Annotated in this window: 37 protein-coding genes and 1 pseudogene (1 of these 38 running past the window's edge); 22 read left to right on the top strand and 16 right to left on the bottom strand. The window is 61.2% G+C overall.

The window, feature by feature from the left end; all coding sequences use genetic code 11:
- Positions 1–457 precede the first annotated feature (457 nt).
- From AC1D06_RS15935 to AC1D06_RS15920, 4 genes are all read left to right on the top strand, one after another.
- Complete coding sequence (locus AC1D06_RS15935; RefSeq protein ID WP_477986977.1) at positions 458–1,387, top strand: hypothetical protein; 930 nt, start codon at positions 458–460, stop codon at positions 1,385–1,387.
- Between the two features lie 31 nt (positions 1,388–1,418).
- Positions 1,419–2,108 (top strand): C40 family peptidase, encoded by a 690-nt coding sequence (locus AC1D06_RS15930; protein WP_477986976.1) that lies wholly within the window; start codon positions 1,419–1,421, stop codon positions 2,106–2,108.
- 618 nt (positions 2,109–2,726) lie between these two features.
- A complete protein-coding gene (locus AC1D06_RS15925; RefSeq protein WP_477986975.1) occupies positions 2,727–3,176 on the top strand; it encodes a hypothetical protein in 450 nt (149 codons plus the stop codon).
- A 23-nt stretch (positions 3,177–3,199) separates the two neighbouring features.
- Entirely contained in the window at positions 3,200–3,535 is a 336-nt protein-coding gene (locus AC1D06_RS15920) for a hypothetical protein (protein WP_477986974.1), read from the top strand.
- 100 nt (positions 3,536–3,635) lie between these two features.
- Here AC1D06_RS15920 and AC1D06_RS15915 read toward each other — a convergent pair whose 3' ends face one another.
- The gene (locus tag AC1D06_RS15915) at positions 3,636–4,835 is read right to left on the bottom strand and encodes a hypothetical protein (RefSeq protein WP_477986973.1); all 1,200 of its coding nucleotides are present in this window, start codon (positions 4,833–4,835) and stop codon (positions 3,636–3,638) included.
- A 106-nt stretch (positions 4,836–4,941) separates the two neighbouring features.
- Here AC1D06_RS15915 and AC1D06_RS15910 point away from each other — a divergent pair, with 106 nt between their 5' ends.
- Complete coding sequence (locus AC1D06_RS15910; RefSeq protein WP_477986971.1) at positions 4,942–6,720, top strand: adenylate/guanylate cyclase domain-containing protein; 1,779 nt, start codon at positions 4,942–4,944, stop codon at positions 6,718–6,720.
- Positions 6,721–6,734: 14 nt separating this feature from the next.
- On the opposite strand, the gene AC1D06_RS15905 is transcribed toward AC1D06_RS15910, so the two are convergent.
- The gene (locus AC1D06_RS15905; RefSeq protein WP_477986970.1) at positions 6,735–7,172 is read right to left on the bottom strand and encodes a VOC family protein; all 438 of its coding nucleotides are present in this window, start codon (positions 7,170–7,172) and stop codon (positions 6,735–6,737) included.
- Between the two features lie 108 nt (positions 7,173–7,280).
- Between AC1D06_RS15905 and AC1D06_RS15900 the strand changes: the two genes are divergently transcribed.
- Positions 7,281–7,865 carry a hypothetical protein gene (locus AC1D06_RS15900; protein WP_477986968.1) on the top strand — a complete coding sequence of 195 codons (585 nt, stop codon included), beginning with the start codon at positions 7,281–7,283 and terminating at the stop codon, positions 7,863–7,865.
- A 23-nt stretch (positions 7,866–7,888) separates the two neighbouring features.
- On the opposite strand, the gene AC1D06_RS15895 is transcribed toward AC1D06_RS15900, so the two are convergent.
- Complete coding sequence (locus AC1D06_RS15895; protein WP_477986967.1) at positions 7,889–9,139, bottom strand: flavin-containing monooxygenase; 1,251 nt, start codon at positions 9,137–9,139, stop codon at positions 7,889–7,891.
- 695 nt (positions 9,140–9,834) lie between these two features.
- On the opposite strand from AC1D06_RS15895, the gene AC1D06_RS15890 reads away from it, so the two are divergent.
- The 4 genes from AC1D06_RS15890 (at position 9,835) to AC1D06_RS15875 (ending at position 14,715) form a co-directional block, all read left to right on the top strand.
- Positions 9,835–11,181 (top strand): substrate-binding protein, encoded by a 1,347-nt coding sequence (locus AC1D06_RS15890; RefSeq protein WP_477986965.1) that lies wholly within the window; start codon positions 9,835–9,837, stop codon positions 11,179–11,181.
- Positions 11,182–11,280: 99 nt separating this feature from the next.
- A complete protein-coding gene (locus tag AC1D06_RS15885; protein ID WP_477986964.1) occupies positions 11,281–12,156 on the top strand; it encodes a branched-chain amino acid ABC transporter permease in 876 nt (291 codons plus the stop codon).
- A gap of 13 nt (positions 12,157–12,169) precedes the next feature.
- The gene (locus AC1D06_RS15880; protein ID WP_477986963.1) at positions 12,170–14,020 is read left to right on the top strand and encodes a branched-chain amino acid ABC transporter ATP-binding protein/permease; all 1,851 of its coding nucleotides are present in this window, start codon (positions 12,170–12,172) and stop codon (positions 14,018–14,020) included.
- Positions 14,017–14,715 carry an ABC transporter ATP-binding protein gene (locus AC1D06_RS15875; RefSeq protein ID WP_477986962.1) on the top strand — a complete coding sequence of 233 codons (699 nt, stop codon included), beginning with the start codon at positions 14,017–14,019 and terminating at the stop codon, positions 14,713–14,715. The genes AC1D06_RS15880 and AC1D06_RS15875 overlap by 4 nt, the downstream gene beginning before the upstream one ends.
- Before the next feature lie 110 nt (positions 14,716–14,825).
- Here AC1D06_RS15875 and AC1D06_RS15870 read toward each other — a convergent pair whose 3' ends face one another.
- Positions 14,826–15,440, bottom strand: a complete 615-nt coding sequence (locus AC1D06_RS15870; RefSeq protein ID WP_477986960.1) for a dihydrofolate reductase family protein — start codon at positions 15,438–15,440, stop codon at positions 14,826–14,828.
- 656 nt (positions 15,441–16,096) lie between these two features.
- Between AC1D06_RS15870 and AC1D06_RS15865 the strand changes: the two genes are divergently transcribed.
- Complete coding sequence (locus tag AC1D06_RS15865; protein WP_477986958.1) at positions 16,097–16,276, top strand: helix-turn-helix domain-containing transcriptional regulator; 180 nt, start codon at positions 16,097–16,099, stop codon at positions 16,274–16,276.
- A 24-nt stretch (positions 16,277–16,300) separates the two neighbouring features.
- Here AC1D06_RS15865 and AC1D06_RS15860 read toward each other — a convergent pair whose 3' ends face one another.
- Both AC1D06_RS15860 and AC1D06_RS15855 read right to left on the bottom strand, forming a co-directional pair.
- Positions 16,301–16,771 (bottom strand): hypothetical protein, encoded by a 471-nt coding sequence (locus AC1D06_RS15860; RefSeq protein WP_477986956.1) that lies wholly within the window; start codon positions 16,769–16,771, stop codon positions 16,301–16,303.
- A gap of 79 nt (positions 16,772–16,850) precedes the next feature.
- Positions 16,851–17,282 carry a VOC family protein gene (locus tag AC1D06_RS15855; RefSeq protein WP_477986955.1) on the bottom strand — a complete coding sequence of 144 codons (432 nt, stop codon included), beginning with the start codon at positions 17,280–17,282 and terminating at the stop codon, positions 16,851–16,853.
- A 154-nt stretch (positions 17,283–17,436) separates the two neighbouring features.
- Between AC1D06_RS15855 and AC1D06_RS15850 the strand changes: the two genes are divergently transcribed.
- Entirely contained in the window at positions 17,437–18,279 is an 843-nt protein-coding gene (locus AC1D06_RS15850) for a hypothetical protein (RefSeq protein ID WP_477986954.1), read from the top strand.
- A 123-nt stretch (positions 18,280–18,402) separates the two neighbouring features.
- Here the strand turns inward: AC1D06_RS15850 and AC1D06_RS15845 are convergent, their stop codons facing one another.
- Positions 18,403–20,088 (bottom strand): putative bifunctional diguanylate cyclase/phosphodiesterase, encoded by a 1,686-nt coding sequence (locus AC1D06_RS15845; protein ID WP_477986953.1) that lies wholly within the window; start codon positions 20,086–20,088, stop codon positions 18,403–18,405.
- 223 nt (positions 20,089–20,311) lie between these two features.
- Between AC1D06_RS15845 and AC1D06_RS15840 the strand changes: the two genes are divergently transcribed.
- Positions 20,312–20,596, top strand: coding sequence for an acylphosphatase (locus AC1D06_RS15840; protein WP_477986952.1), 285 nt, complete (start codon positions 20,312–20,314; stop codon positions 20,594–20,596).
- A 268-nt stretch (positions 20,597–20,864) separates the two neighbouring features.
- Here AC1D06_RS15840 and AC1D06_RS15835 read toward each other — a convergent pair whose 3' ends face one another.
- The gene (locus AC1D06_RS15835; RefSeq protein ID WP_477882734.1) at positions 20,865–21,635 is read right to left on the bottom strand and encodes an SOS response-associated peptidase; all 771 of its coding nucleotides are present in this window, start codon (positions 21,633–21,635) and stop codon (positions 20,865–20,867) included.
- Positions 21,636–21,951: 316 nt separating this feature from the next.
- On the opposite strand from AC1D06_RS15835, the gene AC1D06_RS15830 reads away from it, so the two are divergent.
- The 3 genes from AC1D06_RS15830 to AC1D06_RS15820 all read left to right on the top strand — a co-directional run bounded on the left by AC1D06_RS15830 (position 21,952) and on the right by AC1D06_RS15820 (position 25,723).
- A complete protein-coding gene (locus tag AC1D06_RS15830) occupies positions 21,952–22,926 on the top strand; it encodes a nucleoside hydrolase (RefSeq protein WP_477986950.1) in 975 nt (324 codons plus the stop codon).
- 148 nt (positions 22,927–23,074) lie between these two features.
- Positions 23,075–24,262 carry an MFS transporter gene (locus AC1D06_RS15825; RefSeq protein WP_477986949.1) on the top strand — a complete coding sequence of 396 codons (1,188 nt, stop codon included), beginning with the start codon at positions 23,075–23,077 and terminating at the stop codon, positions 24,260–24,262.
- 198 nt (positions 24,263–24,460) lie between these two features.
- Positions 24,461–25,723, top strand: a complete 1,263-nt coding sequence (locus AC1D06_RS15820) for an MFS transporter (RefSeq protein ID WP_477986948.1) — start codon at positions 24,461–24,463, stop codon at positions 25,721–25,723.
- Between the two features lie 90 nt (positions 25,724–25,813).
- On the opposite strand, the gene AC1D06_RS15815 is transcribed toward AC1D06_RS15820, so the two are convergent.
- Together AC1D06_RS15815 and AC1D06_RS15810 are read right to left on the bottom strand one after the other, a co-directional pair.
- Entirely contained in the window at positions 25,814–27,508 is a 1,695-nt protein-coding gene (locus AC1D06_RS15815) for a tetratricopeptide repeat protein (RefSeq protein ID WP_477986947.1), read from the bottom strand.
- A 264-nt stretch (positions 27,509–27,772) separates the two neighbouring features.
- Complete coding sequence (locus AC1D06_RS15810; RefSeq protein WP_477986946.1) at positions 27,773–29,488, bottom strand: calcium-binding protein; 1,716 nt, start codon at positions 29,486–29,488, stop codon at positions 27,773–27,775.
- Positions 29,489–29,555: 67 nt separating this feature from the next.
- Here AC1D06_RS15810 and AC1D06_RS15805 point away from each other — a divergent pair, with 67 nt between their 5' ends.
- A complete protein-coding gene (locus AC1D06_RS15805; RefSeq protein WP_477986945.1) occupies positions 29,556–29,693 on the top strand; it encodes a hypothetical protein in 138 nt (45 codons plus the stop codon).
- Between the two features lie 276 nt (positions 29,694–29,969).
- Here AC1D06_RS15805 and AC1D06_RS15800 read toward each other — a convergent pair whose 3' ends face one another.
- Positions 29,970–30,872 (bottom strand): LysR substrate-binding domain-containing protein, encoded by a 903-nt coding sequence (locus AC1D06_RS15800; protein WP_477986944.1) that lies wholly within the window; start codon positions 30,870–30,872, stop codon positions 29,970–29,972.
- A gap of 107 nt (positions 30,873–30,979) precedes the next feature.
- Here AC1D06_RS15800 and AC1D06_RS15795 point away from each other — a divergent pair, with 107 nt between their 5' ends.
- Positions 30,980–31,732 carry an SDR family NAD(P)-dependent oxidoreductase gene (locus AC1D06_RS15795; RefSeq protein WP_477986943.1) on the top strand — a complete coding sequence of 251 codons (753 nt, stop codon included), beginning with the start codon at positions 30,980–30,982 and terminating at the stop codon, positions 31,730–31,732.
- 23 nt (positions 31,733–31,755) lie between these two features.
- The gene (locus AC1D06_RS15790) at positions 31,756–32,145 is read left to right on the top strand and encodes a nuclear transport factor 2 family protein (protein ID WP_477986942.1); all 390 of its coding nucleotides are present in this window, start codon (positions 31,756–31,758) and stop codon (positions 32,143–32,145) included.
- A 493-nt stretch (positions 32,146–32,638) separates the two neighbouring features.
- Here the strand turns inward: AC1D06_RS15790 and AC1D06_RS15785 are convergent, their stop codons facing one another.
- Entirely contained in the window at positions 32,639–33,892 is a 1,254-nt protein-coding gene (locus tag AC1D06_RS15785; RefSeq protein ID WP_477986941.1) for a multidrug effflux MFS transporter, read from the bottom strand.
- 11 nt (positions 33,893–33,903) lie between these two features.
- Positions 33,904–34,890 (bottom strand): aldo/keto reductase, encoded by a 987-nt coding sequence (locus AC1D06_RS15780; RefSeq protein ID WP_477986939.1) that lies wholly within the window; start codon positions 34,888–34,890, stop codon positions 33,904–33,906.
- 179 nt (positions 34,891–35,069) lie between these two features.
- Here AC1D06_RS15780 and AC1D06_RS15775 point away from each other — a divergent pair.
- Positions 35,070–35,335: pseudogene (locus AC1D06_RS15775) on the top strand (helix-turn-helix domain-containing protein); the annotation flags it as partial.
- A gap of 166 nt (positions 35,336–35,501) precedes the next feature.
- On the opposite strand, the gene AC1D06_RS15770 reads toward AC1D06_RS15775, so the two are convergent.
- Together AC1D06_RS15770 and AC1D06_RS15765 are read right to left on the bottom strand one after the other, a co-directional pair.
- Positions 35,502–36,200, bottom strand: a complete 699-nt coding sequence (locus AC1D06_RS15770) for a hypothetical protein (protein ID WP_477986938.1) — start codon at positions 36,198–36,200, stop codon at positions 35,502–35,504.
- On the bottom strand, positions 36,187–36,708 hold the full coding sequence (locus AC1D06_RS15765) for a hypothetical protein (protein ID WP_477879630.1): 522 nt from the start codon (positions 36,706–36,708) through the stop codon (positions 36,187–36,189). Before AC1D06_RS15765 ends, AC1D06_RS15770 begins: the two co-directional genes overlap by 14 nt.
- Before the next feature lie 558 nt (positions 36,709–37,266).
- Between AC1D06_RS15765 and AC1D06_RS15760 the strand changes: the two genes are divergently transcribed.
- Positions 37,267–39,546, top strand: a complete 2,280-nt coding sequence (locus AC1D06_RS15760) for a bifunctional diguanylate cyclase/phosphodiesterase (RefSeq protein WP_477986937.1) — start codon at positions 37,267–37,269, stop codon at positions 39,544–39,546.
- A 15-nt stretch (positions 39,547–39,561) separates the two neighbouring features.
- Positions 39,562–40,398: a transporter substrate-binding domain-containing protein gene (locus tag AC1D06_RS15755; RefSeq protein WP_477879634.1), complete on the top strand. Its 837-nt coding sequence runs from the start codon at positions 39,562–39,564 to the stop codon at positions 40,396–40,398.
- 258 nt (positions 40,399–40,656) lie between these two features.
- Here the strand turns inward: AC1D06_RS15755 and AC1D06_RS15750 are convergent, their stop codons facing one another.
- Positions 40,657–41,218: the 3' portion of an AraC family transcriptional regulator gene (locus AC1D06_RS15750; RefSeq protein WP_477986936.1), read on the bottom strand. It continues 332 nt past the right edge of the window; the window shows 562 of its 894 coding nt (coding positions 333–894); the start codon falls outside the window, past its right edge; the stop codon is at positions 40,657–40,659.

Raw genomic sequence — 41,218 nt, 5'->3', positions numbered from 1 at the left:
TCACCCCGCCATCCGTCCACCAGATGCTGCTCACGCTCGAAAGCAACGGCCTGATCCGCAGGCAGCCACGCATCGCACGCAGTGTCGAACTACTCATCCACCACAACTGCCTGCCAACATTGCAGCCAAACCAAACCGTCAAATCCTCTGTGCAGAGGTACTAGTGCGAGATGACGACTTTATCGTCTCGGCAATTGGACGAAAGGTGCTACATGATATCGGCGAGGAAATGGACGACGCTCCCGAAACCGATCTGCCTGCCTTCTACACGCTTTTGCCATCGGACTCGGACCAAGCGAGCAATTTCGATCCGCCCCCCGGCCTTCTGTCAGGACAGCGACCGGTTTGGTCGGATGACCCGTGGACATGGACGTCGATGCTAAGAGGTCCTCTTCGTCTCATCTCGGATGCTACTTACGTGCCTTTGGAGCTACTGCGCAGACGGTGTGCGAGCTTCATGAGCAAGGAAGGTGGGAAATCGGCATTCGGACCGGGTGTAGAAGACGAGATTCTAGGACAACTTCGCCGACTGCATCTGCAGTTCGCTTATCGGCGCCCGATGGCCTCGTCATGCCTCCGAGCATTTGGAAAAGTTGTGCGTGAATTGGAGCGCGCCGGTGCGGTCGACCCAAACGTGTTTCACTCGCTCTGGGATGAAATGGGCGGGCCGTCTATTTCTGACACACTACCTGAGGATAGTCCAAGGCCGAGCTGGCTGGAATGGCCGGAGGTGACCAAACGGAAGTATGGCGGAATCGAAGGCGATCAGTGGCTCGAACAGTGCGAGAGCACGCTGCGGTCCACGCTATTGCCCGGCGAGTTCATCCTAGCGGAAGATTCCTACTTTTTGGTCCAGGCAGTTCGCTCTTCCGCCGACGTTCACCGCACAAGCCTGCCTAGCTATGTTGATGTGACAGAAGGTATCGGAGGACTGCCTCGGCTGTTCTCTCACGACGATCTCCGGCCAATGTACAAGCGAGCCGAAAGTCCGCTCGTTTGCCGCATTCCCGGCAATCTCTTTGGCGACTTCCGCAACGAGACCATCACCATTTGTCCCTTTGCTGCGCGAGACCTCAGTTGGAGACGCTCTGATACTAATCCGCTTGAGTTCTCTGACGCTTACGGAAAACTCGTTGCCAGAACGATTCGATGGGTGGAAGGTACCAAGCAGAAGACGCAGTATGACGCGGAGAGGTTTGGAACAGGGCAGCTACTGCTTCTCACGTCCGCTGGGAGGGCACAACTTGAGGCCGCAACGGGCCCACTTCGACTAACCGCAAGAGTCATCGCCACCTTTTCCGGCGAACAGGGGGAAAGCGACCGTCGCGAGATCGTTGCGGCTCATCAGCGCGAGAGCCAAGAGCTGCTTTCTAGAAATGTGATTTGACTGCAACGACGACGAGGAGGCTGGTGGCTCTATGAATGACGTTCCGACCGACACGCTGCCGACAATAACCTTCGGCGACCTCCTGCCAGGCGATGTCCTGCTGTACCGGCCTCTGAGGCCCAATGAGAACGAGAAGCGGATATCACAGGTCACGGACAGTCCATACACGCACGCAGCGATCTATCTTGGAGAGAACGAGATAGCCGAGGCTATGACGCCGAATGGCGTGATGATAAATCCACTCGACACATCACTTGAAGGTAGCATGTACGCCGCGGTAATGCGAAGCCAGTGCGGATGGGGGCAGGAGAGAATCGCCAAACTTTACGAGTTCGCGCAGAAAGTTGCTGGGGCGGGCGTACCGTTCCATAAGCGCGGGCTGGTATGCTTCTCCGACGCCAGTCAGAAATTCTTCGACAACCAGATGGCCATTATCGGTGCTAACTACGGTGAGTTCAAAACAGTGGAGCAACTTGCCGCTGGCTCCTACTTCTGCTCAGGGTTCGTGACAGCCTGCTACGAGGCAGTCGGCATAATCGACGAGACCGCACAAGTCGCCTATCCGCCCGAGGTCTATTCGCCGAAACATCTTTACGAGGACCCCACATTTGGATGGCTTCTCGGATATCTCGTTCCCTCTGGAGCTTCCGTTCCGTCGGACGATCCGACTCGGACAGTTACCCGTTGGGTCGACATCGACGCCCTGTCGGATTGTGAATAAAGTACGACGGATTGAAAGCGCGTCAGCACCAACAGAAGCGGTCATATGTCGAGGCTGCGAGCAGGCCTTTGGTGCACCCCCCATGGCTCGCATCCCTCCTATCGTCGGGCTGAGGCTCGGTCCTTTTAGAAGCTTGGTCGTGCAATGCACGTGCAGGCGGCGCGCATGCCAAATCTTCGACCTTGCAATCGACCGCAAGTTGCAAGGATGCGATCTGGTGAGGATCAAGATCGGCACGTTCGTAGGCGGTCCAACTATCAGCGACAGATCCATGGTGGTTGACCGTTTCAGTTCTAAATCGATGCCGACGCGAGGGGCATTCTGCCCGCTTGGCTGGGGGAGCGGGCGGCAGTGTGGATGACTTTGTCTTCCCAAACGTCAGCTTCGGAAGCGCTTTGTCCGAAAGCTGTCAGTCCGACTGCTCGGCCCCATGTCGGTCATCAATCAACGCACAGCCCATGACCGCTGTCGGCGTATGAACTGACTTCGAACTGTCTGTAGCCAAAGATGTTAATCAGCCCCTCTTATGCTCGCAATGGACGAGTTGATATCTAGCAGCCTCGCTGCTATCACAGGCAGTCACTCTCCAAATGCGGCACGCGTTGCCCGCTTTCCCAAATGTCCATCAACTTCAGAATTGCAGATGAGCCGCGCGGCGGGCTCACCTTCTATTTCATCCCATGCGATCACGACTTTTGCGGCGAAGATGACTACGATCGTTTTGGCCCGGACGCATTCAACGTACGAGAAGAAGCGTTTCTGTTCATCGAGGGCCTGGTGGCCCGTTCCTTCTCGGATTGGACCACTAATTATCGTCACTGGGGCACCGCTTGGGTCGCGAAAGACACCTGGCTCGATATCCTGCCTCGATTCCATGAACTGAGGCGTGACGTCAAAGGCAATGCGCGCCTGACGACAATTGTCAAAAGGTACGTGCTCTACGCTGGATTCATGCCGCCGATACGCAAGTTCCATCGAAAGGCCTTGCTGACATTCCTGGACCAGTTCGAGGAACGGGTACGGGTGGCGATCGAACGCTATCCCTATCTGCTGATCGACGGCATCTGACGCGCGAGCCGCGCGATATCACCATGACACTCAAGGAAATTGACCGCGCGACCTTCGAAGGCATTGCCGAGGTCGTCGTGGAATTTCCCTATAAGGACAGACATGTCCGGATAATCATCAACGACACGCTGCCCTGGGCGGCCGAGCAGGCGCTGGCTTTTTCACGCATGGTCGGACGACGAGATTGTCGCGTTTCATCTGGATGTCCTCGAAAGAAAAATCGAAGACTGCATGGCCGTCGCGGCAAGCGAGGCGTTCCAGATCAGGCATCCGGACACGCCGCTGGAGAATGTTCTGCTCATCCTCAGGCTTCGGCACTTGCCGATCCCCAGTGCGGAGGCGTTTCTGATGCTGGTTGAAGGCCGGGTGAAGAACGAGGGGATGAAGTTCCGTTACGGTCATGGTGGCGATGAAATGTAGGCGGCTTCAGGGGGCTTTCGCCGGAAACGGCGTCGATATTCACCTGCCGTCGCCAAGCACCAGCCCATCATAGAGCCCGCTCACCACAGCCCGCCTCATCCTGATCGCCAGACTGTCGTGGAAGATTTCCAGCGCCCTTTCCGCTTCCTTGCCRCTCAACCATCCATCGGCAAGGCGCCAGCGCCGGAAGAAGAGCCAGTCGAGCTCCCCCGCCCGAAAAGACTCCAGGTTTTTGCGCGCGTCTTCGACCGTGATGGGCTTGTAAGTCCTCCGAGCGGCGCTTTCGGGGTTTCGTTGAAGCTCCCTGTCGCGGTTTCGTTCCTGCACGGCGTTATATCRCACCAATGCCTTGGCGACGTCGTCCTCGGTGATCGTTACCAGGCGGTCCATCTCGGCACGGATATCAGCAGGGATCGTTTCGCACGCCGTCGCAACAGCCTGCGTAAACCGCGGATCGCGTGTGACGTCGACCCTGCCCGACCAGCCTTCGCGCCAGAAGATCGTTTCCGCAGCCTTTGTGACAGAGCTGCCCTTCGCCAGGCCAAGCGCCTCGAGAACGGGAACAAGTTCCTTGCCGACAAGGAATCCGCCAACGTCGGGCGCGGTTGCGGCATGGGGGTGGGAAGGGGGATATTTCAGGTGGCCAAAATGATTGGCCAGGCCGAGGACGGCGACGCAGATATCGTCCCATCTCGGCAAAGGGTCCGGCAATTCCGGATTTGTCCGTGCGATCGCTCCGCCGTCAAACTCATCGGCCACGCCAAGCTTGGCCAGTGCCTCGCAGCCTATCTGCCAAGCCGTCATAAACGCGTGGGACCATGCCCGTCTGGAGGGGTCCGGCAGGTACCTGTCCTCCGGAATGTTCCGCTTGAGGTATTTGATCACCTCTGTTGTCCAATCACCGGAAGAGCTGGCCTGGCTCACGCGTTCTCCGATCCAATCGTTGCTTCCTGCCGGCACATCATCAAAATGCACGGTTGCGCGGCCATTCGGGCAGCAATGACCGAAAACGACAAAGATAGCGTTTGACAACTCGCTAAAGCTGTACCGATTTCGCAGACGCTTTCGTCCCCGCGAAACGATACGCGCATGGAGGCCGGCATAGTGACAATAGAGCCGCCAACGTTTCGCCCCAATGGCCACCACGAAAACTGCCTGGTCACGGTTCTGCTCGACGTCGTGACGCAGAACCGCCTCAGCGATCCTTGCATGGCCGCAGCGGCAGATGGCGCAGCCCAATTCCACCTCATCCTAATTTAGTTAGGCGATTGCCCCGGCCTGCGCTAAAATGCCGCGAAGGCTCTCTCCCAGCCCGGGAATAGCCGTCTTTTTGGTTGGCAAATCGATGAAGCAGAGACTTGCCGCAGTCCTGGCCGCCGATATGGCGGGCTATAGCCGACTGATGGAAGCGGACGAGGCCGGCACGCTGGCGCGCCTCAAGGCGCATCGTATCGAGCTCATCGACCCGGTCATCGCCAAGAATGGCGGCCGGATCATCAAGACGACCGGCGACGGCATGCTGGTCGAATTCCAGAGCGTGACGGATGCGGTCAAATGCGCCGTGGAAGTCCAGCAGCGCATGAAGCGGCGCAATTCCGACCTGGCCCCGGACCGGCGCATCGAATTCAGGATCGGCATCAATCTCGGCGACATCATTTTCGAGGACGACGACATTTTTGGCGATGGCGTCAACATCGCGGCCCGCGTCGAACAGTTGGCCGATGTCGGCGGCATCTGCGTCACGGCGGCGGTGGCGAACCAGATTTCCGGCCGCGTCGAGGTTTCCCTCGAAGACCTCGGCGAGAAGACGCTGAAGAATATCAGCCGCCCGGTGCGCCTCTACCGCGTCGGGATAGACGCGAGCGTGCTGCCGGCGCCGCCAGCGGAAGAGGCGAGCGCCAAGCGGGCGGTCTCCAAACCCTCGATCGTCGTGCTGCCCTTCGACAATATGAGCGGCGACCCCGAGCAGGAATTTTTCGCCGACGGCCTGACCGAGGATATCATCACCGAGCTGTCGCGCCGCCACGAGCTGTTCGTCATCTCGCGCAATTCCAGCTTCGTCTACAAGAACCAGCCGGTCAATGTGCGCGAAGTGGCCGAAAAACTCGGCGCCCAATATCTGGTCGAAGGCAGCGTCAGAAAAATCGGCGACCGGGTGCGGGTGACGGTGCAGCTGATCGACGCCGTCAACGATTCCCRTATCTGGGCCGACAAATACGATCGCAAGCTGGACGATATCTTTGCCATCCAGGACGAAGTGACGTCGGCGATCTCGGCCACGCTGCCCGGCCGCGTCGAGGCCGCCCAGCGCGACCAGCTTGCCCGCACCAAGCCGGCCAATATGGCGGCCTACGAATGTGCGCTGACCGCCAAGGTGCTGCATCACCGCAGCACCGCCGCCGACAATGCCCAGGCCCAGGAGCTGATCAGCCGGGCGCTGGCGCTCGATCCCAACTATGCCCATGCGCATGCCTGGCGCGCCTGCATCCTCGGCCAGTGCTGGGTCAACGGCTGGTGTGGCGACAAGGACGCGCTCTGGGGCCAGATCTCTGCCGAATTGGAACAGGCCCTTGCGCTCGACGACAATGACGCCGACGTGCATCGCATCCTGGCTGCCGTCAATGTCAACAACAATGCGCTGACGACGGCGCGCTATCACCAGGAGCGCGCGCTGTCCCTCAATCCCAACTATGATCTGGTCGTGGTGCAGCAGGGCGAGCTTCTGACCTGGCTGGGACGGCCCGAAGAAGGGGTCGAGTGGATCCGCAAGGCCATGCGGCTCAACCCGCATCACCCCGAACGGTTCTGGAGCCATCTCGGCAAGGCCCATTTCGCCGCCCGCCAATATGGCGAGGCGATCGAAGCCTTCATGCATCTCTCGGCCATGGACCACACCCAACACGCCTTCGTCGCCGCCTGCTATGGCTGGCTCGGCGACGGCGTTGCCGCCGCGGCGCATATCGGCAAGGTCCGCGCGCTGGCGCCGGATTTCGGGCTGGAGGCGTTTCTGGGTACGCTGCATTTTGCTGAGGCAGCCGATGCGCAGCATGTGCGTGAAGGGCTGGTGAGAGCGGGGGCGGAGGCGGAGGAGACTGTGGCGGTGAGCGGGGTGGCAGCGCAGTGAGCGCTGACTAGCGCTCAGCCGAGCTCCTGGGCCAGCCCGATAAGCAACCCCCCGGGCCCACGGATGTAGCAGAGCCGATAGACGTCCCTATAGTCGACAACCTCGCCCACGAGCGTCGCACCACGCCTACGCAGCCTTTCGAGCGTCTCATCGACATCGTCCACGGCAAACATGACGCGCAGGTAGCCCAGCGCATTCACCGGCGCGTTCCGGTGATCCTCGACGACATCAGGCGTGAGAAATCGAGACAGCTCAAGCCGGCTCAGTCCATCCGGGGTGCGCATCATGGCGATTTCGACGCGCTGGTCGCCCAGGCCGGTGACGCGTCCGGCCCATTCGCCTTCGATCGTGGCCCGCCCTTCGAGTTCGAGGCCGAGGTCGCGAAAGAAATCGATCGTCTCTTCGAGGTCCTCGACGACGATGCCGATATTGTCCATCCGTTTGAGCGCCATGTAGCCAATCTACAAGCTTTCGTCGCGAACTCAATCGGCAATGGCCACCCGCTCTGCCGCTTGAATTTCCCCGCATAGCTGCGATACTCACATGCGGGGGACCGAACCATGATGCGTCGCCTCATGATCCTGGCAGCATTGCTGCTCTCGACGCTGGCGCTCACCAGTGCCGGGCCGGCGGACGACGGTCGCTTCTATGCCGGAAACTATTCCTTCTCCGACGAGCTCGGCGGCTTCCGCATCCTGGCCGCATCCGGCACCGGCACGCTGGAGGACCCGATCGAAATCCGCGAGGAGCTCTATTCGGCCGATCCCGTGACGCTGGTGATCCGGGCAGCACCGGCGGCAGGCCCGCGCGACATGCCCGAGGGGGATTTTCACATCAGCGTCGTCGCGGTCAACAAAAGCGGGCTGGCCTGGATCGAGTTCGACTTCGAACTGCAGGAGATCCGCGACAAGCCCAGCGATTTTTACGACGGCCTGTCGTTCAACCAGGTCAATCCCGATCCTTCGATGATCTCGTCGGACCATTTTGACGCTTTCGAGAACCATTTCGAGAGTTTTGACCGGCTGCGCTTCAAGGAGGGCCATGTCGATCCCCAGGACCGCGCCCGCTTCGGCTTCTTCATCACCGACACCACGCCTGTGCCGACATTCTACCTGCTGCAGGACCCGCATGTGCCGTTCTCGTAAGCCGCGCCGGAAAAGGGGCAGACTTAACCCGTCCCCGGCTGCAAACCCACCCGCTGTTTGACGAGAAGATCCACCAGATTGCCCGCTTCCTCGGCGATGGCCGGTACGGTGCCCGACTTTCGCGTCAGGGCGTAATCCAGTCCGGCGAAATAGAGCCCGGGAACCATGCCTATGCCATCGTCGTGAATGGGTTGGCCTGACGCATCGAGCGCACCCGGAAGCGTCAGCCAGGAAAAGTCGCCGGAAAAGCCGGTACACCAGATGACCGAGGCGATGCCGCTCTCTGCGAGATCGAGCGACCGGATCGGCGGGTCTGCGAGGCGCGGCGCGACCATCTCGGCCGGATCATCCTCGGCCGGCGGTGCATCGAGCCGGGCGCGCTCGATATAGGCGTCGACCACCCGCTTCACCTCCGCCGAGGCTTCGTCGGCAAAGCGCATGTGATCGCCGAGCTCGTCGCCGAAGAGGAGATGGCCGTCGACAACCCCATGGAATCGGCCGAGCAGCACCACGCCTTGGGCGCTCAGCGATTGCAGGCTGATCGTATGGGTGGCGCCGAGCAAGGGGCGCGCCGGCAGGCGGCCGTATTTGTCGATAATGTCCCGCCGCGGGACGTCGGCAAAACCCGACAGCGTCAGCCAGTTGAACATGTCGCCGCCCCGGTAGCGACGCACGAGCCGGCCGTTGCGGCTCGTCGCCAGAAACACCCGCCGTCCGGCCTCGACCAGATCCTCGGCAATCTGGCCGCCCGTCTGGCCGCTGCCAACCACCAGAACCGCACCATCAGGCAGTTGGGAAGGGTTGCGATAGGCAGAGGAATCAAGCTGAAAAACACCTACCGGCAAATCTGAGGAAAAGGGCGGCCGCAGCTGGCGGCTCTGGTTGCCGGTGGCAATCACGATCGTCCTGGCCAGCAGCATGTCGCCACCGGTGGTGACCTGAAAAATCCCGTCGGCCCGATCCAGCCGCTCGACCGCCACGCCCTGACGCACCGGCAAGCCGTGCCGTGCGACATAATCCTCCAGATAGGCGACGAATTCGTGATGCGTGACCGCGCCCCACGGGTCCGGTCCGTCATAGCTGTCGCCGGGCATGATCGAGCGGATATTGGTCGAATTCAGCCGGAAGGAGTCCCAGCGCTGCACGCGCCATGTCTCCCCCACCCGGCCACGCTCGAGAACGCAATGCGCCAGGCCCTGTCGCTGCAGGAAATAGCTGACAGCAAGCCCCGCGGACCCCGCACCGATGACAACCGCGTCCAGAATCCCGCCCATGCGTCCCCCTCGCGTGCTGCCGCTCATCCCCAGACGCGCGCGAGCATACACCAAAGTGCAAATGGCCGACATTGCCGGTCCCGCAAATTCGTCGACCGGACCGGCGCCATCGCGGCCGCTGCGGGAACATTCCGGCCTGCACCGCGTTCGAAGCCTCGCAGGAGTCTCGTTGCACACCAGGCATCCTGTAGAGCCGCTCTCGCCCACGGGTGAAGCCGGGCGCACATTGCGCGCCGCCCTGCAATGCAGAGCGGGTGGGAGCGACCAAAGCAGGAGGTGATCGTGCGATATAGGCCCAATTGCGACGTGCGAATGAACCGGTTTGAGCGGTCCGGCCTGCTCGCTCGTCCCCGCGCTGAGGGAAGCGGATCGTCGTCGGCAATCGGGATCGAGGCCCTTACGCACCTCTCCTGCCAAGGCCTTGCAAGGCCAACAAACTTCTTGCGTTTGGTCAAAAAGACCAGCAAAACTGCAAGCGCCTGCATTGGAACTCGTCCGAGTTCCAGATCAGCTCGAATTCAGGAAGCGGTCAGCGCGATCGCTTTCACGTCCGCATCCGGAACGGGTTGGAGGAGCCGATCCGGATCGTACGACGTCGACCGCGCCGTTGAGCGTGGCCATGCCGTCGCGGGAGCTCTCCTCATATGAAACCGTGTACCGCCAAAGTGCGCCGCAAAGGCAAGGGAGGAACTTGAATGTCTGACAGCATAAAGCAACCCGCCATCTGGACCCGTCGCCAGACCCTGTTGACCGGCGCGGGCATGGCCGGCGCGGCGATGCTTCCCATGGGTTTTGCCCGATCCGCCTTCGCTGACGACAAGCCCGCCATCGGCACCTGGCCTGCCGGATCGCAGGGCGACACCGTGTTTGTCGGCGCATCGGTGCCGCGCACCGGAACCTATGCGGTTCAGGGCGAGGATGAGCTCAAGGGCTACCAGCTCGCCATCGACCATATCAATTCCGGCCACGAGCTGATCAAGGCATTCTCGCCCAAGACCACCAAGGGCGTGCTCGGCAAGCAGGTGAAGCTCGGCGTCGCCGATTCCGCCGCCAAGCCCAACGAGGCGGTGCAGGCGCAGCAGCGCTTCATCAGCGAGAACAAGGCTGTGATGATCACCGGCGGCACGTCGAGCGCCGTCGCAGTCGCGCTCAACAAGCTGGCGCAACGCGAAAAGGTTCTGTTCGTCTGCGGCATCTCCGGCTCCAACGACACGACCGGCAAGGATTGCGTGCGCTACGGCGTGCGCCAGAACTTCTTTGGCCAGACCGCCGCCTCGGCTATCGCGCCGGTCGTTATCAAGGAGTTCGGCAAGAATATGAAGGTGGCGTATATGACGCCGGACTATACCTATGGCCATACCGTCACCAAGTCGATGCAGGACAAGACCGCCGACGCCGGCTGGACGACCGTGACCAACCAGGTTTCGCCGCTCGGTACGCCCGATTTCTCGTCCTATCTGCTCAATGTCGCCAATTCCGGCGCCGATGTGCTGGTCAACGTCAACTGGGGTCACGATGCAGTGCTGTCGATGCAGCAGGCCAAGCAGTTCGGCGTGCTCGACAAGATGAAGCTCGTCGTGCCCTACCAGGTGCCGTTCCTGGCGCGCGAAACCGGCGGCCTGATGGAAGGCGTCTACGCTGCCACCGAATATTGGTGGACGGTCGAGGACAAGTTCCCGCTCGCCAAGATGTTCAACGCCGAATTCGAGAAGAAATACGGCTACAAGCCGGAATGGGGGGCGGAAAACGCCTATGTCAGCTTCGCCCATTGGGCGCATATGGTCGAAGAGGCCGGCAGCTTCTATCCGCCGGATGTGATCAAGGCCTATGAAAAGGGCGAGACGATCCCTTCGTTGACCGGCGATGTCCATTATCGTCCCGAAGACCACCAGTGCGTCCGGCCCGTGATGATCGTCAAAGGCAAGAAGGCCGCGGATATGAAGAACAAGGAAGATTATTACGACATCGTCGAGATCGTGCCCGGCGAAGGCCTGATGCAGAAGCCGGATGCCTTCGGCTGCAAGCTTGGCGACTATATGTGACCTATCGGATCGAAGCGGGCCGGGCGGCCCTGCCGCCCGCGCTACCTGCCCGCCCCATCGAGGGGCCGGGCGAACGACAAGGGGATCCGGTAAGCCGTTATGATCAATTGGGCTAATTTCGTCTCGCAACTGTTCAACGGCCTTGCGCTCGGGGCGCTGCTGGCGCTCATCTCTTCGGGTCTGACGATCATCTATGGCACGCTCGGCGTGCTGAACCTCGCACATGGCGCAATGTTCATGCTCGGCGGCTATGCCGGCTATGTGGCCTACACATATACCGACTCCTTCGTCGTCGCGGTGATCGCCGGCTCGCTGTTCGTGATGATCGTCGGTCTTCTGATGGAGCGGCTGGTCATCCGCCACTTCTATGACCGCCCGGATGAAGACCAGCTTCTGGTCACCTTCGGCATCGGCATCTGCTTTGTCGAGATCGTCCGCTTCTTCTTCTCCAGCGATTCCAAAATGGTGCCGCCGCCGCCGCTGTTGCAGGGCATTACGCCACTTGGTTTCATGCTCTACCCGACCTATCGCCTGGCCGTGGTTGGCATTGTCGCGGTGGCGCTGATCATCCTGTTTCTGGTTCTCTATCGCTCGCGCCTCGGCATGATCGTGCGCGCCGGCATCGAAGATTCCGTCATGGTCTCCTCGCTCGGCATCAATGTCCACCGCGTGTTCATGATCGTCTTCGGCATCGGCGCCATGGCCGCCGGCTTTGCCGGCATCATCAACGCGCCCGTCGTGTCGCTGACGCCGGGCATGGGCGACGACATCCTGGTCGAAACCTTCGTCGTGGTGGTGATCGGCGGCGTCGGCTCGTTTCCGGGCGCGGTGCTGGGCGGTCTGATTGCCGGCGAAATCATCAGCCTGACATCCATGGTCAACCCCGGCTACGCCTATGTCATGCTGTTTGCGGCGATGACGCTGGTGCTGGTGCTGCGCCCTCGCGGCCTGCTCGGCAGCCAGGGCAGAGAATGAGCGCGGTCGCCTGATGCTGAAATCCCGTCCCTTCCTGATCGAGGCGCTGACCGCAGCCGGTCTGCTGATCGCCCCCTTCATCCTGCCCCATCTCGGCTTCGCGCCGAACACCGTCAACCGCATCCTCGTCTGGGGTCTGTTCGGCATCGGCTTCGACATCTTGTTCGGCTTCACCGGGCTCTTGTCGTTCGGCCAGTCGGCCTTCTACGGCACCGGCGGATTTGTCGCCGCCTATCTGTTGACCATAGCCGGCTTTCCCTATGTCATCCCGGCCTTGATCATCGGCATGATCGCAGCCGGGATCGTCGGCTATCTCATCGGCCTGATCGCGCTCAGGCGGACCGGCATCTACTTCGCCATGATCACGGTTGCGATCGCCGAAGTCTTCTTCTTCGTCGAGTTCAATCCGCTGGCGGACTTTACCGGTGGCGAAAACGGCCTGCCGGGCGTGCCGACGCCCAGCCTGCCGCTCGGCTTCACCACGCTCAATTTCGACACAGGCTGGGCGCTCTACCAGTTCCTCGCGGTGTGCTACTTCATCGGCATCGTGCTGGCTTTGCGCATCGTGCGCTCGCCTGTCGGCGCGATCTTCAGGGCCATTCGCGAGAACCCGCTGCGCGCCACGGCCGTTGGCCACAACATCCACGGCTATAAGCTGACGGCCTTCGTCATTGCCGCGGCCTATGCCGGCTTTGCCGGCGGCTGTCTCGGCGTTCTCCAGGCCTTCATGCCGCCCGATGCCTTTACCTTCGACACATCCGGCCAGCTGGTCATGCAGGCGGCGATCGGCGGCACCGGCACCCTGTTCGGCCCCTTGCTGGGCGCCGCAGTCTGGCTCTTCCTGCAGGATTTTCTGCAGGGTGCCCTTGGCCTGGGTGCCGCCTGGAAGCTCGTGCTCGGCCTAGTCTTCGTGCTTCTGGTCTGCTTCCTGCGCCACGGTTTGATCGGCGGCGTCGTGGATCTCTATGCACTCGCCACCGGCAAGCGCGCCACGAGCGAACCCGAGGAGCAGAATCCGGAGCCTGTCACCCAGCCGGCGGCCGTGAAGATGGCGCCGACCCCGGCAGCCCCAGCCCACCGCCATACGGAAAGCAATGTGGGCGGCCCGATCCTGCAGGCAACCGGCCTCACCCGGCGCTTCGGCGGCCTGGTCGCCAACAACAATATCGACTTTTCCGTCAATCATGGCGCACTGCACGGCATTATCGGCCCGAACGGCGCCGGCAAGTCGACCTTCTTCAAAATGCTGACCTGCGAGCTGCCGCCATCCTCCGGCAGGATCGTCTTCGAAGGCCGCGACATCACCGGCATGTCGGTCACCGATGTCTGCCAGCTCGGCCTGACCAAGAGCTATCAGGTCAACCAGCTGTTCAACCGGTTGACGGTCCGCGAAAACGTCACCGTTGCCGCGCTTGCGGAACTGCGCGGCCGGTTCCGGCTCGACCTGTTCCGCAATATGAGGAAGATGCCCGAGCTGAAGGCTGAGGTCGAGCATACGCTCGAACTGGTCGATCTGACCGGCCGCGTCGACACGCCAGTCTCCGACCTCGCCTATGGCGAAAAACGCCGGCTCGAGATCGGCCTGGCGCTGGCGTCGTCGCCCAGCCTGCTGCTGCTCGACGAGCCGCTTGCCGGCATGAGCCCGCGCGAGCGGGTGGAAACAGTCGCCCTGTTGAAATCGATCAGCCAGGGCCGCACCATGGTCGTCATCGACCATGACATGGATTCGCTGTTCGAGCTCGTCTCCAAGGTCACCGTGCTGCAGGAAGGACGCGTGCTGGTGGAAGGCACGCCCGATGAGATCAAGAGCAATGAAAAGGTGCAGGAAGCCTATCTCGGCGGCATGCACGGGGTGTTCGAATGAGTCTTCTGGAGGTCGCAGGGCTCAACGCTTATTACGGCGACAGTCATATCCTGTTCGACGTGTCGATGCATGTCGAGCGCAACGAGGTCGTGGCGCTTCTGGGCCGCAACGGCGCCGGCAAGTCCACGACGCTGAAAAGCCTGATGGGCGTAGTGACGCCGAAATCCGGCTCGGTCAAGTTCGATGGCGCGGAGATTGCCGGCAGGAAAAGCCACGCCATCGCTCAGGCCGGCATGCAGCTCGTGCATGAGGACCGGCGCGTCTTCGGCAGCCTCAATGTCGAGGAAAACCTCGTGCTTGCCGGGTTGAGCGCCAGGGGCAAATGGCCGCTCGACCGCATCTACGAGATGTTCCCGCGCCTCAAAGAGCGTCGGACAAGCCGCGGCACGGACCTGTCGGGCGGCGAGCAGCAGATGCTGGCCATCGCCCGCGCCCTGATCCGCGACCCGAAAGTGCTGCTGCTGGACGAGCCGTTCGAGGGCCTTGCCCCCATCATCGTCCGCGACCTGCTGGCGACCTGCAAGGCCCTGGCGGCGGCCGGGCAGACGATCGTCATCGTCGAGCAGAACATCGCCGCCGCCCTTTCCATCGCCAACCGCGTCTATATCCTCAACAACGGCCACATCGTCAGCGAAGGCACGTCGCAGGACATCAAGGCCACACCGGCCATCCTCAGCCGTTATCTCGGCGTGTAGAGACGTCGGCTGAAATACCGCCTTGCAATGGGCTCGGAAGGACAGGACGGAGCTGGCACAGATGTCGGCCCAGCCCACCAGGGGCGCCTGAACGCCCCTCTCCGCCACACTCACGCGGGCCGATAAATCTGCGTCACCGACCCCTTCGGAAACACTTTCGTGCTGACCAACTCCAGCGGCCGCGGCGCCGCAATATCGGCGAAGATCGGCAAGCCCTTGCCCAGCACGATCGGATAGACCATCAGCATATAGCGATCGACCAGATTGCCGGCGATCAGGCTGCGCGCAAACGTGGCACCCCCATGCGCAATGATCGGCTTGCCATCCATTGCCTTCAGCCGGTCGATCTCCTCGGCCAGATCGCCGCTCAGCACAGTGGCCTCGGCCCAGCTCTCCGCCCCGGCCTGCCGCTTCAGCGACGCAGCGCCTGCCACGACGCTCTCCACCATCTTAGGCGCTTCGAGGATCGCCGCCCCCTGTTTGGAAAACACCGCCTTGGGGATCGTGTTCATCGCCGGCGCGAACACTGTGGTGGAAGTCGGCCAATAGGAGGCCATGCCGAGAAAGGTGCGGCTGCCCATGATATGCAGCCCGGCATTGGCGACATTCTCCACCTTCCAGGCAATCGCCTCCTGGTCGCCGGAAAATATCCAGTCGATCTCGCCCTTCGGGCCGCTGACAAAACCGTCGAGCGACATGGACATGGTCAGGATGAGTTCTCGCATTTGGATCTCCTTGCATTGGTATGGTCCAAGGACGGGCGGTGTGGATGGGTTCCGACAGAGCGATGCGGATAAATCGAAAGATCAATTTCGGGTGAAGGTCAAGATCATGGCTTGGCAGGGGATTGTCGACTTAATCTGCGCAGTTATACTGATCAGGACGGTCATGGCGCTGCGGAGAAGGCTGCACATCCGTGCCACGGAAGGCGATGCATTCCCATGTGAGGGCAGGATGTGGGAACCAAGCTGTAGAAGATCTTCTTTGGCCCTTCGCRCATGGCGGCACCCCCCTCTGCCCTGCCGGGCATCTCCCCCTCAAGGGGGGAGATTGGATGGGGCATCGCCCTGCCCCAAACCTCTGCCCCGCACCCTGTGCTCGACATGGATTTGAGGCGAAAAGCGTGCCACTTGCCAATCTCCCCCCTTGAGGGGGAGATGTCCGGCAGGACAGAGGGGGGTAGCCACAGATGCCTTCGCTTACGTCCTTTGACGGGCAAAGGAATATCTTGAAGACTACAGTCGGAGAGTGAAGCAATGACCCAGGCGAGTAAACCTTACGACGCCGGTAAGCGGGACGAGCTTTTGCGCGACCCTGAAAACGCTGCTTTCTACTTGGAGCAAATATTGGAGGGCGGCAATATGGAGCTTTTCGGGAGGCTTTGCGCCATGTCGCAAAAGCCCAGGAGGGTGGTGTGGCCGGAATTGCCAAAAAAGCCAGCCTCAGCCGGGAAAATCTGTATGATGCCCTTTCCAAGGACGGCGACCCCAAAATGGAAACCATCAACAAGACGCTCGCAGCCTTGGGCTTGCGGTTTGCGATCACTCCAGCCCACCAATAATGGCAGTCGCTGAAGGGTCAGCAATCAGGCACGTTGAGCATGCTCCGCAGCCCACCGACGCCGCTCGATTTCGATCGCCTTTTCCACGACGGCCCAGATTGCGGTGGCGAACCGGTGCATGGATGCCAGATCCATCTCTTCGTTCCGGGAAGCCGGGGCAAACCGGCTTATCCCCGCTCTCAAGCCTTGGTGTTTTTGCTTGAGACACGCGAATAATGTGGCGGGATCGCTGACCTCGGCAAAATAGCAGTCATCGCGGTCATAGACATAGGCGCAACCGCCCTGCTTCACGATGCTCCAAATTGGCCCGGCTATGCTGTCCTGCCATCCTTCCATCCACGTCCAATGCGTTCGCCCGCGTCTGCTTTGCCAATAGTGCGTCGAAAACGGGTAGATGAATGCCGCTTCAAAGTCGGCATTCAGATCGATTGGACTGTCGTTGCTCATCGTCGGGTAATGTAAGGGTCGATAGATGGCAGCGGAAGGCTGCGCCATTGGACCACGCTCGATCGTAGCCGCGCCACATCACGAATGCAACAGCGGCACTTCAAAACCCCGGCATTTCGAGCCAAGCCTACCCCTGCTCGATCTCCAGGATATTGCCCTCGGGATCGCACATATAAACAATGCGACAGGGCGCCGCCGCCGTCCCGAAATTGGTGATCTCGCCCAAGGCACGGCCGCCCCCGCCGATGATTCCGGCATAGGCGGCGTCAATATCCTCTACCTCGAAAGCAATATGTCCGTACCCAGCCTCGTTCACCGCGGGAGGCGCCCGATCCAGCCAGGTGTCATATTGCAGCAGTTCCAGAAACGGACTGTCCGAGCCCGGCAGGGAAAGCCAGATCGAATAGATGTCCACGTCCGGCAAACCGTTGCCGCGCCACACGCGCTCTCCCGACAGGGTTCTGCGCGGCCTGGACTCTCTGCATCCGAAAACAGTGATGTAGAAGGCTGCCAGGGCGTCCGCGTCCCTCGCCGTGATGCTGATATGCTTGAGCTTCATCTCGCGTCCATTCTCGTGGCGATGGTCGTCAGCCGTCGATGCCATGGCGTCTGGAGCTGAGGCTTCGATGCGTTCACTCTCTTCTTCTTTGTGAAGGAATTACACGTCAATATGCCACCTGTGGTTTGCCTCTGTTTGGTGTCGGGTCGCTTCTGTGGACATTCGCCGCGTTTATTCAAAACTGGCAATTTGCCTGGCATTGGCGCTCGCTCTTACGGCTTGCGAGCGAGAGCCGGGCAAGTGGACCGATGCAGAGATCAGTCTTCTCGCATCGGAGGCTCATTTCATTGTTGCCGGCGTTCCAATCCAACTTCCCCTGGTCGCGACGACTGGGGAAGTAGGCGGACCATATCTGAGGTTGCGTAGAGAGAAAGTACGACAAGAAACCGCGGAGAGCTTGCGCGCCCTTCTTGAACGCGCTTCGAATACGGCAACGGCGCCGACTTTCGATACTCTGCAAGTGACATTAAGGGCATATGGATGGGATGATTCCGAGCCATCATTCAGGCGAATTTGCCCGCAGTTAAATCGTGAATGGTCTCGCTCCCTATGCGACAATCCATGGTCGCCCGTCCTGCAGGTCTACCCCCATCCAGACAATATCTGGTTCTACCTCGCCGATGACAGAAAGCTCGGCAAGTTTGGATCACTTCTCGGGGTTGGCGGTCATTCCCTTGAAGATACCCTGCGCAATGCCGGACTGGGCCGTCAACAAACAGTGGTGGCGTGCGAGCAAGCGAAGCCGAACGAAAATGCCGCCTGCACCGCCGCAACAGTTATCAAGGGTCACCTCATAGCGGTCTGGAGCACTTGGGCGCCACCGCCAGAGCCGATGTCGCAACGAACGGAACGCGAGGGACAAGCCATTGCTGCGCTTGTTGAGAACGCACTCGGAACAACTGAAAACTTCCCTCTCTTGCTGTCGAAAGCATGCAAGCTGAGAAGCCCACAGGCTTCGCTTCCACCCCATGGTGATCCTTGCGCGGATCGCTATTGAGCAGCGAGCAGCGTACGTCCTGGCGTGCTTCAACCCGCCGTGGCCGTGGGAACAGCCTCCATGGCCAGGCATCGATCGTCCATTAATAGTTCGTCAAGACTTACGAAGCGCTTGCCCCACCCCTCACGCCCTCTTCCAAACCGCCTGCCCCAGATACCGCTCCACATCCTCTTCGGGCATGGGCCGGCCGAAGCGATACCCTTGACCAGCCGGACAGCCGAGCGCCAGCAAGGCCGCCTCCTGCTCCGCCGTCTCTATGCCCTCGGCGATCGTCTCGAGCCCGAGGTCGCGGCTCATGGCGATCAGGGCGCGGGTGATGGCGGCATCGGAGGTGTTGGCCTGGATGTCGCGGATGAAGGCGCGGTCGATTTTCAGCGTCGTCAGCGGATAGCGCTGCAGCGAGCTCAGCGAGGCAAAGCCGGTGCCGAAATCGTCGAAGGCGATGCCGACGCCCATGTCGTGCAGGTCGTTGAGGGTCTTGAGCGACCGTTCGTCGGAATTGAGCGCCACTTCCTCGGTGACTTCGAGCTCGAGGGCTGACGCGCTTATGCCGTGCCGGTCGATCGCATCGGCCACCTTGTCGCGCAGATTGAGCGCGCGGAACTGGGTCGGGAACAGATTGACGCTCATCTTGACGGCATGGCCCAGGCGGTTGAGGCGGGCGATCTGCCGGCAGGCTTCGTCGAGCGTCCACCAGCCGATCTCAAGCGCCAGGGCACTTTGTTCGAGCGCGGGCAGAAAGGCTCCAGGCGTGAGCAGGCCTTTCTCCGGATGGTTCCAGCGGATCAGCGCTTCGAAACCAATCACCGCCCCCGTGGCCAGCCGCACCTGCGGCTGGTAGTACATTTCAAGCTGGCCTTCATTCAGGGCCTTGCGCAGCTCATCGCGCATGGCGCGGCGGGCCTGCGCCTCGCTGCGCATCGACTGGTCGAACAATCTGTAGCAGCGCCCACCCGCGGCCTTGGCGCGATAAAGCGCGAAGTCGGCGCTGGCCAGCAATTCCTCGGCGTCGCTACCGTGATGCGGCGCAATGGCGATGCCCAGGCTGGCGGCGAGGTCGAGCACCAGGCCGCCGAGATGAAAGGGCTTGCGGAACGCTTCGAGAATATCGGCCGCCTCTTTCTGTGCTGCCAGCGGATCGGCCGTTTCGGGCAGCAGCACGGCGAATTCGTCGCCGCCCAGCCGTGCCACCACGGCATCGGGCCGCAGCAGATAAGGCAGGCGCACGCCGACCGCCTGCAGCAGCGCGTCGCCGACGCCATGGCCATGCGTGTCGTTGACATCCTTGAAGCCGTCGAGGTCCAGCAATATGGCCGTCGCCGCATGGCCGGAGGACAGGCGGTCCTGGAGCAGCTGCATGAACTGATGCTTGTTGCTGAGCCCGGTCAGCGTGTCCTGCGATGCCAACCGCATCAGCCGGCTCTCGCGCTCACGGCGCTCGGAAATGTCCTTGATCACGGCGCCGGCGCAGAGGCCGCCCTTGCCTTCCCAGATCGACAGGGTGATCTCGATCGGAAATTCGCTGCCGTCCTTCTTCACCGCCGAAACCTCGACCGTCTTGCCGCCGAGATTGGGCTTCTCGCCGGCGGCCACCCGCGCCAGGCCGGCCATATGCGCGCCGCGCATCCTCTCCGGCACGATGATGGTGATCGGCCGGCCGATCATTTCGCTCTTCCGATAGCCGAACAGCGCGCAGGCCGAGGGATTGACGAATTCGATATCGCCCTTGCTGTCGATAGAGATCAGCGACAGGTTTGTCGCCTCGGCAAATTTGGCCACCGTGCTGGCGGTGCTGCGCCGCGTCGTCATCGTCTTCGCTATCCGATCGTTCGTCAAAAGCTACGCCCAGTCATGATAGGCCAACGACTTTAGAAAAAGGTGAATCAAACCGCTGATTGTGCGGGTTTTGCTTCAAGCGGCGCGCTGTCGACCATTGCAGATTCAAGATACGTCCGGGATACATTCTGCAAAAAGGCAGCGAGACAACTGGGATCGTGGGCGCTAGAATTCGCCGCGCAATTGGGAGCCGCGCATGAGTGAAGGCGAAAAGGCATTGCTGGTGCGTGTTCACGGCCGCGTGCAGGGCGTCGGATATCGCGCCTGGACGGTTCACGAAGCAAAGCGTCTGGGATTGCGCGGCACGGTGCGCAACGAAGCCGACGGCAGCGTCAGCGCGGTGATCGCAGGCACGCGATCGGCAGTCGACCGCATGCTGGAACGCTTCCACAACGGCCCTCCCGGTGCAGCGGTGACGAGCGTTGAAAGCGAACCGCTCGATCTCGACCATGTGCCAGGCGATTTCCGCGTGCTGCGGTGACCCGATGGGGGCTCGGTGCACGTTCAAATTTTGCAGGCCGATGACCGTCATGGCCTTCGGCGAGAGCGGGGCGCTGGTCGGACGGGACTGGCGTGGAGCGGCCGCATTGCCCCTGAGCGGACCCGGCGAAGAGCACGAATTATTGGACGATCAGATAATCGTGTAGCCGCTGCTTGAGGAATTCGACCACATCCGGATGGCCTAGAAACGCATCTACATGCATGACCGCCCATTGTTGTCCTTCATTGCCGAAGGGGCGGCCGCCCGCTCAGAAGAGTGTTGGTTGCTCCGGACCTGATGGCGCCGGCGGTCCATCTCCCCCATCATTGTCATCATCGATCGGATCAATGATGTCCGGCGTGTTGTTCGCCGGCTTTCCGACCTTCGAACCGATCTTCCACATCTTCATGAGATGATCTGGATAGGGCACCAACAGATCGTGCGGGTCGGGCTCGATGCCGAGCCATCTGTCATAGTCCTTGCGATGTAGTATGACAGGCATCCGGTCGTGGATTTGCGCCATCAAAGCATTGGGCTCGCAAGTAAGCACCGCAAAGCTGCGCAGATCGAGCCCGGTCACCTTGTCGCGCCAGGTCGACCAGATGCCAGCGAGGCAGAACGGCAAGTCATCGGCCATGCCGATGGCATAGGGCTGCTTGTTCTTGCCGGTGCCGTAAATGTCCTTCCATTCGAAAAATCCGGAGATCGGCACCAGGCAGCGCTTCGATTTGTACGATTGCCGGAACATGCCGTTCGTCGCGACCGTCTCGGATCTTGCGATGATAGGCGGCGGCCGCCCATCGCCCTTGCCGTCCTTCGACCAGGGCGGCACAAATCCCCATTTCGCGTTCACGGCGCGTCGGCCCAACACTTCGCTGTTTTCGGAGGCCGCATTAATGATGATCGGGTACATCTGCCCGGGAGCGCCATTCCACCGTGGAAGCTGCGCTTCCACGTCGGGCACGCCATCGATATCGTTGAAGCCGAAATACGAGAGCATTCGCTCCAGTGATGTCGTTATGTAAATCCGGCCGCACATGGCCACACTCCGTTCACGGAGAGACTGGCGTTGGTGATCACGGGAGTCAAGCTTTCGGGTTCAACCATCGCGTCAGCAGGCCGGAAACCATGATGTCCATGTCATCGCCGGCAGGTCTTTGCAACTGCCTGCTTTCAGCAAGCTTGATAATCGCAGCGAGCGCTTCCTCGCGGGTCCGAGCCTCAGCATCACGATCAAGACTTGTTCGCCCAAAGCACACTCCTATGCTAATCTCGCAAGGCATTTCGCTCGCTGCATGAGCGAGGCGTCGAGCAAGCTGTCGTCGGAAGCCCCACCACCCAATCTTGAGCCCCCCATGGAAAAGATCATCCTCGACTGCGACCCCGGCCACGACGACGCGATCGCCATCCTGCTGGCGGCGGCCAATCCTGCCATCAACCTGCTCGGCATCACCACCGTATCCGGCAACCACAATGTCGACAACACCACGCGCAATGCCCTGGCCGTCTGCACCGCCTATGGCATCCAGGTGCCGGTGGCCAAGGGGTCGCGCGGGCCTGTGATCAGCGACCAGGTGCTGGCCGTCGAGATCCATGGCGAGACCGGGCTCGACGGTCCCGTGCTGCCGCCCGCCTCGTTCGAGCTCGACCCGCGTCATGCCGTGGATTTCATCATCGACACCGTCATGGCGCATGAGCCGAAAAGCGTCACGCTCGTGCCGGTCGGTCCCTACACCAATATCGCGCTCGCCATGCGCAAGGAACCGCGCATCGTCGAGCGGGTGAAGCGGGTCGTGGTCATGGGCGGCGCTTATATGCGGGGCAACATCACCCCGGCTGCCGAGTTCAATGTCTATGGCGATCCGGAAGCCGCCGATGTCGTGTTCCGCGCCAAGTGGGACGTCACCATGGTCGGGCTCGACCTGACGCACCAGGCGCAGGCAACGCCGGAACTGCAGGAAAGAGTCCGCGCCATCGGCGGTTCGATCAGCCAGTTCATCCTCGATATCTGGGCCTTCATCGCCACCACCCATGGCGGCCTGCTGCAGATCGCCTATCCCGCCGTTCACGACGCCTGCTGCGTGGCGGCGCTGATCGATCCGAGCGTGTTCACCACCGAAAAGGCCGATATCCGCGTCGAGATCGCCGGCCGCTGGACCAAGGGCATGACGGTCTGCAATTTCGAGAAAATGGGCGGCATGCACCATTTCGGCGGCACGGCCAGCGAGCAGCGCGATTTCCGCCACACCGTCGCGATGCAGCTCGACCATGCGAAATTCTGCGACATGATCGTCGACGCCGTCGAGCGGCTGACCAGGGCGAAGGGTTGAGGTGCCGGCGTGCAGCTGGCTGCCGGGCGCGCGATAGGCGCTCGCATGTGTCGCCTATGCCCCGATATGCTGTCAGATCCAGGCAAAACACGCGTGCTTCATGGCGACTTCGACGGCCCCTGTTGATTCCTGCAGCATAGGAACGGTCATGACGACGAATGCCGGATTTGACGCCACTTCGACTGTTGCGCTGTTCAGGGTCCGCCACTTCATTCCCGCCATGACCGCGATCCTCTTTGCCACGCTTTCCGAGGCGATGGCCGGAAGCTACATAGCCTTGCTGGCCGTCGAAAAGATCGGAATGTCGCCCTTGGCGCTCAGCGGCTTCCTGACGACATCGGCGGTGTCCGGATTGATCGTGACCTCGATCTTCGGGCATCTTCACGACCGAAGGCCGGTGATCTGGCCCTTGCTTGTCTCCTTGCTGGCCAAGGCCGTCGGCTTCGGACTATGTGCCGTGCTCACCGAGACCTGGATGCTGGTGCTGGATGCCGCCATCCTGTTCGGCCTGAGTTCTGCCTCCTATGCGCTGCTGTTCGCGCTGGCAAAGGGCTATCTTGACCGGGCCGGCGGCCTGACGGTGTCGCGCGGCATGGCAAGTCTGCGGCTTGCATCCTCGCTCAGCTGGGCGGTCGGCCCGGCGATCGCAGCGGTGCTGGTGTCCTCGCGGGGCTTCGACGGCGTATTTGTCGGCGCCGCGCTGCTGGCCGCGTCCGCCCTGGCCGTCGTGATCGTCAGCCGCATTCAGGTCCTGCCTGGCGATGCGGAAACCCGACAGGCGCTGACCATGGCCACAGTCCTGCAGGCGGCGCCCGCCATTCTGGCACTGTCGGCATTTCATACGGCGATGTTCATGGGTTCAAATGCGATGGCGATCGTTGTCGCCCAACAGCTCGGCTCGAAGGACGATGTGGGACTGTTGTTCAGTCTCTGCGCCGGGCTTGAAGTGCTGGTGATGGCCGTGTTCGTTGTCAGGCCGGGCCTTTCGGGAAGTCATCGGCTGCTGGTCTTCGGTTTTGCTCTCTTCGCCGGATATTTTGCCTTGGCGCTGGCGTGGCCGACACTGACCTCGCTCTATGTCGGACAGATATTGAGGGCAGCGGGAATCGGCGTCATCAGTATTGTCGGCATGGCGATGGTGCAGGACTTGCTGCCCGGCCGGGCCGGAACCGCCTCTGCTGTTTTCGGCAACACGGTGAGCGTCGGCGTTCTACTCTCAGGGCTCGGTACCGGCCTCTGGGCCAACTGGTTTGGATATTGGTCGATCTTCGGTCTATGCCTGGGATTATGCGCCTTGAGCGGTGCAGCACTTGGCTGGTCCCGGATGAGGGCCTGATCACCGGCGCGACCAGCGGATCCGGCGATTGCCCGGATCCCCGCTCAGCCGACATGGAACCGCCCCGACGGCGCTCGCGGTCGCGCCCGTGTCGGTCGCACCGGTATCCAAAGCACCACACTTCGTTCTATAGAACAAATGCACCGGCGGCAGTTCGAACGCGCCTTCATTCGATCACCAGACCCAGGGAGTTCCGCCGTGGCCACGTTTGAAAAGAAGCCGGCCGCCGCAGGCGGCTCTGGCGCCGGCGAGGTCGATTCCGCCTATGCCTGGTGGCGGCTCCTGCTCACGCTCATTCTCGGCACCGTCGCCTGTGTCGGCAACTGGTCTGTCGTGGTGCTACTGCCGACCCTGCAGGTCGAATTCGACACGGCGCGTGGCGGGGCCTCGCTGCCCTATACCTGCACGATGCTTGGCTTTGCCTTTGGCGGCGTGGTGATGGGGCGCCTGGCGGATCGGGTCGGCATCGTCGCGCCGGTGCTGGTCGGAGCGCTCCTGCTCTCCATCGGCTATATCATGACGGCGCTGGCCACGAATATCTGGCAATTCGCCGCCTTTTCGCTGGTCATCGGCCTTGGATCGGCGGCTGGATTTGCGCCGCTGATATCCGATCTCTCGCTCTGGTTTTCCCGGCACAGGGGGCTCGCGGTCGCCTTTGCCGCCTCGGGCAGCTATCTTTCCGGCGCCGTCTGGCCGCTGGCGATCGAACATTTCCTCACCACGCACAATTGGCGGTCCATCCATATCGGCATTGCCGTGTTCATCCCGCTGGTGATGGTGCCGATCGGCCTGCTGTTGAAGCGGCGCCTGCGGACCGCGACCTATGCCCAGGCCCAGGCCGCAACAGAGACAGCCCGCAACGCGCTGGGCTTGAGCCCCAATGTCCTGCAGGCCGTTCTCGTCGTCGCCGGCTTTGCCTGCTGCATGGCCATGTCGATGCCGCAGGTTCATCTCGTCGCCTATTGCGGCGATCTCGGCTATGGCGTGGCCGTGGGCACGCAGATCATCGCCCTGATGCTTGGACTGGGCGTGGTCAGCCGCCTGGCGTCCGGCGCGCTTGCGGACCGGATCGGCGCCGGGCCGATGCTGATCCTCGGCTCCTCCATGCAGGCGTTGGCGCTACTGCTCTACCTGTTTTTCAACGGCAAGTCGTCGCTCTACATGATCTCCGGCCTGTTTGGTCTCTTCCAGGGCGGCATCGTTCCGATGTATGCGGTGATCATCCGAACATACCTGCCGCCACGCGAGGCCGGCATCCGCATCAGCCTGGTCATGATGGCGACGGTGCTTGGCATGGCTTGCGGCGGCCTCGCCGCCGGCTACATTTTCGACGCCACCGGCTCCTACCGCCTGGCCTTCCTGCACGGCTTTCTCTGGAACTGCGTCAACCTTGCTTTGGTGAGCTGGCTGATCCTATGGCCGAAGCTGCGTCAGCGGCGGCAAGCCACAGTCGCGGCGTGAAGAGGCGGGCCTTCCCACCGCGCGACAATTGTTTCGATTGACGGCGCAACGGTCCGGGCAAGGGATTGCCGGCGCGGTGTCTGGAGCATGTCAGGCGGGAAGTCCGGCTGCGCTCAGCGCTGCGATCACCCGTTCCGACCGTGCGGGGTCGCGGTAGCGGTTTGAGCGCCGGACCTGCTCCTGGTCGATGTCCGCCTGCCTCAGCACAGCGTCCGCAACGGCGCGGCGGGCATTATCGGTCCGTCCCGCGAACCCATGGATGACCGCCATCATCAGATAGCCCCAGCTATCCTGCGGATTGGCCGCGATATAGTGATCGAGGCTCTCTATCGCGCCTTCGTCGTCGCCAAGCCACGCCCGGGCATGGCCTATGTGAAAATGGATCCAGGTGAGCGTCTGCGGCGACAGATGCGCAGCACGCTCGAGCACGGTCAGCCCTTCGCGCGGGTCGCCGGAATAGACTGAGATCAGGCCGGAAAAGCCAAGCACCCAGGGGTCGCTCGGGCTGAGGCTGGCAGCGCGGCGGCAGAGCGCGACCGCCTCGTCATGGCGGTCGCGCAGCCATGCCACGCCGCCCAGCAGCATCGTCGCGATGGCCGTGTCGGGGCGCTGCTCCAGCACCTCCCTGGCGATGCGTTCCGCCTCGGCCAGCGCCCGCTCGCGGTCGTCGCCCTCAGCATAGTAGCGCGCGTCATACCAAAGCGTCTTGCCCAGCAACACTTTGGCGCCGATATAGTCCGGGTCGATCTCAAGCGCCTCGTACAACAGGTCCCGGGCGCGGCGATTGTCGGCTTCGGACCATCGCTCGTGGTGCTGGTTGGCGACGACGCAGCGTTCCCAGGCGGCAAGGCTTCTCGTCTGGCCGTCCCACAGCCGCGCGAAGTCGCCGGTGGTCAATTTGACTTGCATGGCCACCGCGACCTGGCGCGTGATTTCGTCCTGCAAGGCGAAGATGTCGTCGTCGCCGCCTTCAAACCGGCCGCTCCAAAGCTGCCGGCCGCCGGCCGCCTCGACCAGCCTTGCATTGACACGGATCTGGCCCGACGCGGCGCGTACGCTGCCGGTCAGATGCAAGCTGGCGGCGGCGCTATCGGCGCGCAGCTCGATGCCGCTGATCAGGCTCAGCGACGATTCCAGATCAAGCCCGATGCCGGTGGCGAAGAACTCCTGCTTGGGATCGCTGATCAGGTTGGTGAAGGGCAGGATGGCGACCGTCGGTTTGGCGTCGGCGCGCGCGGGCGCGGCTATCGCCGCCGTCACCGCCTCCGATCCGGACCAGCGCCAGGCCCGTATCGGCGTGCTGATGTTCTTCAGCCGCAACTCGCCCGCGACGGAAAAATCGGCACCGACCTTGCCTGTGACCTGTGCATGCACCGCGTCTGACACCAGAATGCCGCCCCGGGGCGCCTGCGCTTCGAGGCGGGCGGCGATATTGACGCCATGGCCATAGATGTCGGATCCCTCCCCGATAATGTCCCCGAGGTTGATGCCGATGCGCAGCACGATATGGCGGTCCGGCGCCAGCGCCTTGTTGGCCGCGCCGAACTTCTCCTGTAATTCCATGGCCGCCATGACCGCGTTGACGGCGCTGGCAAACTCGATCAGCACCCCGTCGCCCATAAGCTTGACGACGCGTCCGCCATGCGCCTGCACCGTCGGCTCCAGGATTGCCTTCCGTCGCGCCTTCAACGCCTCGAGCGTGCCCGCCTCGTCGGCTTCCATCAGGCGGGAATAGTTGACGACATCGGCCATCAGGATCACGGCGAGGCGGCGATTGACGGTCATTCCGGGAGCTCCGCTTTGCACGGGCCTTCGACTGCGGGCATCGTCGTTTCCAGGGCGGGTTCTGGGCCAGGATCGCACTGTCCCGACAGTCTGACAAGCCGGCTTGGCCGGAATCTGGGCAGGCTCTGATCGAGGTTTGAGCGGCCTTGGCGAAATTCTGCGACATGATCGTCGACGCCGTACCCACGGAGTCCCAATTGAGCCAGGGAGGGCGCCGCGGGTGCTCTCCCCCCTTGGGGGAGAAAAACCCGCGGCAGCCTTCTGTCAGACGATATGAAAATCCGCGTGGTTGAGCTTATCGTTATCCGTGACATGCGCGAAAAGCACCCGGTCGAAATGGCCCTTTGAGCCGTCCCGGTCGAAATAGAGGTCGCCATCCGCCTTGTCGTAGAGGATCCGGTCGCTGGCATCGACGCCCGCGGTCGACGTGGCACTTGCGATCAGCTTGAAATCGTCCTTCGACAATGTCCCCAATGCCAGCCCCTTGAAGACAGCATCGTCGATGTCGATCGTATCGTCCTTGTGGCTGAAATCGCTGATCGTATCGACATTCGAGCCCTTGGCCGCCGTGTCGAACACGAACGTATCCTTGCCGCCATTGCCTGCCAGCGTATCGCTGCCGTCGCCGCCGTCGAGCACGTTCTTGCCGCTGTTGCCGGTGATGGTGTTGGCGAGCCCGTTGCCGGTGCCGTCGATGTCGTCGGCGCCGAGCAGAACGAGCTTTTCGATCGTGGCGAAGTCGGCGAGATTGCGGCTGATGGTCGAGGTGATGGTGTCGATGCCGGCGCTATCGGTGACCGTGTCCAGGGTTTCGCTGCCGAGCACATAGGTATCGTTGCCGGCCAGGCCGACAAGGTCGTCCTGAGCGCCGTCATTGCCACCGCCGTCGAGGATATTGTCGCCGGAATTGCCGTAGATCGCCTGCGCCAGTGCATTGCCGGTGAGGTTGATCGGATCGGTGCCGGCGTCGTTGGTGGTCACCATGAATTCCACGTGAGCGCTTGCTGTCAATGTATAGGAGACGCTGACATGGACATAGTCCGCGTCGCCGCCGTCTGCCGCCTCGACGATCACATCGGTGGGACTGTCGACATAATAGTCGTCGCTGTGGCCGCCGCCGCTCAATGTGTTGGTGCCGGTGCCGCCATGGATCTGGTCATAGCCGGCCCCGCCGGTGATCACGTCATTGCCGGCGCCGCCGTCGAGGCTTTGCGGAGAACCGAAACTGTCCGCGCCATTGCCGCCGTCGATCACATCGTCGCCTCTGCCGCCGACGATCGTGTCGACCCCATCGCCGCCGATGACGGTCACGGATGTCAGCCCGCCATAGAACTGGTCGTCGCCATCCCCGAGATCGGTGCTGCCCTTGATGATGCCGCTTTCATTGTGGACGATGTCGTTACCGCCGGCGAGGTCCAGGCCGCCGCGCAGGATGCCGGTATTGGTCACGAGTTCGACGGATGTCGCACTGGTGGCGGCGATCGCCGACTGAACCCCATTTCCCACGGTTCCCGAATTATCGATCGTGTGGGTGCCGGCAGAGCCGGAGTTGAAAAAAATAGCATCACCCACGACAGTGTCGATCGATCCCGTATTGGTGATCAGGCAATCTCCGCTGCCGAGATAATTTATGCCAGCACCGCCGGTACCGGCCTGCCCGGAAAGGCTGCCATGGTTGGTGATGTCGGCGTCGCCTTCGAGGTAAACAGCCGCCTCCCCCCGCACGACGGCGGAAGCATTGATCGTGATCGTCGCGTGGTTCGTACTGCCCTGAAGATAGATGCCCGAACAAATATCGGTTGGTTTGCCCTCGATCAGGCCGTCGACTGTCAGATCATAGCTCTGGCTTGCGCCGCCCAGAACCAATGAATCACTGTCCGTGCTGATCAGGTAGGCGTCGAAAGCCAGCGTCAGCGTATCGCCGGTGGAATAGCTGGCGGCGTTGCCGCTGGTGACGAAATTGCTCGGAATCGCAGTCATATCGGTCCCCCCAAGGCCCAAATGATCCGGCTCGACCGCTTCCGGCGATTGGCGAGGAGAGAGCCAGATGCCTCACGCCATCCTCATGCCTGCTCCCGAGAAAATTGCTCAGCCCGCCGTTCTATTAACCAACAGCAAGGCACCGAAAATAGCAATCGGCCACGCTGCGGTTTGGCGTAAGAATTCCGAATTGACGTCATTTTGACCGCATGAGGACCAGTGTGGCGGATCGAAAGCCCGCGGCAGCGTTGTGCCCCAACCGAGGCTGGCATTCGGGGCACCCTGCCTCCCCCTTGTGAGGGCGATGGCCGGCAGGCCAGAGAGGGTCTTCGCGCCACATGCGATGGCCTGCTATCGATCGAGCGGCAATCAGACCTCTTGGCGCGATGCCAAGACACGTCGTCGACCCTGGGGGCAGGTTCACGTCGTCCGCCTGCAATCGTCTTGCCGTCCTCTTCGCGCTGATCTCCACCAAACCCGCTCAGCGCGCCAGCGCATCCTTTGGAAATCCCCTTGCCAGGCTGTCGATGAAGCAGCGCACGGCCGGCGGCAGGCCGCGGCGGGTGGTGAAGACCAGATGCACCACGCCCAGCATGCCGCGCCATGCCGGCAGCACGCGGACCAGCCTGCCCTCGTCCAGGGCCTGCCGGCAGCTGTGATCCGGCAGCAGCGCAACGCCCAGCCCCGCCACCGCGGCAGCGCGCACGGCGGTGAAATCCGCACAGGCCATCCTCGGGACATGGCTGAGCACATGCCTTTCGCCGCCCTCGCTTTCCAGATGCCACTCGGCGTCGCCGGGTTCGTCGCTGCTCGACAAGGTCGGATGGTTCGCGAGATCGCCGATATCGCCGATCCGGCTGGCGGTCTGCGGGCTGGCGACGAGAATTCTCACCGACTTGCCCAGCGAGCGCATGGTCAGCGAGGCGTCACCCTCGAGCGAGGTGCGCACGCGCAGCGCCACATCGATGCGCTCTTCGATCAGATCGACGGAACGGTCGACGGCGACCAGTTGCAGCCGCACTTTCGGATGGTGCTCGAGAAACTGGTTCATGAGCCCGGAGATCGGCTCGACCAGGCCGGTGGGGCAGCTCATGCGGATCAGTCCGTGCGGCTCGGCTTGCGCCTCGGCCACCAGCGCTTCCGCCCGCTCGGCTTCCGCCACCATCGCTCTGCAGCGTTCGTAGAAGGACTGGCCGACATCCGTCACCCGGAAACGGCGGCTTGAGCGCTCGATCAGGCGGACGCCGAGCCGCGCCTCCAGCCCCGCTATCCTGCGGCTGAGCTTCGACTTCGGCTCGCGCAGCGCACGCCCGGCAGCGGCAAAGCCGCCATGGGCGACCACTTCGGCAAAATACTGGAGGTCGTTCAGGTCTGCTTTCATCATCGTTCTCCCTGTGGAACGATGAGTAACAGTTTTGCTGGCTTTCCGCATCAGCGTTCCGTCCCCATCTGCTTCCTCGACGGCAACACGCCGAAACACAGGAGAAAGACATGACGAAGACATTCGAAAACAAGGTCGTGATCGTGACCGGCGGCACCAGCGGCATCGGGCTCGCCACAGCCAAGGCCTTTGTCGCCGAGGGCGCCTCGGTGTTCATCACCGGCCGGCGGAAGGAGGTGCTCGACGCTGCGGTCAAGCAGATCGGCGGCCGCGTCACCGGCGTCCAGGCCGACATGAGCAAGCTCGCCGATATCGACCGCCTCTATGATGCGGTCCAGGCGCAGCATGCGCAGATCGATGTCGTCTTCGCCAATGCCGGCGGCGGCGAATTCGCAGCACTCGGCGCCATCACCGAAGAGCACTACCAGAAGACATTCGACACCAACGTCAAGGGCACGCTGTTCACCGTGCAAAAGGCGCTGCCGCTCTTGCGCGACGGCGGCTCGATCATCCTCACCTCCTCGACGACAAGCGTCTCCGGCACGCCTGCCTTCAGCGTCTATTCCGCCACCAAGGCGGCGATCCGCAATTTCGCCCGCAACTGGGTCCTCGATCTCAAAGATCGCCATATCCGCGTCAACGCGATCAGCCCCGGCGTCACCGAGACGGCTGGCGTCGACGAACTTTTCGGCGGCGGCGAAAGCGCCGAGAACACCAAGAACTATCTCGCCGGCCTGATCCCTGCCGGCCGCGTCGGCCAGCCCGGGGAGATCGCCAAAGCGGTGCTCTTCCTCGCCTCCGACGCCGCCTCCTTCGTCAACGGCATTGAACTCTTCGTCGACGGCGGCATGGTACAGATCTGAACGTCGGACACGGGAGAAGAACCATGACAGACATCGCAACGCTGATCGAACGCAACCTACAGGGCATTTTCGGCGAGCCCGATGAAGCCCGCCGCCGGCAGGTCGCCGCGGAAATCCTGCATGAAGATGCGCTCTTCGTCGAACCGCATGGCGTCACCAGCGGCCGGGACGAAATCATCCGCATCGCCGGCATCATCCGCGCCACGCATCCGACCTTCCGCTATAGCCCGACCGCGCCGGCAGACGTGCTGCACGAGCACGCCGCGCGGATGAGATGGGTCGCCGGAGCTCCGGGTGAGCCGCCGGCTTATGCGGGCACGGATTTCATCGTCGCGCGAGAGGGCAAGATCGCTGCCATCTATATGTTTTTTGATGGTGAGCCCGACCCGACCGGCGCGAAGTTTGCGGGGTGAGATGTCGTGTTGGTGGAGGAGGTGTGAGGGCCAGCGAGGACGGCACTCACGCTTCCCCACTCCGTCGCTGCGATGGTGGCGGAAGGCACGGTATGCGGCACCGACCGGTTCGAGGGTCGCCATTGACACGAAGCGGACATCGCCGCGCGAAATGTACAGCCCAGCCCCCGATAGAGCGCTCGTCATGCGCGAGATCAGGATCGCATGGAAGGTCGACTGGCAACGTGGGCAGTCGCATGCCGGGTAAAGACCCTCTCTGGCCTGCCGGCCATCTCCCCCACAAGGGGGGAGAAAACTCGCGGCACCGCCTCGACCCAATTGATGCACCTATGGTGCGGTTGGGTTAAGCCCCTCACGATGCCTCAATTGAGGCAAGGAGCGCGCCGCGGGTCTTCTCCCCCCTTGTGGGGGAGATGGCCGGCAGGCCAGAGAGGGTCTTCACCCGGCATGCGACTCCCCTGCTGTCGCCCGCCTTTTAGGCCCCAATCCGCCCTCAGATGCGGTTATCGGAACGCACAATTCGCCACGCCGTGATCAGCGCCACCATCCCGCCGATCGCCATGACAGCGGCCATGGGGACATGGGTGCCGTTGGCCAGCAAACCGACGGCGCCCGAGCCGATCATTCCGGAGCCATATTGGATGGCGCCGACGACAGCCGACGCCGAGCCGGCCTTCGTCTGAACGCTTGCCAGGGCGCCGGCGACGCCATTGGCGAGAATAAAGCCGTTCATCGCCGCGAACAGGAACTGCAATGCGATGAATGCGGCGGCCCCGCCGATGCCGGCCACGGATGCCAGGAACAGGGCCAGCCCGAACACGGCGGCGCCGAGTGTGCCGATCAGCAGCATGCGGTCGCTGCCGATGCGCCTGACCAGGCGGGCATTGACGGTGTTGGCAGCCATCAGCCCGACAATGCCCGCGGCAAAGACCAAGCTGTAGGCCTGCGGCGACAGGCCGAAATAATGGATCAGCGCGAAGGGTGCGCCGGCAATGTTGGCGAAGACCGCGGCATAGAAGCAGCCGATGACGGCCGCGTAGCGCATGAGCGATCCGTTGGTCAGCAGCTCCGCATAACCGGAGATCGCCGACCAGGCCGGGCCGCGCTCGCGCCTGGCCATGGGCAAGCTCTCGGGCAGGGTCATGACCGCGGCGAACGTGCCTATCCCGATTGCCACGAGTGTCCAGAATATCGCCTGCCACGACGCCAGCGCCAGAATCTGCGCCCCGACGATCGGGCCGAGCAAGGGCGCGATCGCCATCACGGTCATCAGGCTCGACAGCGTCCGCGCCGCCTCGTCCCGATCGTAGAGGTCGCGGATCATGGCCCGCGCCAGCGCCACGCCGGAACTCGCGCCAAGGGCCTGGACGATGCGCCAGAAGATGATCTCGCCCGCGCTCGCCGACAAGGCGCATCCGGCGGAACCGATCACGAAGACGACGACACCGAGCGCGATCGGCATGCGCCGGCCGAAACGATCACTGACCGGCCCCCATCCGAGCTGGCCAAAGGCGAAACCGAGGAGATAGGCCGAGATGGCAAATTGCAGCATGCCCTCTTTCGCCCCAAGCGCCACCTGCATCGCCGGCAGAGCCGGGAGGAAGAGATCGGTCGAAATGGAAGCAAAGCCCAGAAGCACGGCCAGGACGACAAGCCGCCACACGCCGCCTCGCCCGACATCCGTTGCCGTCCCGTTCAGCTCATCGTCGCCGGCAGAGCGCATGTCGATCGTTCGTCCCTTGACCACGGGCATCGCCGTCAAAGCCCCGAAAGTTTCATCAGTTCATCCGGATATCGTGCACCCTCGATGCGGATCGCGGCAGCGTCGATCTCGGCGAGATCGCCCGATGTCAGTGCCACCGAGAGCGATCCGAGATTCTCTTCGAGGCGCTCGCGCTTGCGCGTGCCGAACAGCGGCACGATCCAGGGCTTCTGCGCCAGCAGCCAGGCGAGTGCGACCTGGGCCGGCGTCGCCGCATGGCGATCGGCAATACCGCGGATCAGCTCTATCAGCGCCTGGTTTGTCTGCCGCGCCTGTTCGGTGAAACGCGGTATGCGGCTGCGCAGATCATTGGCCGCAAAGGACGAAGCCGGATCGATCTTGCCGGTCAGGAACCCTTTTCCCAGGGGGCTGAACGGCACAAGACCGATACCCAGTTCTTCGAGCACCGGCAGGATGTCCGTCTCGGGCTCCCGCGTCCACAAGGAGTATTCGCTCTGCAGCGCGGTGACCGGATGTACCGCATGCGCCTTGCGGATCGATCCGGCTCCCGCCTCCGACAGGCCGAAGTGCAAAACCTTGCCTTCGGCGATCAGCTCCTTCACCACCCCAGCCACCTCTTCCATCGGCACATCCGGATCGACGCGATGCTGGTAGTAAAGGTCGACATGGTCGGTCCTGAGCCGTTTCAGGCTGCCTTCGATTGCCTTGCGGATCTGCTCCGGCCGGCTGTTGACGCCGCCGAGATGCTCGCCCGTCGCCTGGTCCAGGTTCCAGCCAAACTTGGTTGCGATCCTGACCCGGTCGCGCATGCCGGCAAAGGCCTCGCCGACCATGTCTTCATTGGTCCAGGGACCATAGACCTCGGCGGTGTCGAAGAAATCGACGCCGAGATCGACCGCCTCGCGCAGCAATCGGATCATGTCGGCGCGGTCTTCGATGTCGCGCGACTTGCCGTACCCCATAGCGCCGAGCGACAGGGCCGAGACTTCGAAGCCGGCGGTTCCCAGTTTGCGCTTGTCCATTTCAACCGTCCTTCATCTGTTGCTTGCGGAACCGCGGCTCACATCGGCAACCCGGTCCTGATCGCTCTAGCTCAGGAGACATAAAGGCTGCAGGCTTCATGGACTAGGTGGCATAATTCGCTTGAACTTATCGAATTTCGCTATCAATAAGCCCCTGCATCTGCGACAGCGAGGTCGTGATCAAGGCGCGGGGAAACTTCAACGACCTTATCTGGTTCCTCGCGGTCGCCGAGGAGAAGCGTTTCACCGGGCGGCGGCGCGCCTGAACGTCGCCCAGTCCACACTCAGCCATGCAGTCAAGCAGCTCGAAACCCGAATGGGATCGAGGCTTCTCACCCGCACGACCCGCAGCATCTCCACCACCGAGGCCGGCGAACGCCTGCGTCAATCCATGGCGCCGCGCTTCGAGGAGATCGATGGGTATCGCGACAAGCCCGACCCAACCGGACCGGCGCTGCCGGGCTGAGGCATGCCCGCGGCGGCAGCGGGTTTCTGCCCTCACCCGCAGTCCGGCGCCAAAATGATGCGGCRCAAATACCCGATGGTCGCTTGGACGGCTTCACTCTCCGCCCAGGTTTCGTCTGGCGAAACTTGCGAGGCATTTCGCACTTTCAGGCCTCCTTGGACATCCAAACCTGGAGAGGTCCAAGCGCGACAAGGCCGGTCTCCTGAAATTCCAAGTCATCTGAAGACCAACACACAATCGGTCGCTGCCGCGATGCCGAACTTGCGGCCTGTAATGCGCCCGTTTGGGCAAGCGAATGATTATCCGGAGAAAACCAGTTCGACAGACCCAGCGAAACTCCGGAATCGAGGCTGATAATGCCGGCTTCGATGGCGTCGGCTTCGCCTTTGAACCAGAAGGTGATCCTTCGGTCCGACAGCAAGCTGTCGGGGAAAATTCGTTCCTCGCCACCACCCCACGCTTTTTCCCACAAGCGCAACTCGGCGGAAGAAGTTACGGTCTTCCAATTCTCCGGCAAGTCGGCCGTGATGGTTGTGCCGTACCAATGGCCCAACAGCAGTTGTTCAAATCCCTGATCGGCGAGCTCCAAGTCGCCAAAGCTGTCCTTGATGCCCCACCTTTTCCGCTGATTGGCGGTGCTCACCGTGCGAGCAAGCTCCTCTACTTCTTTTTGAGCGCCGGGCTGCCGCGTTATGATGTTCGGATAAAAGGGTGGCGAGACAGCGAAATTCGCCCACGCGCCCGATGAGCTGGCCTCCTGCGATCCATGGGCGGAGCAGACCGCACTGCACCAGGCAACATTGTCTTCGACAGCAAGTCGAAGACGTTGGTCAATGCTGCGCATGCGGAACGGTCCTCAACATATCCGGCACCGAAAACCCGACGAAACGCCAGCTTCTCCCCGGATTTTTGCCACTTCGCAGGATAGAGACCATAGAGAATTCTGCAATCGCCGATTTTGGCCCATTGCTGACATCTGAAGCTGCGTATCCACCAAGCGGCTTTGCGCCTTCATTTCGGCCATTCGAGCCGCCTTGTCGAATTCCTGAAAGCTGCCAGGCCGCTAAACGGTCGATGATGTCGGTGACAAGTGGAAAGCGGGTGTCCGCTTCTGGGGTTGGATATTGTTCGGACCGGTGCGCACGGCAACTAGAAATCATCGCCGATTTATTCCTCGTCACCGCCACAAACGCGCGGAAAAGGCTTTGCCTGAGTTTTCGATCTTGGTGCAAACGTACTCGGTAGGCTTTTGCGTCACCTGAATCGAAGGCCGTTTCTTCCGCCGAATTCAGGGCGAGGGCAAAGATCGCGGCATCGACACCCTGAGGGCCATGGCGCATGGCATCCTGCAAGCATCCGTTCCACCAAACGTCTTCTTTTCGTGCCCGGCATCTCGCCTAGCAAAACAAGGCGTTGACCTGTCGCATTCCGCCTTCGGATCGCATTCTGGCACGTACCGCACATTCCTCGGATCGACCTCGAAGGGCAGCAAAGGGGTCGATTCCGGACCACGGCGTACGATAGCTGTGTGTCCACTTTCGTTCTGCGCAGCCCGCCAGCGGACAGTCCGGGTCCGGCCCCAAGTCGCTCATTCCTCGTTGGCCGTGGCGACGCTAACCGATCACATAGCGGCTGAAGGCAAGCCCTGATACCTGGCTTGCGACGAGACCCGCGCCACGCCTGTACAACGATACTTTAATTTCTGCATGCGAATATGCCGATGAACCGTGCCAGTTGCTGAGCAGTCTTTGACGCACTCTGAATGCCGTCACCAAGTTTGTAGGTTCTGGGTACCTGGCCTGAATCTGTAAGCGCCCCGCTGACGAGAAAAGCATCGAGAAACCTGACCAGTTCACGGATATCGATGAACCTGACTGTGGCTTTTCGGACTTGCGCTTTCAAGGACAGTAATGAAAAACGAGGACCGCCCAGTTGCACTCAGGCGAATGAGCCAAAGATGGTACGATTTAGGCGCGTTCGTGCCTGCTTTTTTGGCGCTCGTTGTCGCCGTCACTGTGTTTGTTTTTGCCGACACACAGCGGACCAGGCTTTTCCGCGAGGAAGAAAAGGAGCGTGCCACCGAGAGGCTCGCAGTATTGTCTGCGCAAATTCAAACGAACATTACTGGCAACGTCAAACTCCTTCAGGGATTGGTGGCGGGAATTGGTACCGAGCCACAGATACAGCAGGAAAGATTCTTCCAGCTTGGAGAGCAAATATTCCGCGCGAGATCTCAGCTTCTCGGCGTGGCAGCCGCACCTAACCTCACAGTCAAATTCTTATACCCCGGTGTTGTGGGTCAGGACACGATCGGTTTGGACTACCGGAAAAACGAAGAACTTCGCAAAAGCGTTTACCAAGCGAGAGAGATTCACGATTCCGTACTGGCCGGTCCTCTGAGGACGACTTCGGGTAGTCTCGTGCTAATGGCAAGGTGTCCGGTATACGTGACGAGAGGAAAATCTCAGTCATTCTGGGGAATCGTGTCGGGGACCATTGATCTCAATCGATTGTTTGGAGACAGCGGCGTCGAAGGTAGTGATTTGGACCTGTCCATCAGCCTTCAAAAAACTCCGCTGCAACAGAGTGAAGTATTCGTCGGATCGCTGGATATAGTGAATGACGACCCCGTCAGAATATCCATCGATCTGGGTTATGATACTTGGTATCTTGCGGCACGGCCAAGTGGTGGATGGTCAAACCATCCGCCAATGATACTCTTCCGATTTTGCATGACCTTGGTCTCGGCTTGTGTCGTCGTACCACTGGTATGGGTCGGATTTCTTCTACGCTCTCGTCAGCGTACTATTCGCGCATTGCAATCCCGCGAAGATGATCTGGAGAACGCGCGAGCTATGGTTGAGCATCAGTCTTTGCACGATGCTCTAACAGGACTTCCTAATCGACGTTACCTGGACAAACTGATAGGGAGCCACAGACCAACGGAAGAGGCTGGGCGCTACGCATTCATCCATGTCGATCTGGACCGTTTCAAAGATGTCAACGATACATTAGGACACGCGGCCGGCGACGAAGTATTACGCTTGAGTGCTGCAAGGCAAAGAAGCCTCCTCGATGCAAGTGAGTTCGTTGCGCGAATTGGAGGCGACGAGTTCGTGGTCGTCCTCCGTGGCTCTGCGCCCGAACAGCGCGCCAACGCGTTGGCAAGGCAGATTGTAGACGCTCACGATGAGATCTTCGAAATATCCGGCAATGAATGTCGAATTGGCGCGAGCGCCGGCATCGCCTGGCAGGCAAGGGCAGAAGACGATCTCAATCAGCTACTCATCAACGCGGATATTTCTCTTTATGAGGCAAAAAAGACTGGCCGCGGACGGGTAGGTGTCTACTCTGAAGGTCTCCGATTGGCGACGTTACGGAGAAAGCAATCTGAGGACGAGGTACTCGCAGCCTTGGAGCAAAATCAATTTATTCCGTTTTTCCAGCCGCAAATCGATGCTCAAACGCTTGAGGTAGTCGGGGTTGAAGCGCTTGCCAGGTGGGATCATCGCGAGCACGGACTGTTGGCGCCGGCGCGGTTTCTCAAAATATTCGAGAGTTTGCACCGCGCTGCAGAACTGGATGCGATTATTCTTGAAAGCGCGATATTTCAAACCAAGCGTTGGGCGGTAAACGGAATCAATGTTCCCAGACTGTCAGTCAATATCTCGTCTCAGCGTTTGAAAGACCCACATCTGCTGGAAAAGCTTGCAGGCATGCACTTCGAGAAGGGGAAGCTTGCCTTCGAACTGCTAGAGTCAATTTCTTTTGACGATTCCGGACCTGGTCATTTCGATATCATCAAGAAAATCAAGAAAATCGGCATTGAAGTCGAGATCGACGATTTTGGAACTGGCCATGCTTCCATTGTCAGCCTGCTGGAACTGGCGCCTAGCAGGCTGAAAATCGATCGCAAGCTGGTCGGCCCGATTGTAAACTCTATTTCGCAAAGAAAGCTTCTGTCGTCGATTATTGACATGGCCAGATCCCTGAACATCGAGGTCGTTGCCGAAGGCGTTGAAACCTCTCAGCATATCAAGGTTCTGCGAGAATTGGGCTGCCATGTCCTGCAAGGCTACGCGATAGCGAAACCCATGTCGTCGGAAGAGTTTATCTCCTTTATGAAAGCAGGAAACCCTTTGTCTGCCACCGACAGCGAAACCAGCATGCAGAAATTTCTGATGCAGTAAATATCCGAGGACGATATGGCCATACGCGTTATAGTACTCATGAATGCGCTGCTCCTGTTTTGTGGAGAAGCGGCGCTGGCAAAAGATTGGCACGCTGTCAATATTGCCCTCGAAGGGCAATATGCACCGTGGAACATGAAAAATGCGGACGGTTCACTGATTGGTTTCGAACCGGAACTCGCAGATTATCTATGCAAACGGATGAAAGTGAAATGTAATCTCGTCGCGGCGCCCTGGGACGGAATGATCCCTGCACTGAACTCGGGAAAGTTCGATGCAATAATGGATGCGCTCTCGATAACGGCGGAACGTCAAAAGATTATCGATTTCAGCGAACCTTACGCTATCACTCCGGCAAGTTTCGCCGCAGCGAAAACCAGTTTGACCCCGGAAATAAAACAAACCAGCGCGACGATCACGTTAGCGGGTGATGAAGTTTCAGTGCCTGAAGTCGATCATTTGAAAAAGCTATTTGCAGGCAAGAAAATTGGAATACAAGCGGGAACGGTCTACGCAAAGTTCGTTTATGACAACTTCGGAGACGCGTCCGAAATCCTGGAATACAACTCGAGCGCGGATCGAGACACAGATCTCGAAAAAGGTGTAATCGATCTCGGCTTTGACGACTGGGTCTATTTCGGAGAAACCTTTGAGAAATCGACATCTCTTACATTTGTGGGTCCGAAAATCGCCGGAACGATTTGGGGAGCCGGAGAAGGCGTTGGCCTTCGCAAGGAGGATTCCGACCTGCGGGACATGTTCAACGAAGCAATTCAGGCAGCTCGCGCCGATGGCACAATTCGACGGCTCTCGCTCAAGTGGTTCAAGACAGATGTCAGTCCCGCTAATTAGCTAGCCGGCAAACCATGCTCAATGCGAAAAGCTGCGCAGAAATTCGCGCTTACTCAGCTTTAGCAGAAATGCGATCAGAAACACCACCGGCCGATTGCCGATGCTGCCGGACGGCAATGCGCCTGCCTTTTTGCCATTGCGGCCTGTGCCGCTGCTTCCCAAAAGACTGCCATTCGATCATATCCGCAGGGGCTGGCCGAAATGCTGCCGTTAAGGGACGCGCGCTTCCAGGCTCATCCTATTGCAAGCTGCCGCTTCTCACGATCGAGCATGCGCTTTTGGCGGTGAGCCGAAGGCGGACCTGAAAGCATGGCCGAATGCACTCTGCGACGTATAGCCAACCTTGCGCGAGACACTGGCGACAGTCTCATCACTCCGAGCCAGCGCCGCACGAGCGATGGTGAGACGCCACGCCCGCACATAGGCAAGTGGCGGCTGTCCCACACGGCGCGTGAACTCCGCAGAAAAGGCAGCCCGCGACATACCGGCCACACTGGCGAGCCGGGCCACCGTCCACGGCTGCGCGACGTCCCCATGAATGAGGCGAAGTACCCGACCGAGCCGGGGATCCGACAGAGCGCCAAGCCATCCGATCTCGACCGCATCGATGCTCCCCGCATAGGCGCGGATCGCCTCCACCAACAACACATCGGCGAGCCGCGCATTGACGATTTCGCTGCCGATAATATCGCGCTCGACCTCGTCATTCATCAGCCCAAGGATCGTCGCCATCGCTCCAGATGCAGCCGAGGATCGAGGGACGAACAGGAAATCCGGCAGCATGTCGAGCAGGAAGTCCACATTTCCGGGGTCGAACGTG

The organism is Rhizobium sp. P2_G2, assembly GCF_056403555.1.
The sequence above is the reverse complement of the archived record's forward strand: the minus strand, read 5'-3'. Positions and strand labels throughout refer to the sequence as shown.

Coding starts and splice junctions, on each gene's coding strand:
- AC1D06_RS15760 (WP_477986937.1), top strand. CDS start 37,267: ATGAAAAACGAGGACCGCCCAGTTGCACTCAGGCGAATGAGCCAAAGA.
- AC1D06_RS15805 (WP_477986945.1), top strand. CDS start 29,556: ATGCCTCACGCCATCCTCATGCCTGCTCCCGAGAAAATTGCTCAGCCC.
- AC1D06_RS15840 (WP_477986952.1), top strand. CDS start 20,312: ATGAGTGAAGGCGAAAAGGCATTGCTGGTGCGTGTTCACGGCCGCGTG.
- AC1D06_RS15860 (WP_477986956.1), bottom strand. CDS start 16,771: ATGGCGCAGCCTTCCGCTGCCATCTATCGACCCTTACATTACCCGACG.
- AC1D06_RS15905 (WP_477986970.1), bottom strand. CDS start 7,172: ATGGCGCTCAAACGGATGGACAATATCGGCATCGTCGTCGAGGACCTC.
- AC1D06_RS15810 (WP_477986946.1), bottom strand. CDS start 29,488: ATGACTGCGATTCCGAGCAATTTCGTCACCAGCGGCAACGCCGCCAGC.
- AC1D06_RS15895 (WP_477986967.1), bottom strand. CDS start 9,139: ATGGGCGGGATTCTGGACGCGGTTGTCATCGGTGCGGGGTCCGCGGGG.
- AC1D06_RS15835 (WP_477882734.1), bottom strand. CDS start 21,635: ATGTGCGGCCGGATTTACATAACGACATCACTGGAGCGAATGCTCTCG.
- AC1D06_RS15935 (WP_477986977.1), top strand. CDS start 458: ATGAGCAAGGAAGGTGGGAAATCGGCATTCGGACCGGGTGTAGAAGAC.
- AC1D06_RS15845 (WP_477986953.1), bottom strand. CDS start 20,088: ATGACGACGCGGCGCAGCACCGCCAGCACGGTGGCCAAATTTGCCGAG.
- AC1D06_RS15870 (WP_477986960.1), bottom strand. CDS start 15,440: ATGCGAGAACTCATCCTGACCATGTCCATGTCGCTCGACGGTTTTGTC.
- AC1D06_RS15830 (WP_477986950.1), top strand. CDS start 21,952: ATGGAAAAGATCATCCTCGACTGCGACCCCGGCCACGACGACGCGATC.
- AC1D06_RS15930 (WP_477986976.1), top strand. CDS start 1,419: ATGAATGACGTTCCGACCGACACGCTGCCGACAATAACCTTCGGCGAC.
- AC1D06_RS15755 (WP_477879634.1), top strand. CDS start 39,562: ATGGCCATACGCGTTATAGTACTCATGAATGCGCTGCTCCTGTTTTGT.
- AC1D06_RS15900 (WP_477986968.1), top strand. CDS start 7,281: ATGATGCGTCGCCTCATGATCCTGGCAGCATTGCTGCTCTCGACGCTG.
- AC1D06_RS15885 (WP_477986964.1), top strand. CDS start 11,281: ATGATCAATTGGGCTAATTTCGTCTCGCAACTGTTCAACGGCCTTGCG.
- AC1D06_RS15825 (WP_477986949.1), top strand. CDS start 23,075: ATGACGACGAATGCCGGATTTGACGCCACTTCGACTGTTGCGCTGTTC.
- AC1D06_RS15800 (WP_477986944.1), bottom strand. CDS start 30,872: ATGATGAAAGCAGACCTGAACGACCTCCAGTATTTTGCCGAAGTGGTC.
- AC1D06_RS15815 (WP_477986947.1), bottom strand. CDS start 27,508: ATGACCGTCAATCGCCGCCTCGCCGTGATCCTGATGGCCGATGTCGTC.
- AC1D06_RS15855 (WP_477986955.1), bottom strand. CDS start 17,282: ATGAAGCTCAAGCATATCAGCATCACGGCGAGGGACGCGGACGCCCTG.
- AC1D06_RS15780 (WP_477986939.1), bottom strand. CDS start 34,890: ATGGACAAGCGCAAACTGGGAACCGCCGGCTTCGAAGTCTCGGCCCTG.
- AC1D06_RS15890 (WP_477986965.1), top strand. CDS start 9,835: ATGTCTGACAGCATAAAGCAACCCGCCATCTGGACCCGTCGCCAGACC.
- AC1D06_RS15770 (WP_477986938.1), bottom strand. CDS start 36,200: ATGCGCAGCATTGACCAACGTCTTCGACTTGCTGTCGAAGACAATGTT.
- AC1D06_RS15880 (WP_477986963.1), top strand. CDS start 12,170: ATGCTGAAATCCCGTCCCTTCCTGATCGAGGCGCTGACCGCAGCCGGT.
- AC1D06_RS15875 (WP_477986962.1), top strand. CDS start 14,017: ATGAGTCTTCTGGAGGTCGCAGGGCTCAACGCTTATTACGGCGACAGT.
- AC1D06_RS15925 (WP_477986975.1), top strand. CDS start 2,727: ATGTCCATCAACTTCAGAATTGCAGATGAGCCGCGCGGCGGGCTCACC.
- AC1D06_RS15790 (WP_477986942.1), top strand. CDS start 31,756: ATGACAGACATCGCAACGCTGATCGAACGCAACCTACAGGGCATTTTC.
- AC1D06_RS15795 (WP_477986943.1), top strand. CDS start 30,980: ATGACGAAGACATTCGAAAACAAGGTCGTGATCGTGACCGGCGGCACC.
- AC1D06_RS15920 (WP_477986974.1), top strand. CDS start 3,200: ATGACACTCAAGGAAATTGACCGCGCGACCTTCGAAGGCATTGCCGAG.